The 57,671-nt window shown below is 57.4% G+C and carries 48 protein-coding genes (2 of these 48 only partly in view); 19 read left to right on the forward strand and 29 right to left on the reverse strand.

Features of this window, described 5'->3' with window-relative positions:
* The 12 genes from trpS to pilM form a co-directional block, all read right to left on the reverse strand.
* A protein-coding gene (gene trpS, locus ACMGGU_RS19685; RefSeq protein ID WP_045909329.1) for a tryptophan--tRNA ligase crosses the window boundary here: on the reverse strand, window positions 1–479 show its beginning. The gene continues 526 nt to the left of window position 1, outside the view; 479 of the gene's 1,005 nt are visible here — the first part of the coding sequence; it begins with the start codon at window positions 477–479; its stop codon lies beyond the left edge, outside the window.
* Window positions 472–1,233 (reverse strand): phosphoglycolate phosphatase, encoded by a 762-nt coding sequence (gph, locus tag ACMGGU_RS19690; RefSeq protein ID WP_167214943.1) that lies wholly within the window; start codon window positions 1,231–1,233, stop codon window positions 472–474. Before gph ends, trpS begins: the two co-directional genes overlap by 8 nt.
* The gene (gene rpe, locus ACMGGU_RS19695; protein ID WP_008503032.1) at window positions 1,226–1,903 is read right to left on the reverse strand and encodes a ribulose-phosphate 3-epimerase; all 678 of its coding nucleotides are present in this window, start codon (window positions 1,901–1,903) and stop codon (window positions 1,226–1,228) included. The genes gph and rpe overlap by 8 nt, the downstream gene beginning before the upstream one ends.
* 41 nt (window positions 1,904–1,944) lie before the next feature.
* Complete coding sequence (dam, locus tag ACMGGU_RS19700) at window positions 1,945–2,757, reverse strand: adenine-specific DNA-methyltransferase (RefSeq protein ID WP_045909331.1); 813 nt, start codon at window positions 2,755–2,757, stop codon at window positions 1,945–1,947.
* A 67-nt stretch (window positions 2,758–2,824) separates the two neighbouring features.
* Complete coding sequence (gene damX, locus ACMGGU_RS19705) at window positions 2,825–4,126, reverse strand: cell division protein DamX (protein WP_262802591.1); 1,302 nt, start codon at window positions 4,124–4,126, stop codon at window positions 2,825–2,827.
* Between the two features lie 92 nt (window positions 4,127–4,218).
* Window positions 4,219–5,307: a 3-dehydroquinate synthase gene (aroB, locus tag ACMGGU_RS19710; RefSeq protein ID WP_024907920.1), complete on the reverse strand. Its 1,089-nt coding sequence runs from the start codon at window positions 5,305–5,307 to the stop codon at window positions 4,219–4,221.
* A gap of 57 nt (window positions 5,308–5,364) precedes the next feature.
* Window positions 5,365–5,886 carry a shikimate kinase AroK gene (gene aroK, locus ACMGGU_RS19715; RefSeq protein ID WP_003861630.1) on the reverse strand — a complete coding sequence of 174 codons (522 nt, stop codon included), beginning with the start codon at window positions 5,884–5,886 and terminating at the stop codon, window positions 5,365–5,367.
* Between the two features lie 286 nt (window positions 5,887–6,172).
* The gene (gene hofQ / locus ACMGGU_RS19720; RefSeq protein ID WP_406915932.1) at window positions 6,173–7,411 is read right to left on the reverse strand and encodes a DNA uptake porin HofQ; all 1,239 of its coding nucleotides are present in this window, start codon (window positions 7,409–7,411) and stop codon (window positions 6,173–6,175) included.
* Entirely contained in the window at window positions 7,323–7,727 is a 405-nt protein-coding gene (locus ACMGGU_RS19725; RefSeq protein WP_048226373.1) for a HofP DNA utilization family protein, read from the reverse strand. The genes hofQ and ACMGGU_RS19725 overlap by 89 nt, the downstream gene beginning before the upstream one ends.
* Window positions 7,717–8,172 carry a HofO gene (locus tag ACMGGU_RS19730; RefSeq protein ID WP_420300856.1) on the reverse strand — a complete coding sequence of 152 codons (456 nt, stop codon included), beginning with the start codon at window positions 8,170–8,172 and terminating at the stop codon, window positions 7,717–7,719. The genes ACMGGU_RS19725 and ACMGGU_RS19730 overlap by 11 nt, the downstream gene beginning before the upstream one ends.
* A 3-nt stretch (window positions 8,173–8,175) precedes the next feature.
* Window positions 8,176–8,670 (reverse strand): PilN domain-containing protein, encoded by a 495-nt coding sequence (locus ACMGGU_RS19735; protein WP_420300857.1) that lies wholly within the window; start codon window positions 8,668–8,670, stop codon window positions 8,176–8,178.
* Window positions 8,667–9,443, reverse strand: coding sequence for a pilus assembly protein PilM (gene pilM, locus ACMGGU_RS19740; RefSeq protein ID WP_248223023.1), 777 nt, complete (start codon window positions 9,441–9,443; stop codon window positions 8,667–8,669). Before pilM ends, ACMGGU_RS19735 begins: the two co-directional genes overlap by 4 nt.
* A gap of 120 nt (window positions 9,444–9,563) precedes the next feature.
* Between pilM and mrcA the strand changes: the two genes are divergently transcribed.
* Window positions 9,564–12,116 carry a peptidoglycan glycosyltransferase/peptidoglycan DD-transpeptidase MrcA gene (gene mrcA / locus ACMGGU_RS19745; RefSeq protein WP_045909338.1) on the forward strand — a complete coding sequence of 851 codons (2,553 nt, stop codon included), beginning with the start codon at window positions 9,564–9,566 and terminating at the stop codon, window positions 12,114–12,116.
* 80 nt (window positions 12,117–12,196) lie between these two features.
* On the opposite strand, the gene nudE is transcribed toward mrcA, so the two are convergent.
* A complete protein-coding gene (gene nudE, locus ACMGGU_RS19750) occupies window positions 12,197–12,757 on the reverse strand; it encodes an ADP compounds hydrolase NudE (protein WP_008503041.1) in 561 nt (186 codons plus the stop codon).
* A 324-nt stretch (window positions 12,758–13,081) separates the two neighbouring features.
* Between nudE and ACMGGU_RS19755 the strand changes: the two genes are divergently transcribed.
* From ACMGGU_RS19755 to pckA, 5 genes are all read left to right on the forward strand, one after another.
* The gene (locus ACMGGU_RS19755; protein WP_420300858.1) at window positions 13,082–15,217 is read left to right on the forward strand and encodes an intracellular growth attenuator family protein; all 2,136 of its coding nucleotides are present in this window, start codon (window positions 13,082–13,084) and stop codon (window positions 15,215–15,217) included.
* Window positions 15,218–15,283: 66 nt separating this feature from the next.
* Window positions 15,284–15,967: a GMP/IMP nucleotidase gene (gene yrfG / locus ACMGGU_RS19760; protein ID WP_048027692.1), complete on the forward strand. Its 684-nt coding sequence runs from the start codon at window positions 15,284–15,286 to the stop codon at window positions 15,965–15,967.
* Window positions 15,964–16,365 (forward strand): ribosome-associated heat shock protein Hsp15, encoded by a 402-nt coding sequence (gene hslR, locus ACMGGU_RS19765; RefSeq protein WP_063622743.1) that lies wholly within the window; start codon window positions 15,964–15,966, stop codon window positions 16,363–16,365. Before yrfG ends, hslR begins: the two co-directional genes overlap by 4 nt.
* 24 nt (window positions 16,366–16,389) lie before the next feature.
* The gene (gene hslO / locus ACMGGU_RS19770; RefSeq protein ID WP_023309492.1) at window positions 16,390–17,268 is read left to right on the forward strand and encodes an Hsp33 family molecular chaperone HslO; all 879 of its coding nucleotides are present in this window, start codon (window positions 16,390–16,392) and stop codon (window positions 17,266–17,268) included.
* 360 nt (window positions 17,269–17,628) lie between these two features.
* On the forward strand, window positions 17,629–19,248 hold the full coding sequence (gene pckA, locus ACMGGU_RS19775; protein ID WP_048226358.1) for a phosphoenolpyruvate carboxykinase (ATP): 1,620 nt from the start codon (window positions 17,629–17,631) through the stop codon (window positions 19,246–19,248).
* Between the two features lie 66 nt (window positions 19,249–19,314).
* Here the strand turns inward: pckA and envZ are convergent, their stop codons facing one another.
* A complete protein-coding gene (gene envZ, locus ACMGGU_RS19780) occupies window positions 19,315–20,661 on the reverse strand; it encodes a two-component system sensor histidine kinase EnvZ (RefSeq protein ID WP_008503047.1) in 1,347 nt (448 codons plus the stop codon).
* Window positions 20,658–21,377, reverse strand: coding sequence for a two-component system response regulator OmpR (gene ompR, locus ACMGGU_RS19785; protein WP_001157751.1), 720 nt, complete (start codon window positions 21,375–21,377; stop codon window positions 20,658–20,660). The genes envZ and ompR overlap by 4 nt, the downstream gene beginning before the upstream one ends.
* 228 nt (window positions 21,378–21,605) lie before the next feature.
* Between ompR and greB the strand changes: the two genes are divergently transcribed.
* From greB to feoC, 5 genes are all read left to right on the forward strand, one after another.
* Window positions 21,606–22,079: a transcription elongation factor GreB gene (greB, locus tag ACMGGU_RS19790; RefSeq protein WP_008503048.1), complete on the forward strand. Its 474-nt coding sequence runs from the start codon at window positions 21,606–21,608 to the stop codon at window positions 22,077–22,079.
* A gap of 88 nt (window positions 22,080–22,167) precedes the next feature.
* Window positions 22,168–24,498, forward strand: coding sequence for a Tex family protein (locus ACMGGU_RS19795; RefSeq protein WP_025910299.1), 2,331 nt, complete (start codon window positions 22,168–22,170; stop codon window positions 24,496–24,498).
* A gap of 319 nt (window positions 24,499–24,817) precedes the next feature.
* Window positions 24,818–25,045 carry a ferrous iron transporter A gene (feoA, locus tag ACMGGU_RS19800; RefSeq protein WP_008503050.1) on the forward strand — a complete coding sequence of 76 codons (228 nt, stop codon included), beginning with the start codon at window positions 24,818–24,820 and terminating at the stop codon, window positions 25,043–25,045.
* A gap of 30 nt (window positions 25,046–25,075) precedes the next feature.
* Complete coding sequence (gene feoB / locus ACMGGU_RS19805; RefSeq protein ID WP_048027698.1) at window positions 25,076–27,394, forward strand: Fe(2+) transporter permease subunit FeoB; 2,319 nt, start codon at window positions 25,076–25,078, stop codon at window positions 27,392–27,394.
* Between the two features lie 12 nt (window positions 27,395–27,406).
* Window positions 27,407–27,646 (forward strand): [Fe-S]-dependent transcriptional repressor FeoC, encoded by a 240-nt coding sequence (feoC, locus tag ACMGGU_RS19810; protein ID WP_045909345.1) that lies wholly within the window; start codon window positions 27,407–27,409, stop codon window positions 27,644–27,646.
* On the opposite strand, the gene bioH is transcribed toward feoC, so the two are convergent.
* Window positions 27,618–28,400 (reverse strand): pimeloyl-ACP methyl ester esterase BioH, encoded by a 783-nt coding sequence (gene bioH, locus ACMGGU_RS19815; RefSeq protein ID WP_420300859.1) that lies wholly within the window; start codon window positions 28,398–28,400, stop codon window positions 27,618–27,620. The two genes, feoC and bioH, sit on opposite strands and share 29 nt — an antisense overlap.
* A gap of 36 nt (window positions 28,401–28,436) precedes the next feature.
* Between bioH and gntX the strand changes: the two genes are divergently transcribed.
* From gntX to gntT, 3 genes are all read left to right on the forward strand, one after another.
* A complete protein-coding gene (gene gntX / locus ACMGGU_RS19820; RefSeq protein ID WP_262778939.1) occupies window positions 28,437–29,120 on the forward strand; it encodes a DNA utilization protein GntX in 684 nt (227 codons plus the stop codon).
* A gap of 61 nt (window positions 29,121–29,181) precedes the next feature.
* Window positions 29,182–29,757 (forward strand): Fe-S biogenesis protein NfuA, encoded by a 576-nt coding sequence (gene nfuA / locus ACMGGU_RS19825; protein WP_008503055.1) that lies wholly within the window; start codon window positions 29,182–29,184, stop codon window positions 29,755–29,757.
* 316 nt (window positions 29,758–30,073) lie between these two features.
* Entirely contained in the window at window positions 30,074–31,390 is a 1,317-nt protein-coding gene (gntT, locus tag ACMGGU_RS19830) for a gluconate transporter (protein ID WP_024907902.1), read from the forward strand.
* Window positions 31,391–31,478: 88 nt separating this feature from the next.
* Here gntT and malQ read toward each other — a convergent pair whose 3' ends face one another.
* Entirely contained in the window at window positions 31,479–33,557 is a 2,079-nt protein-coding gene (gene malQ / locus ACMGGU_RS19835; protein ID WP_395299641.1) for a 4-alpha-glucanotransferase, read from the reverse strand.
* A gap of 9 nt (window positions 33,558–33,566) precedes the next feature.
* Window positions 33,567–35,960 carry a maltodextrin phosphorylase gene (malP, locus tag ACMGGU_RS19840; RefSeq protein WP_196365622.1) on the reverse strand — a complete coding sequence of 798 codons (2,394 nt, stop codon included), beginning with the start codon at window positions 35,958–35,960 and terminating at the stop codon, window positions 33,567–33,569.
* 585 nt (window positions 35,961–36,545) lie between these two features.
* Here malP and malT point away from each other — a divergent pair.
* Complete coding sequence (gene malT, locus ACMGGU_RS19845; protein WP_045909015.1) at window positions 36,546–39,251, forward strand: HTH-type transcriptional regulator MalT; 2,706 nt, start codon at window positions 36,546–36,548, stop codon at window positions 39,249–39,251.
* A gap of 81 nt (window positions 39,252–39,332) precedes the next feature.
* Here malT and ACMGGU_RS19850 read toward each other — a convergent pair whose 3' ends face one another.
* The 3 genes from ACMGGU_RS19850 to glpE are packed head-to-tail and all read right to left on the reverse strand — an operon-like array spanning window position 39,333 to window position 41,318.
* The gene (locus ACMGGU_RS19850) at window positions 39,333–40,091 is read right to left on the reverse strand and encodes a DeoR/GlpR family transcriptional regulator (protein ID WP_008503060.1); all 759 of its coding nucleotides are present in this window, start codon (window positions 40,089–40,091) and stop codon (window positions 39,333–39,335) included.
* Between the two features lie 16 nt (window positions 40,092–40,107).
* Window positions 40,108–40,938 carry a rhomboid family intramembrane serine protease GlpG gene (gene glpG / locus ACMGGU_RS19855; protein WP_028015659.1) on the reverse strand — a complete coding sequence of 277 codons (831 nt, stop codon included), beginning with the start codon at window positions 40,936–40,938 and terminating at the stop codon, window positions 40,108–40,110.
* Between the two features lie 47 nt (window positions 40,939–40,985).
* On the reverse strand, window positions 40,986–41,318 hold the full coding sequence (gene glpE, locus ACMGGU_RS19860) for a thiosulfate sulfurtransferase GlpE (RefSeq protein WP_008503062.1): 333 nt from the start codon (window positions 41,316–41,318) through the stop codon (window positions 40,986–40,988).
* A 188-nt stretch (window positions 41,319–41,506) separates the two neighbouring features.
* Here glpE and glpD point away from each other — a divergent pair, with 188 nt between their 5' ends.
* The gene (gene glpD / locus ACMGGU_RS19865; protein WP_048027712.1) at window positions 41,507–43,015 is read left to right on the forward strand and encodes a glycerol-3-phosphate dehydrogenase; all 1,509 of its coding nucleotides are present in this window, start codon (window positions 41,507–41,509) and stop codon (window positions 43,013–43,015) included.
* An 88-nt stretch (window positions 43,016–43,103) separates the two neighbouring features.
* Here glpD and glgP read toward each other — a convergent pair whose 3' ends face one another.
* The 6 genes from glgP to asd form a co-directional block, all read right to left on the reverse strand.
* A complete protein-coding gene (gene glgP, locus ACMGGU_RS19870; RefSeq protein ID WP_025910282.1) occupies window positions 43,104–45,551 on the reverse strand; it encodes a glycogen phosphorylase in 2,448 nt (815 codons plus the stop codon).
* An 18-nt stretch (window positions 45,552–45,569) separates the two neighbouring features.
* The gene (gene glgA / locus ACMGGU_RS19875) at window positions 45,570–47,003 is read right to left on the reverse strand and encodes a glycogen synthase GlgA (protein ID WP_008503065.1); all 1,434 of its coding nucleotides are present in this window, start codon (window positions 47,001–47,003) and stop codon (window positions 45,570–45,572) included.
* Window positions 47,003–48,298 carry a glucose-1-phosphate adenylyltransferase gene (glgC, locus tag ACMGGU_RS19880; RefSeq protein WP_008503066.1) on the reverse strand — a complete coding sequence of 432 codons (1,296 nt, stop codon included), beginning with the start codon at window positions 48,296–48,298 and terminating at the stop codon, window positions 47,003–47,005. The genes glgA and glgC overlap by 1 nt, the downstream gene beginning before the upstream one ends.
* Window positions 48,299–48,315: 17 nt before the next feature.
* Window positions 48,316–50,289: a glycogen debranching protein GlgX gene (gene glgX / locus ACMGGU_RS19885; RefSeq protein ID WP_252077848.1), complete on the reverse strand. Its 1,974-nt coding sequence runs from the start codon at window positions 50,287–50,289 to the stop codon at window positions 48,316–48,318.
* Window positions 50,286–52,472, reverse strand: a complete 2,187-nt coding sequence (gene glgB, locus ACMGGU_RS19890) for a 1,4-alpha-glucan branching enzyme (RefSeq protein WP_045416955.1) — start codon at window positions 52,470–52,472, stop codon at window positions 50,286–50,288. Before glgB ends, glgX begins: the two co-directional genes overlap by 4 nt.
* A gap of 249 nt (window positions 52,473–52,721) precedes the next feature.
* Window positions 52,722–53,825: an aspartate-semialdehyde dehydrogenase gene (gene asd, locus ACMGGU_RS19895; protein ID WP_024908885.1), complete on the reverse strand. Its 1,104-nt coding sequence runs from the start codon at window positions 53,823–53,825 to the stop codon at window positions 52,722–52,724.
* Window positions 53,826–54,002: 177 nt separating this feature from the next.
* On the opposite strand from asd, the gene yhgN reads away from it, so the two are divergent.
* The gene (gene yhgN, locus ACMGGU_RS19900) at window positions 54,003–54,596 is read left to right on the forward strand and encodes an NAAT family transporter YhgN (protein ID WP_003861574.1); all 594 of its coding nucleotides are present in this window, start codon (window positions 54,003–54,005) and stop codon (window positions 54,594–54,596) included.
* 486 nt (window positions 54,597–55,082) lie between these two features.
* On the opposite strand, the gene tusA is transcribed toward yhgN, so the two are convergent.
* Window positions 55,083–55,325, reverse strand: coding sequence for a sulfurtransferase TusA (gene tusA, locus ACMGGU_RS19905; RefSeq protein WP_008503071.1), 243 nt, complete (start codon window positions 55,323–55,325; stop codon window positions 55,083–55,085).
* 167 nt (window positions 55,326–55,492) lie between these two features.
* On the opposite strand from tusA, the gene ACMGGU_RS19910 reads away from it, so the two are divergent.
* Entirely contained in the window at window positions 55,493–56,158 is a 666-nt protein-coding gene (locus ACMGGU_RS19910; protein ID WP_008503072.1) for a 7-cyano-7-deazaguanine/7-aminomethyl-7-deazaguanine transporter, read from the forward strand.
* Between the two features lie 72 nt (window positions 56,159–56,230).
* Window positions 56,231–56,788 carry a DcrB family lipoprotein gene (locus ACMGGU_RS19915; RefSeq protein ID WP_008503073.1) on the forward strand — a complete coding sequence of 186 codons (558 nt, stop codon included), beginning with the start codon at window positions 56,231–56,233 and terminating at the stop codon, window positions 56,786–56,788.
* 4 nt (window positions 56,789–56,792) lie between these two features.
* On the opposite strand, the gene ACMGGU_RS19920 is transcribed toward ACMGGU_RS19915, so the two are convergent.
* Window positions 56,793–57,671: the 3' portion of an MFS transporter gene (locus ACMGGU_RS19920; protein WP_420300860.1), read on the reverse strand. The gene runs 339 nt beyond the window's last position; 879 of the gene's 1,218 nt are visible here — the last part of the coding sequence; its start codon lies off the right edge, out of view; its stop codon occupies window positions 56,793–56,795.

Here is a 57,671-nt window from a genome sequence, read left to right on the forward strand (position 1 = left end):
ATATCGCGGCTCAGCTCCAGGTGCTGCTTCTGGTCTTCACCCACCGGGACCTGGTTAGTCTGGTACAGCAGAATGTCTGCCGCCATCAGCACCGGATAGTCAAACAGACCGGCGTTGATGTTTTCTGAGTAGCGCGCGGATTTATCCTTGAACTGGGTCATGCGGCTCAGCTCGCCGAAATAGGTGTAGCAGTTCAGCGCCCAGCCCAGCTGCGCGTGCTCCGGCACGTGAGACTGAACGAAGATGGTGCTCTTCTCTGGATCAATACCGCAGGCCAGGTACAGCGCCAGGGTGTCCAGCGTGGCTTTGCGCAGCTTCTCAGGATCCTGACGCGCGGTGATCGCATGGAGATCGACGATGCAGTAAATGCAATGGTAGTCATCCTGCATGCTGACCCACTGACGTAACGCACCCATGTAGTTACCAATGGTCAATTCACCTGAAGGCTGTGCGCCACTAAAAACGATGGGCTTAGTCATTATTCAATTCCTGATGTTCACTGTGCGAAAGCCCGAGTGCGGGCAACAAATCTTTGAAGTGGTCGAAAACGACGTCCGGCTCACTCAGCGTGATGGCTTCACCGTAGTTGTAGCCATAGGTTAACCCCACGGAAGGACACCCGGCCGCGCGGGCAGCCAGAATATCATTGCGTGAATCGCCGACAAAGAGCAGCTCCGCAGGCGTTAAGGATAATTTTCCTGCCACCAGCAGCAGCGGTTCCGGATGAGGCTTTTTGTTTTGCACATCATCGCCGCCCACAATGACGGAGAAATACTTCGCGATATCGAGCGCGTCGAGCAGCGGTGCGACAAACGGCGTGGGTTTGTTGGTCACCAGACCCAGCGGGATGCCCTTCGCGTGCAGCGCACTCAGCGTTTCCTGAACGTCCGGGAACAGGAAGCTGCCCTCCTCGACGGTCTCTTCATAGAAACGATCGAACAGTTTGCGCAGAATACGCAGCTGCTCTTCCTGCGGGATGTCCGCGTGATCGACGCTCGGTTTACCCTGGGCGGAACGCTGTGACGCACGCTCCTGACGCGCCCACGTCAACGCGCGCTCCATCAGAACATCGGCGCCGTTGCCAATCCACGTAACGACACGCTCTTCACCCGCAACGGGGAGTTCAAGTGCATACAGCGCCTGGTCAACGGCGCTCGTTAAGCCCGGCGCGCTGTCAACCAGCGTGCCGTCGAGGTCGAATGCCACACCCCGAATAGCCTGTAATTTATCCATGACTTACCTTCGCCAGCTCGCGGCGCATTTCATCGATGACTTTTTTGTAATCCGGTTGGTCAAAAATGGCTGAACCGGCAACGAACATATCCGCGCCTGCCGCCGCAATTTCACCAATGTTATTCACTTTCACGCCGCCGTCCACTTCCAGGCGAATATCGTAGCCTGACTCGTCAATACGACGGCGGACTTCACGCAGCTTATCCAGCGTGTGAGGGATGAATGACTGGCCGCCAAAGCCCGGGTTAACGGACATCAGCAGGATCACGTCCAGCTTGTCCATGACATAGTCGAGATAGCTCAGCGGCGTGGCCGGGTTAAACACCAGACCCGCTTTACAGCCGTTCTCTTTGATCAGCTGCAGCGTGCGATCCACATGTTCAGAGGCTTCCGGATGGAAGGTGATGATGCTGGCACCCGCCGCGGCGAAGTCAGGCACGATGCGGTCAACCGGTTTCACCATCAGGTGAACGTCGATCGGGGCGGTAATGCCATAGTTACGCAGCGCCTTGAGCACCATCGGACCGATGGTCAGGTTTGGAACGTAGTGGTTATCCATCACGTCGAAATGGACGACATCCGCGCCAGCCGCCAGTGCGTTGGCAGTGTCTTCACCCAGGCGGGCAAAATCGGCCGACAGAATTGAGGGAGCAATCAAAAACTGTTTCATCCGCTTCTCCTTGAAATGTGTTTACCGGCGGGCAAAACGGCTCAGGGGCGATAAAGAGCCAGGAGTTCGTCCACCTTTTTACGTGTGCCGCCGTTGCTGCTAATGCTACGCCGCACCTTAACCTGAAAATGCTTCGCGGCTTTGTACCATTCGCGCGTATCAGGCGTGTCGTGATTCGAAATTAACACCGGAATTCTTTTGCTGACCAGCTTTTCCGCCATCTCCGCCAGGCGCGCCTGCTCGGCAGGGCTGAAGCTGTTAGTGTGATAGGCGGTGAAGTTCGCCGTCGCAGACAGCGGCGCGTATGGCGGGTCGCAGTAAACCACTGAATTTACGCCAGCCAGCTCCATACACTCTTCATAGGAGAGGCAATGGAACTCCGCGTTCTGTGCTTTTTCGGCAAAGTGATACAGCTCGTCCTGTGGGAAATACGGGCGCTTATAGCGGCCAAAAGGCACGTTAAATTCCCCACGAAGATTATACCGGCACAGGCCATTGTAACCATGCCGGTTGAGATAGAGGAACAGCAGGGCTCTGCGGAACGGATCCTGGCTTTGGTTAAACTCCGCGCGGAACTGGTAGTAAACGTCCGGGTTATTGTTCTCGGGCGTAAACAGTTTGCGCGCCTCGGCGACATACTCATCGGTACGCAGCTTAACGATGTTATAGAGGCTGATAAGGTCGCTGTTGATATCCGCCAGGATATAACGAGAAAAATCGGTGTTGAGGAACACCGATCCCGCACCCACGAAAGGTTCGATAAGGCACTCGCCTTTAGGCAGGTGCTTTTTAATATCATCGAGCAGGGGGTATTTCCCCCCTGCCCATTTCAGAAAAGCGCGATTTTTTTTCATGCTGACTAACTGATTACACCTTCTCCGGCTGTGGAGAAAGCTCCGACAGCATCCTGCGCTTTAAACATTACTTCAGATCGGCCTGAACCTGATGAATCGGCTTCGCCCATGGGTTCTTCGCCTGAACGTCAGCTGGCAGCGCCGCTACGGCACGTTTTGCTTCATCTTTGGACGAATAAACACCGCTCACCAGCACATACCACGGCTGACCGTTACGGGTCGTCTGATAAACAACGTAGTTTTTCAGATTTGATTTCTTCGCCCAACTGTTGAGGTTGTCATAGTTAGACGAACTGCTCAGCTGCAGCGTGTAGTTGCTGGATGGCGCAGATTTCAGCGATCCAACGTTGCCAGCCGTTTTACCTGCCGCGCTGCTGGAGGCTGTTGCCGTCGCTGCTGGCGCCGCTGTGGCAGCCGGTGCTGTGGTTGTCGCCGTGGCTTTCGGCGCAGTCTGCGTGACGGGCGCTTTAGCAGGCTCGCTCACCGCAGCCGTTTCAGTGTGTTTCGGCTGCGCCGGAACAGCTTTCACTTCAGGCGCCTTCACCACTACCTGAGGTTTGGTTTCACGCTTAGGCTCAATCACCGCCTGCTTACGTTCAGGACGTGTCGCAGTCTGCGTCTGGCGCGGCTTGGTTTCCGTCGCAGCCGTTTGCGGCTGAGCGTTACCACCGCGAACCGGGGCAACGGTTGCAGGTTCAGTTGGCAGCGTAGAGTTAACCACGACGTTATCAACCTGCTGCTGGTTCTGCGGCTGCGTCAGCGCATTGTTCAGGTCTCCCTGAACTTCCACACGCTGCTGACCTTCAGGCGCAGCAGGTGCCTGACCCTGAGCAGGGGTTGAAGAAACAGGCGGCAGAGAAACATCCTGCGGCGCTGTGGTGTTCCCTGCGGTCTGCTCAGCAGAAGTGGCACCCGGCGCTGGCTGTGCACCATTCGCCTGGTCGGACGCATCGTTACCGGAAAGGTTGATGCTCTTCTCAGCGGAAGCCGTTTGCTCGGTTGTGTTCGTTGACGGTGCTTTAAGCGCGGAGCCAATGCCGACAATCAGCAGCACAAGCACCAGAACGCCAAGGCCCATCATAATATACTGGCGGGAAGCCGGTTTTGGCGCAGCGGCTTTTTTACGTTTACGCGGGCGACGCTCTACAGGCGGTTCGTCCATTGAATCTTCTTCGGACTCATAATCCTCTTCTGCTCGCTCTTCGTGCGCGTTGCGGCTGCGCGAAGGACGACGATCGTCTGCATCCAGATCAACATCGTCAAAGTTGATCTGCGGCTCGTTATCACGTTCTGAAGATTGACGAGAACGACCAGTACGACGATCGCTGGGATCGGGTTTCAGCTCGTCTTCTGGTTTGAATTCATCCATTTAACACCCCACTCAAAGGCTTATGCCAACGACTTTGCATTTCACCTGAAGCTAAACGACCACCTGCGACAGTGGCCTGACCTTTCTAGTTGTTACGCCTGCTGACAGTCAGCGATAGCGCCAAGAACGACATCGTGCGGCACTCCGCCGCGTACTTCACTCTTCCCTATTGCAAGCGGGAGTACAAGACGCATCTCACCTGCCAATACTTTTTTATCGCGCATCATGTGGGGTAAATACGCTTGCGCCGACATCTCCTGCGGCCCGGTCACCGGCAAACCAGCACGCTCAAGCAGCGCAATGATACGTGCCGTCTCTTCCGGTTTAAACTGTCCGAGACGTTCAGAGGTGCGGGCAGCCATCACCATGCCGGCCGCGACGGCTTCACCGTGCAGCCAGTTGCCGTAGCCCATTTCGGCTTCAATCGCGTGACCAAACGTATGCCCAAGATTCAGTAAAGCACGTAAGCCCGTTTCACGCTCGTCTGCGGCAACAACTTCTGCTTTCAGCTCACAGCAACGACGAATGCAGTATGCCAGTTTAGCCTCATCGAGGCCCAGCAACGCATCCATATTCTCTTCAAGCCAGCTAAAGAACTCACCGTCCAGAATAATGCCGTATTTGATCACTTCCGCCAGACCCGAAGCCAGTTCGCGCTTCGGCAGCGTTTTCAGACAGTCGAGATCCACCACCACCGACGCGGGCTGGTAGAACGCGCCAATCATGTTTTTACCGAGCGGATGGTTCACTGCCGTTTTGCCACCGACAGAGGAGTCGACCTGGGACAGCAACGTGGTTGGAATTTGAATAAAACGGACGCCACGCTGATAGCTTGCGGCCGCAAAGCCGGTCAGATCGCCCACAACACCGCCGCCCAGGGCAAGCAGTGTTGTATCGCGACCATGCGGTTTTTGCAGCAATGCGGTAAAGACGGTATCCAGTACCGTCAGGCTTTTATACTGCTCGCCATCGGGGAGAATCACACTGTCGACTTTTACGCCCGCCTGCTCAAGCAGGTGGCGCACACGGTCGAGATAAAGCGGAGCCAGCGTCTCATTGGTGACCAGCATCGCCTGATCACCCGCTTTCAGTGGTAAAAAGGAAGCTGGGTCGTTAAACAAACCAGCCGCGATGGTGATAGGGTAACTACGTTCCCCGAGAGTAACTGTAATCCTCTCCATGACGCGACATCCACCTTTAATGCTTTTACCCGCAGGCGAGTGTATATAAAGCCAGAATCAGTTGCTTTCCAGCATATGAATAATCTGGTTTGCAACCACTTTAGCGCTCTGGTCGTCAGTACGAATGGTCACATCAGCAATCTCTTCATACAGCGGATTGCGTTCATCGGCCAACGCTTCCAGAACTTCGCGTGGTGGCGTTTCAACCTGCAGCAGCGGGCGCTTTTTATCGCGCTGCGTACGTGCCAGCTGTTTCTCAATGGTCGTCTCAAGATAGACCACTACGCCACGGGCGGAGAGACGGTTGCGGGTTTCGCGAGATTTCACAGAGCCGCCGCCTGTTGCCAGAACGATGCCCTGTTTTTCCGTGAGTTCGTTGATCACTTTTTCTTCTCGGTCACGGAAACCTTCTTCGCCTTCTACGTCGAAAACCCAGCCCACATCAGCTCCGGTTCGTTTCTCAATCTCTTGATCAGAATCGTAAAATTCCATATTGAGTTGTTGAGCTAACTGACGCCCAATAGTGCTTTTGCCGGCACCCATAGGCCCAACCAGAAAGATATTGCGTTTCTCTGCCATTTTATCGGTACTACTAAGACTATTCGTTAATGGTAATCCCCGCTTCGCAGACACCCGGCGTAGCAGGACATGAACTGAAACCTCATATGCAATAGAGCGAGAGTCAGACTAAAAATTATCTCAATACTCCGGCTTGTTTGGCAACTGATTAAATCACCGCGCCGGGCGCATAAGGTAATAAGACGTAAGTCCAACTCAAATCGGTACTCCTTGTATGCTAATTCATGCCCCACGTCAAACATCTGCAACAAACTGAATGCAAAATCATTGCGGGGATCGTTACCCGTCAGCGAATACCGACCAGACGTGGTGTAATAAACACCACTAATTCACGCCGTTCGTTGTCTTTCCCGTCATGACGAAAAAGCGACCCAATCCAGGGGATGCTTCCCAGACCGGGTACGCTGTCACTGCCGGTTTTGTTCTTCTGGGAAAAAATTCCGCCCAACGCCAGCGTTTCTCCACTTTTTACCTCCACCTGGGTTTCTATCTCCTGCTTGTCGATAGCCAGCGTTTCGCCATCGGCCTGCTGCAGAACCTGTCCCGGCATATTTTCGCTGATGTGTAGTTTCAGGCGCACGCGTCCCCCCGGTAAGACCACCGGTGTGACCTCCATTCCGAGTACCGCCTCTTTAAACTCAACGGAGGTGGCGCCGCTTTCCCCGCTTGAGACCTGATACGGAATTTCGCTGCCCTGCTTGATACTGGCCGGTTGCCCGTGCGAGGCCAGCAGCCGCGGGCTGGCGATGATATCGACCTGCTGTTTTTGCTCCAGCGCTGAGAGCTCCAGATCCAGCAGCCGACCATTGATCCTCCCGATATTAAAACCCACGTGGCTGGTAGCGCTGGCGACGGAAAGATCGCTGCCCAGCGTCGTCAGTCGTCCAACCTTGCCCGCGTCGGTCGCGTCGGCGAGATTCCACTTCACCCCAAGCTCACGCAGGCTTTTTTCGTTAATGGTCACAATATGCGCCGCCAGCTCGACCTGATCGATGGGAATATCCATCTGGGCGGCCCAGCGCTGCAGCGTTTCCACCACCGTCTGGTTATCGCGGATCAGCAGACGGTTGGTACGCGTGTCGACAGACAAACTCCCCTTTGGGCTCAGGAGTTTTTCCGCGGCTTTTTGCAGCTCCCCGGCATCGGCATAGGAAAAGGGAATGCCCTGAGTGACCAGCGGGGCATCAAGCTGTCGACGCGCCTGTTCCTGCTCTGAACGCTCCCGCTGCTCACGCTGCCAGGCCGCGGTATGCACATAAAAAATGCCGCCTTCCTCGCGCAAGACGAGTCCGGCACTGGTGACAACCGTCCGTAACGCCTGCCGCCAGGGGACGCGCGTCAGGTTTAGCGAAAGCGTGCCGCTGACATCAGGCGATACCACCAGATTACGGTTCTCCTGTGCGACCAGGGCCTGTAACACCTGAACCACAGGAACGTCATCCACCACCAGCGTGACCGGTTTTGGCTCGGCGGCCCACAGGGGATGGCTGAACGCCAGCAGCCACAGCATTATCCGTAAATTCATTTTTGTCCGTTCCTTCTCGTTGCCACGTCCATTTTCCCGGGTCACAGGTGTCACCCACATCAACTGCCAGCTCCGCTGCATTGATGGCTGTTATCCTCCAGCCTGACGGGAAGCGCTCATGCGTTTTCAGCCGGTACCAGCGCTTTTGCCCATCCTGTAAAATGCCGATAGTCTCCTGCCCTTCCACCATGCCGCGAAAGTGCCACTGCGCCAGCTCGCCAATGGCGCAAGGATCGTCCGGGGGACGGAACGGATCGCGCATACCGGTTAATAGCAACACTGAGCAAACCAGCAAAAATCGCGCGCTATTCCGCATGTTCCAGCTCCAGCCGCAGGCGTAACGCCGAACCTTGTGGCGAAATCGTGAAAGCCGCGATCTGCACATCCTGCTGTGCCAGCCGGGAAAAAAGTTCCGGAATGGCCTGCCACTCCGCATCCAGCGCCAGCTCCACTCCATTTTGCAGCGGCTTCCAGTGAACCAGCGTCGTCTCATCGCCCTGAAAATCGAGGGGGGAGAACGGCGTCAGCGCCCGTGCTTTTACAGCGTCCGGACGAAACGGCACCTTTCTGACGGCAGGCCATAACGCCGTGTTCGTGCTCACATCTTCAATCAGCTGGCGTTGTTGTTCAGCACACTGCTTGTCTACCGGTCTGAGCAACGCCCCCCACACGACCAGTCCTGCCAGGAGACTCCCCAGGCACCAGCAGAGTACCCGATGCCGGGGACGGCTTTCGCACCAGCGTTCTACCAGGGTATTCACGCGTTACTCCTCGCTTTTGAGATGAAGCGTAAACAGCCAGTGCCCCCGGCTATCCTGTCGAAGCTCGCCCGCCGTCCCGGACGTAAAGCCCGCGAGTTGTCCCAGCCCATCGCGCAGGGCTGAGAGGGCCGGCAGGGTGAGGGCATAACCGGTCAATATCAGCGCAGGCGGCTGATAGCGCAGCTCTGTCAGCCAGACCTGTGAAGGAATGGCGCTGGAAAGGGATTCCAGCACCGGTTGCCATGCGCGTCGTTGCAGGGTCTGCACGGGCATTTGCGCCTGTGCGGTCAGTCTTTGTCGGGCGACAAGCGCGTGCTGCACGGACTGCATTCCCATCAGATCCGTTTGCAGCGCCCGCAGCCTCACGAGATGGTTCATCCGCAAACAGAAAAAGACCACGAACAGCAACAGCACTGTGCCGACACACATTGCGCCCCAGAAACGCAGGCATCGCGTGCGCCGCTGCTGTCGCCAGGGCAAAAAGTTCAGGATGCTCATTCGGGCACCTCGCTCATGGCCAACGCCAGCGCAACGGTATAGTCAGCGCCGCATTCCGGCAGCGGAGCCTGGCAGCGCGCCAGGATTTCCCACGGATCACGTTGGCGATCAAACAGCGCGATGTCATTTGGCTCCAGAGCCAGCAGCGCCGCCAGCGCGGCCACGTTTTCTGCTTCGGTAGTTAAGCGGCGTCCCCACTGGTGGCGCATCGCCCAGAGCCACTGCCGATCGTCCCGCCAGGCGACGCACTGCGCCGGTGCCAGCGCAGGAAGAAGATTCGTCAGCGCGCTGGCATCCGGGGTAATGGTCACCAGCCGCAAACGCAGCGTTTTCGCCAGCGCCAGAAGGGTGTCGACCTCGTTGTTTTGTGCGGCCGTCACCTGAAAGGTATTGCTGAAAGTATCCTGCGCGTAATCGAAACAGAGGGTATCGGCAGACATCTCCAGTTCGCGGGCGAGCGCGGCGCCAAGCCATGAAAGCTGCTCGCTGTCGCGCAGCGCAACGGTTGGACGGGGAAGTGAGCGCTGCAGGGTGCGTGCTGCCGGAAAAGAGAGGAACACCCGATGGGCGTGCGGCAGCGTTTTTCGCCAGTCGCGTAACGCATCAACCAGCTGTTCTGGCTGACAAATTTTGCCGTCACGAATGATGTCTTTGGCCAGTGGGATTGCCCACCAGCGCCGCAGGCGCCAGCCGGTCTTCTCCCGGGCCAGCGCCACGATCAGCACCCTATCCTGTTGAATATGAACGCCCGTTTGCCATGTTTTGAAGGCCATGCTTCACGATCTCCTTATCGCCCGTCGCCCTGACGGCTATATCAATGAATCAGGCTTGCCTTTATACTACCGCGCGATTGTTTAGAAACTGCCCAAGTGAAACCAAATGGGAAATCTCCGGTGAAGTTCGTAAAGTATTTATTCATCCTTGCAGTCTGTTGCATTCTGCTGGGAGCAGGCTCGATTTACGGTTTGTACAAATATATTGAGCCACAGCTACCTGATGTCGCCACGCTTCGCGATGTGCGTCTCCAGATCCCGATGCAGGTCTATAGCGCCGATGGCGAGCTCATGGCGCAGTATGGCGAGAAGCGTCGTATTCCGTTGACCTTAAACCAAATCCCTCCGGTGATGGTGAAAGCCTTTATCGCCACGGAGGACAGCCGTTTTTACGAGCACCACGGTGTCGATCCGGTGGGGATTTTCCGTGCCGCGAGCATTGCGCTGTTCTCAGGTCACGCCTCTCAGGGGGCGAGCACCATTACGCAGCAGCTGGCGCGTAACTTCTTCCTCAGCCCTGAAAAGACGCTGACCCGTAAGATCAAAGAGGTGTTCCTTGCGATCCGTATTGAGCAGCTGCTGAGCAAAGACGAGATCCTTGAGCTGTACCTCAATAAAATCTACCTGGGCTACCGTGCCTATGGCGTGGGGGCGGCCGCGCAGGTGTACTTCGGTAAGCCTGTTGAGCAGCTCACCCTAAGCGAAATGGCCACCATCGCCGGTTTGCCAAAAGCGCCGTCCACGTTTAACCCGCTCTACTCGCTCGACCGCGCCACTGCCCGTCGTAACGTCGTTCTGTCGCGTATGCTGAGCGAAGGCTATATCAGCCAGAGCGAGTATGACCAGGCGCGCAATGACGTCATTGACGCTAACTACCACGCCCCGGAGATCGCCTTCTCAGCGCCTTACCTGACCGAAATGGTTCGCCAGGAGATGGTGAATCGCTATGGCGACAAGGCCTATGAAGATGGCTATCGCGTGTACACCACCGTCACCCGTAAAGTGCAGCAGGCGGCGCAGGAAGCGGTACGCAACAACGTGATGGACTACGATATGCGTCACGGCTATCGCGGCCCGTCAAACGTGCTCTGGAAGGTGGGCGAAAGCGCGTGGGACAGCAAAAAAATCACCAGTACGCTGAGAGCGCTGCCTACCTACGGTCCGCTCCTTCCTGCGGTGGTGACGCAGGCCGATCCTCAGGAAGCCGTTGCAACGCTCGCGGACGGTACGTCCGTCTCCCTGCGCATGGACGGTATCCGTTGGGCGCGTCCGTACCGCTCGGATACCCTGCAGGGCGCCACGCCGCGTAAAGTGACCGATGCGGTACAGACCGGGCAGCAAATCTGGGTGCGCAAGGTCGGCGAATCCTGGTGGCTGGCGCAGGTGCCGGACGTCAACTCGGCCCTGGTTTCTATCAATCCGCAGAACGGCGCTGTACTGGCCCTGGTCGGCGGGTTCGATTTCAACCAGAGCAAATTTAACCGCGCCACCCAGGCGCTGCGTCAGGTCGGTTCCAATATCAAACCGTTCCTCTACACGGCCGCGATGGATAAGGGGCTGACCCTCGCCAGCATCCTCAACGACGTGCCAATCTCCCGCTGGGATGCGGGTGCGGGTTCCGACTGGCAGCCGAAGAACTCCCCTGCGGAGTATGCCGGCCCGATTCGCCTTCGTCAGGGTCTGGGACAGTCGAAAAACGTGGTGATGGTGCGTGCCATGCGCGCGATGGGCGTCGACTATGCCGCAGAGTATCTGCAGCGCTTCGGTTTCCCGGCGCAGAACATCGTTCGCACCGAGTCGCTGGCGTTAGGCTCAGCCTCCTTTACGCCGCTTCAGGTCGCGCGCGGATACTCGGTGATGGCCAACGGCGGCTTCCTGATTGACCCGTACTTCATCAGCAAGATCGAGAACGATCAGGGCGGCGTGCTGTTCGAGGCGAAGCCGAAAATTGCCTGTCCTGACTGCGATATTCCGGTCATTTATGGCAATACGCCGAAATCCGAGGTGCTTGAGAATAAGGACATGGAAGACCCTGCCGTGTCGCAGGAGCAGCAGAACGGCGTGGTGCCGCAGCCGCAGCTCGAGCAGGCGAACCAGGCGCTGGTCGCGCAGACCGGCGCGCAGGAGTACGCCCCGCATGTGATCAACACGCCGCTGTCGTTCCTGATCAAGAGCGCGCTGAACACCAATATCTTCGGTGAGCCAGGCTGGCAGGGTACCGGCTGGCGCGCAGGGCGCGATCTGCAGCGCCATGATATCGGCGGTAAAACGGGGACAACCAACAGCTCGAAAGACGCGTGGTTCTCCGGTTACGGTCCCGGCGTAGTGACCTCGGTCTGGATCGGCTTCGACGATCACCGCCGCGATTTAGGACGTACCACGGCATCCGGCGCGATTAAAGATCAGATTTCCGGCTACGAAGGCGGCGCGAAGAGCGCGCAACCGGCCTGGGACGCCTACATGAAGTCCGTTCTTGAAGGCGTGCCGGAGCAGCCGCTGACGCCACCGCCGGGCGTGGTGACGGTCAATATCGACCGCAGCACGGGCCAGCTCGCCAACGGTGGTAACAGTCGCGAAGAGTATTTCATTGAGGGCACGCAGCCAACCACACAGGCGGTGCATGAGGTGGGTACAGAGATCATCGATAACGGCGAAACGCACGAGCTGTTCTAAAAATAAAAATGCCCGGTAAAAACCGGGCAAAGCATCGTAGGCCGGGTAAGGCGAAGCCGCCACCCGGCTTTTTTTATGGCCTACAGTCGCCCCTGCCCCTTCAACCACTCCCGTACCAGGAACAGCGCGCTCACGTTGCGAGCCTCATTAAAGTCAGGGTCTTCCAGCAGATCCATCAGGTGCGCCAGCGGCCAGCGAACCTGCGGCAGCGGCTCCGGCTCATCCCCTTCCAGCGATTCAGGATAGAGATCTTCCGCCACCACGATATTCATTTTGCTGGAAAAATAGGACGGCGCCATGCTCAGTTTTTTCAGGAATGAAAGCTCATTCGCCCCGAAGCCCACCTCTTCTTTCAGCTCGCGGTTGGCCGCTTCAAAGACGGTTTCACCCGGGTCAATAAGCCCTTTCGAGAACCCAAGCTCGTAAGATTCCGTTCCCACCGCGTATTCGCGGATCAAAATCAGATGATCGTCGACAATCGGCACAATCATCACCGCTTCGCGCGACGAGGGGCGCATACGTTCATAAACGCGACGCACACCGTTGCTGAACTCCAGATCCACACTTTCGACATTAAACAGGCGCGATTTGGCGACAGTTTCAACATTCAGAATGGTGGGTTTTTGTAGTGGTTTGCTCATCTTGATGGGTCTTAGCAGTGAGAACTGGGGTTATTGTGCGATACGCCGCACGGTTTCGGCAATGTCAATTGTTCTTTATTTACATTTATGCAACTTATTTGGGATCAATCCTCAATTCAAAACAAATGTCAAGAGGTTGAAATGTTTCCAGGAATTTGCTGATATCGCGCCATAACAGGCTTTGCTATCATCACCGGTCACTGGGATGCGCTTCAGAATGCTCAAGTTCGACTCCATACTTGCCGATAGCCAACCACAGACACTCATTCAATGTAAAGGTGCTACTGACTACACCTGTAAGAAGATAAGTAAGATGGGGAAAGCATGAGCACCATTTTGATTGTTCTCGCTGCTATGCTGGCCGGCGCATTGGTTGCAGGGTGGTTGTACAGGCGTCGCGTACAGCGACGTTATCGTCTGCCCTTTTTAAATGCATTTGCGGGCGCGACCACGCGTAAACTCACGCAAGAAGAGCGCGATGCAGTTGAAAACTATCTCGAAATCCTGAACCGTTCTCAGCTCACGCCTGGGCCAACGGGAGCCACCACTGCGCCCGTCGCGCTAAAGCTTAATGCGCAAAGTGACACCGTGCTCTGCGTGACGCGTTCCATCACACGCTACGGCATTACCACTGATGACCCCAACAAATGGCGCTATTACCTGGATTCCGTCGAAGTGCATCTGCCTCCGTCATGGGAGCAATACATTAATGACGAAAACAGCGTTGAGCTGATTCACACCGATTCGTTGCCTCTGGTTATCTCGCTTAACGGCCACACGCTGAATGAATATCTTCAGGAAGCCCCGCGTTTTGCGCTGGAACGCGCCAGTTCAACACAGGCCTCCATTCGTGGCGAAGAGACAGAGCAGATTGAACTGCTGAACATTCGCCAGGAAACCCATGAAGAGTACGCCCTGAGCCGACCGGACGGTATTCGTGAAGCTCTGCTGATCGTCGCCGCTTTCCTGCTCTTTTTTATCTGCCTGCTGACGCCGGATGTGTTTGTCCCCTGGCTGGCGGGCGGGGCGGTGCTGCTGCTGGCGGGCGGACTTTGGGGGCTCTTTGCTCCACCGGCCAAAACCTCGTTGCGCGAGATCCACTGCCTGCGTGGTACGCCAAAGCGCTGGGGTCTGTTCGGTGAAAACGATCAGGAACACCTCAACAATATTTCGCTGGGAATTATTGACCTGATCTACCCGCGCCACTGGCAACCGTGGATTGCGCAGGATCTGGGCCAGAAAACCGATATTGATATCTACCTTGACCGCCACGTTGTGCGTCAGGGGCGCTTCTTATCCCTGCATGATGAAGTGAAAAATTTCCCGCTTCAGCACTGGCTTCGCAGCACGGTCATTGCCGGAGGCGCGGCGCTGGTCTTAGTCATGCTGCTGCTCTTTGTGCCGCTGGATATGCCCATCAAATTTACCCTGTCGTGGATCAAAGGGGCGCAAACCATTGAAGCGACCAGCGTCAACAAGCTGGATGAAGCCGGTGTCCGCGTGGGGGACACGCTGCGCCTGAAGGGAACCGGGATGTGTAATATTCACACGCCGGGGGCGTGGAACACGCGCCAGAACTCACCGTTCATGCCGTTTGATTGCTCGCAAATTATCTGGAACGACGCACCGCCGCTGCCGCTGCCGGAATCCGAAGTGGTGAATAAAGCCACGGCCCTTACCCAGACGGTTAACCGCCAGCTGCATCCGAAACCGGACGATGATTCGCGCGTCAGCCCCGCGCTGCGCTCGGCCATTCAAAAGTCAGGCATGGTTCTGCTGGATGATTTTGGTGACATCGTTCTGAAAACACAGGATCTCTGTTCTTCGCAGGATGAGTGCATACGTCTTAAAAATGCCCTGGTAAACCTGGGGAACAGTAAAGACTGGGACTCGCTGGTGAAACGCGCCGAAGCTGGACGGCTGGATGGCGTCAACGTGCTGCTGCGTCCGGTGAGCGCTGAATCGCTGGATAACCTGGTCGCCACCTCCACGTCGCCGTTCATGATGCGTGAGACCACCCGAGCGGCTCAGGCGCTGAACAGCCCGGCACCGGGCGGGTTTGTGATTGTTAGCGATGAGGGCAGCGACCTGGTCGATCAGCCTTACCCGCAGGTTGCGCTTTACGACTACCCGGCGCAGGAGCAGTGGAGTCAATTCCAGCGCCTGGCGCAGATGCTGATGCAAACGCCGTTCAGTGCCGAAGGGATCGTCACAAGCCTCTACACCGACGCCAACGGTACTCGCCATATCGGCCTGCACCGGATGCCGGATAGCGCAGGGCTGTGGCGTTACATCGGCACCTCTCTGCTGATGACCGCAATGCTAGTCGCCATTTTCTGGAACGGCTTTATGGCCCTGCGCCGCTACCAGCGCTCGCGCACCCGGCTTGCCGAGATCCAGCAATATTACGAAAACTGCCTCAATCCTAAGCTGATCCCCTCCTCTGAGAGCCTGATCTGATAACGTCGTTGCGCGGCAAGATGTGCTACCCTGTCGCGCACGTTTCTTCTGGCTGGAGTTCCCCTTATGCATCTTGATATCGCCTGGCAGGAGGTTGATACCGTTCTGCTGGATATGGACGGCACGCTGCTCGATCTCGCCTTTGATAACTATTTCTGGCAAACGCTGGTTCCAGAAACCTATGGCGAGCAGCAGGGGATCTCCCCGGCAGAAGCGCAGGCATTCATTCGTTCGCAATATAGTGCCGTGCAACATACGCTAAACTGGTACTGTCTTGACTACTGGAGCGAGCGCCTCGGTCTGGATATTTGTGCCATGACCACCGCCCAGGGTCCACGCGCCGTGCTGCGCGAGGATACGGTTCCGTTCCTGGACGCGCTGAAAGCAAGCGGCAAGCGCCGCATTTTGCTGACCAACGCGCATCCCCATAACCTGGCCGTGAAGCTGGAGCATACGGGTCTGGCATCACACCTTGATTTATTACTTTCCACCCACACATTTGGTTATCCGAAAGAGGATCAGCGGTTGTGGCATGCGGTGAAGGAAGAGACGGGTTTGCAGCCGGAACGCACGCTGTTCATTGATGACAGCGAACCCATTCTGGATTCCGCGGCTAAGTTTGGCATTCGCTATTGTCTGGGCGTCACCAATCCTGACTCTGGCCTGGCTGAAAAAAGCTATCTGCGCCATCCGGGACTGAACGACTATCGCCAGATGATCCCCTCACTGACCGTGAAGGAGAGGCCATGAAAGAAAAACCCTCTGACGGGGTAAGACTGGATAAATGGCTGTGGGCGGCGCGTTTTTATAAGACGCGCGCCCTTGCCCGCGAGATGATTGACGGCGGAAAAGTGCATTACAACGGCCAGCGCAGCAAACCAAGCAAGCTGGTTGAGCTGAATGCCACCTTAACGCTGCGTCAGGGCAACGATGAACGTACGGTAGTGATTAAAGCCATTACCGAACAACGACGGCCGGCAGCCGAAGCCGTACTGCTTTATGAAGAAACGGCGGAAAGCATAGAAAAGCGCGAGAAGACCGCGCTGGCGCGCAAAATGAATGCGCTGACCATGCCCCACCCGGACCGGCGACCGGACAAAAAAGAGCGCCGCGATCTGATGAAATTTAAACACGGTGAGACCGAGTAACCCTCACCTGCACGAGAGACTATTATGGCCCAACACGACCAATTACACCGCTATCTGTTTGAACAATTCGCCGTGCGCGGCGAGCTGGTCACCGTATCCGAAACCTGGAAACAGATTCTGGAAAACCACAACTACCCGCTGCCGGTGAAGACCCTGTTGGGCGAACTGCTGGTTGCCACCAGCCTGCTGACGGCGACGCTGAAATTTGCCGGTGATATCACCGTGCAGCTGCAGGGTGACGGCCCGATGACGCTGGCGGTCATCAACGGCAATAACCAGCAGCAGATGCGCGGCGTGGCGCGCGTTCAGGGCGACGTGCCTGAGAATGCTGACCTCAAAACGCTGGTGGGTAATGGCTACCTGGTGATCACCATCTCCCCAGAGGAAGGTGAGCGCTATCAGGGCGTGGTGGGTCTGGAAGGCGATACCCTCGCAGCCTGCCTGGAAGATTACTTCATGCGTTCTGAACAGTTGCCGACTCGCCTGTTCATCCGCACCGGTGAAGTAGACGGCCAGCCTGCTGCTGGCGGGATGCTGCTGCAGGTTCTGCCTGCGCAGGACGCGCAGACCAATGATTTTGAGCACCTGGCGACGCTGACCGAAACCATCAAAGCGGAAGAGCTGTTCAATCTGTCGGCGACCGACGTGCTGTGGCGTCTGTACCACGAAGAAGAAGTGACCGTCTACGACCCGCAGTCTGTGGAGTTTAAGTGCACCTGCTCCCGCGAGCGCTGCGCTGGCGCACTGAAAACCCTGCCGGATGAAGAGATCGACAGCATCATGGCGGAAGACGGCGAAATTGATATGCACTGTGACTACTGCGGTACGCACTATGTGTTCAATTCGATGGATATCGCTGAGATCCGCAATAACGCCTCCCCGGCGGATCCGCAGGTTCACTAAACCTCTCTTCCCCTCACCTTAACCTTCTCCCCAAAGGGGAGAGGGCTGGGCTGAGGGGCAAAAAACTCCCCCCAAGCTGAATCGTTTTCCCAATGTAACTCTTACGTAATTTTCTTACGTGTATGCGATTACATTCACATTCTCTCCGATAAAATCACCAGCCTTTAACCTTTTCGGAACATTTTCCCCAACCAAAAAGCGATTCCTGCGATAATCCGCCTGCGCTGTGACTGGAGTCGCAGCGTTTTCCGTTAGTAAGGGTTTTGTCCAGATGCGTGAATCTATGAGCCCCGTCGCGGTAAACAACCTCAGAAAAACCCTACAATTTCAGGCAGTACATATTGGCTAAGGAGCAGTGATATGCGTGTTACTGGTTTAACCCCGCAAGATCTCAAGGCTTATGGTATTCACGACGTCCAGGAAGTCGTCTACAACCCCGACTACGATACGCTGTATCAGGAAGAGCTCAATCCAGCACTGGAAGGATACGAGCGCGGTGTGTTGACGAATCTTGGTGCTATCGCCGTCGATACCGGTATCTTTACCGGTCGTTCGCCGAAAGATAAGTATATCGTCCGAGACGAAACCACCCGCGATACGCTGTGGTGGGCTGACAAGGGCAAAGGGAAGAACGACAACAAACCGCTCTCTCCGGAAACCTGGCAGCACCTGAAAGGGCTCGTCACCCATCAACTTTCCGGCAAGCGTTTGTTTATTGTCGACGCTTTCTGCGGTGCTAACGCCGACACCCGTCTCTCCGTACGTTTTATCACCGAAGTGGCCTGGCAGGCGCATTTCGTGAAAAACATGTTTATCCGTCCAACCGACGAAGAGCTGCAGAACTTCACCCCTGATTTCATCGTGATGAACGGCGCGAAATGCACCAACCCACAGTGGAAAGAGCAGGGTCTGAACTCCGAAAACTTTATTGCCTTCAACCTGACCGAGCGTATCCAGCTGATCGGCGGTACCTGGTACGGCGGCGAAATGAAGAAAGGGATGTTCTCGGTCATGAACTACCTGCTGCCGCTGCGGGGCATCGCCTCTATGCACTGCTCGGCTAACGTCGGTGAAAAAGGCGACGTGGCGGTCTTCTTCGGCCTTTCCGGCACCGGGAAAACCACCCTGTCTACCGATCCAAAACGTCGTCTGATTGGTGATGACGAACACGGCTGGGATGACGACGGCGTATTCAACTTTGAAGGCGGCTGCTACGCGAAGACCATTCGCCTGTCTGAAGAGGCCGAGCCGGATATCTTCCACGCGATCCGTCGCGATGCGCTGCTGGAAAACGTCACCGTGCGTGCCGACGGCTCCATCGACTTCGACGATGCGTCGAAAACAGAAAACACCCGCGTCTCTTATCCGATTTACCACATCGACAATATCGTGAAGCCGGTGTCGAAAGCGGGTCATGCCACGAAGGTTATTTTCCTGACGGCGGATGCGTTCGGCGTGCTGCCTCCGGTGTCTCGCCTGACGGCCAGCCAGACGCAGTACCACTTCCTTTCCGGTTTCACCGCCAAGCTGGCGGGTACCGAGCGCGGCGTGACGGAGCCAACCCCAACCTTCTCCGCCTGCTTCGGCGCAGCCTTCCTGTCGCTGCACCCGACGCAGTACGCTGAAGTGCTGGTGAAACGCATGCAGGCATCCGGCGCGCAGGCATACCTGGTGAACACCGGCTGGAACGGCACCGGCAAACGTATCTCCATCAAAGATACCCGCGCCATTATCGACGCCATTCTGGATGGTTCTCTGGACGACGCCGAAACCTTCACGCTGCCGATGTTTGATCTGGCGATCCCAACGTCGCTGCCGGGTGTGGATACGCATATCCTCGACCCGCGCAATACGTACGGTTCGCCGGAGCAGTGGCGTGAGAAAGCGGAATCGCTGGCGAAGCTGTTTATCGAGAACTTCGAGAAGTACACCGATACCCCGGCGGGTGCTGCGCTGGTGAGTGCGGGTCCAAAACTGTAGTCCATGTCGGGTGGCGGCTTCGCCTTACCCGACCTGTAAAAAAGGGTGGCTCGTGCCACCCTTTTTTCAACTCTCTTTCACCTGCCCCCGCGTCACCGGAACCGGCAACCAGGCGCGAATGCTCAACCCACCCCGCTCGCTGGTACCAATCTCCAGCAACCCGTTATGGTTATCCACAATACGCTGCACAATCGCCAGGCCTAAGCCTGTACCGCTGGTGCTGCGCGCGCTGTCGCCGCGTACAAACGGCTGGAACAGATGCTTACGCTGCTCGGGCTTGATGCCCGGACCGTCGTCTTCCACCTGGAACCAGGCGCGGTTGAGTTCAGAGCCGCTGCTGACCTTAATCCAGCCGTTGCCGTAGCGCGCCGCGTTAACCACCATGTTGGCCACCGCGCGCTTAATGGAGAGCGGGTGCATGCGTACCTGGATCTCGCCCGCCTGAAGGTCGGTATCAATCTCGCGCTCGTAGCCGCTTTCCGCCGCCACCACTTCGCCCAGCACCGCGTTCAGATCCGCCATCTCCATCGGCATCTCCTGACCGGTGCGCAGGTAGTCGATGAACTGCTCGATGATGGCGTTGCACTCTTCGATATCCTTGTTGATGGACTCGGCGAGATAACCGTCCTCTTCTCCCATCATCTCCGTCGCCAGACGGATACGCGTCAGGGGGGTGCGCAGGTCATGGCTCACGCCCGCCATCAGCAGCGTACGGTCATCCGCCAGCTGCTTCACGCCTGCCGCCATATGGTTAAACGCACGCGTCACCGAGCGGACTTCCGAGGCGCCATACTCGCGCAGCGGAGGAGGAATAATGCCTTTACCGACCTGCAGCGCAGCGTGCTCCAGGTCGACCAGCGGTCGGTTCTGTATACGGATAAACAGCCAGGCCCCACCTATCGCCAGCAGCATGATCGCCAGGGTATAGCGGAACAGCGGCGAGAAATCGCCCTGATGGATTTCGGTCAGCGGGACGCGCACCCAGATGTTGGGTGACAGCCAGGTTTTCAGCCAGACGACGGGCGAGCTTTTGTTGACCTCAACGCGCACTTCCGTCGGGCCACCCAGCTGTTGCGCCATCTGCTGGCTGAGGAATTCATAGTGCTGCGCCCAGCGCAGGCCCGCGTCTTCCGCCGCTTCATTCGAGTAGAGCGAGATGCCCAGTTCACGGTAGATTTCACGACGAAACGCCGGGGGAACGACGAGCTGCGTGCCGTCCTCCAGCTGCAGCTTATCGGTCATCAGCATACGCACTTCGTAGGCCAGGACCTTATTAAACTGCTGGAGGCTCGGCAGGATCGCAAAGTTCAGCACCACCAGGTAGGTCGTCACCAGGCTGACGAACAGCAGGGTGACGATCAGTAACAGGGTGCGGGCAAACGAGCTTCGCGGCGAGAAGCGCATTCGCCTCATGCTTTAGAGCCGTCCGGGACGAACACGTAGCCCAGACCCCATACGGTCTGAATATAACGAGGATGCGCCGGATCTTCTTCTACCATGCGGCGCAGGCGGGAGATCTGCACGTCGATAGAGCGTTCCATTGCGGAGTATTCGCGACCGCGCGCCAGGTTCATGAGCTTGTCACGGGAAAGCGGTTCACGCGGGTGGCTGACCAGCGCTTTCAGGACCGCAAACTCGCCGCTGGTGAGCGGCATCGGCTCGTCTTCACGGAACATTTCGCGCGTGCCGAGGTTCAGCTTGAACTTGCCGAAGGCAATAACGGCTTCTTCCTGCGACGGCGCGCCCGGCAGTTCGTTCGCCTGACGACGCAGTACGGCGCGAATGCGCGCCAGCAGTTCACGCGGGTTAAACGGTTTTGGAATATAGTCGTCGGCGCCGATTTCGAGGCCCACGATACGGTCAACTTCTTCGCCCTTCGCCGTCACCATGATGATCGGCATCGGGTTGCTCTGGCTGCGCAGACGGCGGCAGATAGAAAGCCCATCTTCGCCAGGCAGCATCAGGTCGAGAACCATCAGATGGAAAGATTCACGGGTCAGCAGACGGTCCATCTGCTCAGCGTTCGCGACGCTACGAACCTGGAAGCCCTGCTCGGTCAGATAACGTTCCAGCAGCGCACGCAGGCGCATGTCGTCATCCACGACCAGAATTTTGTAGTTTTCTTGCATTGTGTGTACTCCCAAAGGTTCGGATAGTCTTTGTAACAGCGTATTCTAAAAAAGTGCACGTATTCGACCAGTTAATTCTGGTATAAATTCTAGTCGAAATTGTTACAAAGCATATTTAACAGCAGCTTATCTGTTCATTTCATCACATAAATCATTATTAATCCTGTCTGTTACACTGTGTGGTACGTATTGTGCGCAAAACAGAGAACCGGCAGCAAAGGCAGCACCATGAAAACGCCCCTGATCACCCGCGAAGGGTACGAGAAACTTAAAAAAGAGATGGATTTCCTCTGGCGCGAAGAGCGTCCTGAGGTAACCAAAAAGGTGACCTGGGCCGCGAGCCTGGGCGATCGCAGCGAAAACGCTGACTACCAGTACAACAAGAAGCGGCTGCGCGAAATTGACCGCCGGGTACGCTATCTGACGAAATGCCTCGAAAATCTAAAAATTGTCGATTACTCCCCGCAGCAGGAGGGCAAAGTGTTCTTCGGCGCGTGGGTGGAGATTGAAAACGACGACGGTGACACCCTGCGCTTTCGCATTGTCGGCTACGATGAAATTTTTGGTCGTAAGGATTACATCTCCATCGACTCGCCGATGGCCCGCGCGCTGCTGAAAAAGGAAGTGGGCGATCTGGCCGTCGTGCAGACCCCAGCCGGTGAAGCCAGCTGGTACGTTAATGAGATCGTCTACGTAAAATAGTCCGAGAGCGCCCTCCCCGGCTGGCATTTTGCCGTGTCAGCCCGTATAACTATCCCCTGATTTTTTCGACTCAACAGATGATAAAGCCATGATGAAAGATTCGCTCTGCCGCATTATTGCGGGTGAACTTCAGGCCAGAGCCGAACAGGTAGAAGCTGCCGTTCGCCTGCTTGATGAAGGGAACACCGTGCCGTTTATTGCACGCTATCGTAAGGAAGTCACCGGCGGTCTGGATGACACGCAGCTGCGTAACCTGGAAACCCGTCTCGGTTATCTGCGCGAACTGGAAGAACGTCGTCAGGCGATCCTCAAATCCATCGGCGAACAGGGCAAGCTGACCAGCGAACTGGAAAGCGCTATCAATGGCACCCTGAGCAAAACCGAACTCGAAGACCTCTATCTGCCGTACAAGCCGAAGCGCCGCACGCGCGGACAGATAGCGATTGAAGCGGGTCTTGAGCCGCTGGCCGACCTGCTGTGGAACGAACCGTCCCACGATCCGGATACCGAAGCGGCGAAATTCATCGACGCCGACAAAGGCGTAGCGGACACCAAGGCCGCCCTTGACGGCGCGCGCTATATTCTGATGGAGCGCTTCGCCGAAGACGCTGCCCTGCTCGCCAAAGTGCGTGATTACCTGTGGAAGAACGCCCACATCGTCTCTACCGTCGTCGCGGGTAAAGAGGAAGAAGGCGCGAAATTCCGCGACTACTTCGATCACCACGAACCGATTTCCACCACCCCTTCCCACCGCGCGCTGGCAATGTTCCGCGGCCGCAACGAAGGCGTGCTGCAGCTCTCCCTGAACGCCGACCCGCAGTTTGACGAGCCGCCGAAAGAGAGCCACTGCGAGCAGATCATCATCGACCATCTCGGTCTGCGCCTGAACAACGCCCCGGCTGACAGCTGGCGTAAAGGCGTGGTGAGCTGGACCTGGCGCATCAAGGTGCTGATGCACCTCGAAACCGAGCTGATGGGCACCGTGCGCGAACGTGCTGAAGATGAAGCGATTAACGTCTTCGCCCGCAACCTGCACGACCTGCTGATGGCCGCCCCTGCTGGCCTGCGCGCGACCATGGGTCTCGATCCGGGTCTGCGTACCGGTGTAAAAGTCGCTGTCGTTGACGGCACCGGCAAGCTGGTCGCCACCGACACCATCTATCCGCACACCGGCCAGGCAGCGAAAGCGGCCGTCGTGGTGGCGGCGCTGTGCGAAAAATACAACGTCGAGCTGGTCGCCATCGGCAACGGTACGGCGTCCCGCGAAACCGAGCGTTTCTATCTCGACGTGCAGAAGCAGTTCCCGAAAGTGACGGCACAGAAAGTGATCGTCAGCGAGGCCGGGGCATCCGTCTACTCCGCGTCCGAGCTGGCGGCACAGGAGTTCCCGGACCTGGATGTTTCCCTGCGCGGCGCGGTCTCGATCGCTCGCCGTCTGCAGGATCCGCTGGCGGAACTGGTGAAGATCGATCCGAAATCGATCGGCGTGGGCCAGTATCAGCACGACGTGAGCCAGACTCAGCTGGCGCGCAAGCTGGATGCGGTCGTGGAAGACTGCGTAAACGCCGTTGGCGTTGACCTGAACACCGCCTCCGTTCCTCTGCTGACCCGCGTGGCGGGCTTAACCCGCATGATGGCGCAGAACATCGTCGCCTGGCGCGACGAGAACGGCCAGTTCCAGAACCGTCAGCAGCTGCTGAAGGTAAGCCGTCTGGGGCCAAAAGCGTTTGAGCAGTGCGCGGGCTTCCTGCGCATCAACCACGGCGATAACCCGCTCGATGCCTCCACCGTTCACCCGGAAGCGTATCCGGTGGTGGAACGCATCCTGGCCGCTACCCAGCAGGCGCTGAAAGATCTCATGGGCGACAGCAGCGCCCTGCGCAACCTGAAAGCCGTCGATTTCACCGACGACAAATTTGGTGTGCCAACCGTTACCGACATTATCAAAGAGCTGGAAAAACCGGGCCGCGATCCGCGTCCTGAGTTCAAAACCGCGACCTTTGCTGACGGTATCGAGACCATGAACGACCTGCTGCCAGGCATGGTGCTGGAAGGTGCGGTGACTAACGTCACCAACTTTGGCGCGTTCGTGGATATCGGCGTGCATCAGGATGGCCTGGTCCATATCTCATCCCTTGCCGACAAGTTCGTTGAAGACCCGCACACCGTGGTCAAAGCGGGCGACATCGTGAAGGTCAAAGTGCTGGAAGTGGACCTGCAGCGCAAGCGTATCGCGCTCACCATGCGTCTGGACGAGCAGCCGGGTGACACCAACGCGCGCCGCGGCGGCAACGGTGGGGGCCGCGAGCAGCAGCGTCCGGCCGCGAAAGCGGCAAAACCGCGTGGACGTGATGCCCAGCCTGCAGGCAACAGCGCGATGATGGATGCGCTGGCGGCCGCGATGGGTAAAAAACGCTAAGGTCATAAATGCCCGGTGGCGCTGCGCTTACCGGGCCTACGGTTTTGTAGGCCGGGCAAACGCAGTGCCGCCCGGCAAGCAGGCCGCAGGAAATTAAAATAAATAGTGTGTAGCCATATTTAAACCGCGAATTATCACCCCGTTAACAAATACTCCGCTTTTCGTTTTCCCGGCATTTCAGCAAATATTGAGCAAGGTCAAAAAGGCCGTAAATTAATATCGCAAACAACATTCCGTCACAGTTTTAATATTGCTGATAAAAACTATTCTCATTATCATCGCATAGTAGATAATTTAACCTTTCGTGGAATCAGGCGTTATGCAATTCACTCCAGACAGTGCATGGAAGATTACCGGTTTTACCCGCGAAATTAGCCCGGCCTATCGGCAGAAGCTGCTGTCGCTGGGCATGCTGCCCGGTTCGTCATTCCAGGTCGTACGCGTGGCGCCGTTAGGCGATCCGGTTCATATCGAAACCCGACGCGTGAATCTGGTCCTGCGTAAAAAAGACCTCGCGTTAATAGAAGTCGAAGCCTTATCCCGATAACAAGCCAGCGGTTTCAGTGAGTCTAAAAAAATGAAAAAGTTAACTATTGGCTTAATTGGCAATCCTAATTCCGGCAAGACCACGCTTTTTAACCAGTTGACCGGGGCTCGCCAGCGCGTGGGCAACTGGGCGGGCGTGACGGTTGAACGTAAAGAGGGCCAGTTCACGACGACAGACAACCAGGTGACGCTGGTTGACCTTCCCGGCACCTACTCCTTAACCACCATTTCGTCGCAAACCTCGCTCGATGAGCAAATCGCCTGTCACTATATTCTTGGCGGCGACGCGGATCTGCTGATCAACGTGGTAGACGCCTCAAACCTCGAGCGTAACCTTTATCTGACGCTGCAGCTGCTGGAGCTGGGTATCCCCTGCATCGTGGCGCTCAACATGCTCGATATCGCAGAGAAACAAAAGCTGCGCATCGACGTCGATGCCCTCTCCGCGCGCCTGGGGTGCCCGGTCGTTCCGCTGGTCTCGACGCGCGCGCGCGGTATTGATGCGCTGAAGCTGGCCATTGACCGTCACGCGGGAAATCGCGACGTTGAGCTGGTGCATTACGCGCAGCCTCTCCTGCGTGAAGCCAACGTGCTGGCGCAGGAGATGGATAACGCTATGCCTGCGAAACAGCGTCTGTGGCTTGGCCTGCAGATGCTGGAAGGGGATATCTACAGCCGCGCTTACGCCGGGCATGCGGCCGATAAGCTGGACGTAACGGTGGCCCGTCTTAGCGACGAGCTGGACGACCCGGCGCTGCACATCGCCGATGCCCGTTACCAGGCCATCGCCTCGATTTGCGACGTGGTCAGTAACGCGCTGACGGCGGAACCCAGCCGCTTTACGGCGGCAGTGGATAAGATTGTGCTTAACCGCTTCCTCGGTTTGCCCATCTTCCTGCTGGTGATGTACGTGATGTTCCTGCTTGCCATTAACATCGGTGGTGCACTGCAGCCGATTTTTGACGCCGGTTCCGTCGCGGTCTTCGTCCACGGGATCCAGTGGGTGGGTTACACCCTGCACTTCCCGGAATGGCTCACCATCTTCCTCGCGCAGGGGATCGGCGGCGGTATCAATACCGTTCTGCCGCTGGTGCCGCAGATCGGCATGATGTACCTGTTCCTCTCGTTCCTGGAAGATTCCGGCTACATGGCGCGCGCGGCGTTCGTGATGGATCGTCTGATGCAGGCGCTGGGCCTGCCGGGTAAATCCTTCGTCCCGCTGATCGTCGGCTTCGGCTGTAACGTGCCGTCGGTGATGGGCGCACGTACCCTGGATGCACCGCGTGAACGTCTGATGACCATTATGATGGCGCCGTTTATGTCCTGCGGTGCCCGCCTGGCAATCTTTGCTGTCTTTGCGGCAGCCTTCTTTGGCCAGCAGGGCGCGCTGGCGGTCTTCTCGCTGTATGTCCTGGGCATCGTGATGGCGATCCTGACCGGTTTAATGCTCAAGCACACCATCATGCGCGGTGAGGCGTCACCGTTCGTGATGGAGCTGCCGGTGTACCACGTCCCCCATCTGAAAAGCCTGGCGATCCAGACCTGGCAGCGTCTGAAAGGCTTCGTCCTGCGCGCCGGTAAGGTGATTGTCATCGTCAGCGTTTTCCTGAGCGCCCTGAACAGCTTCACCCTGAGTGGACAGGCAGCGGATAACATTAACGACTCTGCCCTCGCCTCCGTCAGCCGCGTCATCACGCCGGTCTTCAAACCGATTGGCGTGCATGAGGATAACTGGCAGGCAACCGTCGGCCTGTTTACCGGCGCGATGGCAAAAGAGGTGGTTGTCGGTACCCTGAATACGCTCTACACCGCCGAGAACATTCAGGAGCAGGAATTTAACCCGGCTGAGTTTCATCTCGGTGATGAGCTGCTGGGTGCCGTAGAGGAAACCTGGCAGAGCCTGAAAGACACCTTCAGCCTGAGCGTGCTGGCGAACCCGATTGAGGCCAGCAAAGGCGATGGCGAAATGGCGACCGGTGCCATGGGCGTGATGGGCGAGAAATTTGGCAGCGCGTCCGCGGCCTACAGCTATCTCATCTTCGTTCTGCTCTATATTCCGTGCATCTCCGTGATGGGGGCGATTGCCCGCGAGTCCAGCCGCGGCTGGATGGGGTTCTCCATCCTGTGGGGGTTAAACATTGCCTACTCGCTGGCGACGCTGTTCTATCAAACCGTTAACTTCAGCCAGCACCCACGCTACAGCCTGGTCTGCATTCTTGCGGTTGTGCTGTTCAACGTGGTCGTTCTCGGTCTGCTGCGGCGGGCACGCAGCCGCGTCGACATCGACCTGCTGGCAAACCGTAAAACCGCCGCAACCTGCTGCAACAGCCCGGCGGGCGACTGTCACTAAGGAGCACACATCATGGCATCGTTGATTCAGGTTCGTGATCTGCTGGCGCTGCAGGGGCGAATGGAGGCGAAACAGCTGAGCCTCAGCCTGCATACGCCGCAGCCGATGATCGATGCCATGCTGGAAAGACTGGAAGCCATGGGGAAAGCGGTGCGGATTCAGGAAGAGCCGGACGGTTGTCTGTCCGGCAGCTGTAAACATTGCCCGGAAGGAAAAGCCTGCCTCACGGAGTGGTGGTCACTTCGCGAATAAAGACGGTCAGCGCCGAACAAAACTCGTCAGGATGTGAGATAAACGGCGCGTGTGCCGCTTTAGCAACCACCATTGATTGGCTTTTCGGCCACAGATCATCCAGCAGCGGAGCCACTTTGCGCGACACAATTCCGTCAAGGTAACCATAAATACGAAGATGCGGTATCGTCAGGGAGGCCAGCGGCGCGCGCAGGTCAACCGTTTTCAGCAGCTCAAGACCGCCATTAAGCACCTCCACCTCCGGCATCGGCAGCGACAGCACGGTTTGCTTCAGCGTACGGGCATCCTTACGGGCGGTTTCAGTTCCCATCGTCTGCAGGGCGAGGAACCGCTCTACGGTCCGCTGGAAATCTTCGCTCAGCTGCTGCTGGAAGCCCGCCAGTACCTCGGGTTTTATCCCCGGCCACGCGTCCTGCGCGCTAAAACAGGGCGACGATGCCACCGTCACCAGCGCTTTTACGCGGTCAGGCCGCGACAGCGCAATCTGGCTTGCCACCAGCCCGCCCAGGCTCCAGCCCAGCCAGACAGCGTTTTGTGGCGCAGCGTCCAGAACCTGCTGTGCCATCTCATCAAGCGACATGGCCCCAAAACCGCGGCTGCGGCCAAAGCCGGGTAAGTCCACCAGATGCAGCGTGAAATGCGAGGCAAGTTCCTCACGTATGCAATGCCATATCTCTGCATTCAGGCCCCATCCGTGCAGCAGCACAAGATGGCAATTTCCTGTCCCTACGGTCTGCCACCACAGCGTCTTCATCAGTTACTGTTCTCTTTTTTCACATGGAGGTTGCACATGCTAACAGTACCTGGGTTGTGCTGGCTATGCAGAATGCCGCTGGCACTCAGCGGATGGGGCATCTGCTCCGTCTGCACGCGATCGCTGCAATGGCGTATCGGGACCTGTCCACAATGCGGTTTACCGGCCACCAATCCCTCTTTGCCCTGCGGCCGCTGCCTGAAAAAATCCCCGCCGTGGAGTGCGCTGGTGGCAGTGGATGATTATGTTCCGCCGCTGAGCAGGCTGATTCACGCGCTGAAGTTTTCCGGCCAGAGTGCGCTGGCTCAGCCCCTTGCCCGACTGCTACTGCTGGCGGTTTTGCAGGCGCGGCGCTACCGCGCATTGCCGAAAATCGACAGGTTGGTGAATGTCCCCCTCTACCGACGTCGACACTGGCGGCGGGGCTATAACCAGAGTGACCTGATCTGCCGTCCCCTCGCCCGGTGGCTTGGCTGTCAGTATGATGCCCGCGCGCTGACACGTGTTCATGCCACCGCCATCCAGCATCAGCTCAGCGCCCGGCTTCGCAAAAGAAACCTCAAAAATGCCTTTCGCCTTGAATTGCCGGTCGACGGTCTCCATATCGCGATTGTGGATGATGTCGTCACCACAGGCAGTACCGTTGCTGAACTTTCCCGACTGCTTTTGCAAAGCGGCGCCGCGTCGGTTCAGGTATGGTGTCTGTGCCGTACCTTGTAGCCCTTCTTCAATGGGCGTATGATTATACCCAGGTAATTTAGTCAACTATTAGGCCAAAGCTATGATCCGTATTTCCGATTCTGCACAAGCGCACTTTGCCAAACTGCTGGCAAATCAGGAAGAAGGGACGCAGATCCGCGTGTTTGTGATTAATCCAGGCACTCCGAATGCAGAATGTGGTGTTTCTTATTGTCCTCCGGACGCTGTGGAAGCCACCGACACTGCCCTTAAATTTGAACAGCTCACCGCCTATGTTGATGAGCTGAGCGCACCGTATCTTGAAGATGCGGAGATCGATTTCGTCACCGATCAGCTGGGTTCTCAGCTGACCCTGAAAGCGCCGAACGCGAAAATGCGTAAAGTGTCTGACGATGCCCCGCTGATGGAGCGCGTTGAGTATCTGCTGCAATCCCAGATCAACCCACAGCTGGCTGGCCACGGCGGCCGTGTTTCCCTGATGGAAATCACCGACGAAGGTTTTGCCATTCTGCAGTTTGGCGGCGGTTGTAACGGTTGTTCAATGGTCGATGTCACCCTGAAAGAAGGGATCGAGAAGCAGCTGCTGAACGAGTTCCCGGAACTGAAAGGTGTGCGTGACCTGACCGAACACCAGCGCGGCGAGCACTCCTACTACTGATTCAGTGCCCGTCTGTATTGCCCGGTGGCGCGACGCTTACCGGGCCTACAAAACCCTGCTCCCCCTCTTCGTTCCCCTCTATATGTTGACCTGCGTCTCATAATTCACATTTTGCCTTCCAGGGTGATTCTCAATCACGCCATGTTACCCGTATCATTCTCATGGGCACTAAACACACTCATAACAGCCGACTAAACTTAATCGTTTAAAAGGCATCAGTATTAGTGCCGTTACTTCTCTGTTCCCAGTTGGGACAATCGGAATTTGTCGTTGAAACAATGACGTTACCCATAACAATTCAAAGGCCAGGTAAATCATGCCATTAGTCATCGTTGCTATCGGTGTTGTGTTATTACTGCTCTTGATGATCCGCTTCAAAATGAACGGATTTATCGCTCTGGTTCTGGTGGCGCTTGCAGTCGGTCTGATGCAGGGGATGCCGCTGGTGAAAGTTATCAGCTCGATTAAAGCCGGTGTCGGCGGCACGCTCGGCAGCCTGGCGTTGATCATGGGCTTCGGCGCCATGCTCGGTAAAATGCTGGCGGACTGCGGCGGTGCCCAGCGTATTGCCACCACGCTTATCGACAAATTTGGTAAGAAGAACATTCAGTGGGCAGTGGTGTTAACCGGTTTTACCGTCGGTTTCGCGCTGTTCTATGAAGTAGGCTTCGTATTGATGCTGCCGCTGGTGTTCACCATTGCGGCTGCCGCGAGCATCCCGCTGCTGTATGTCGGTGTGCCTATGGCCGCGGCGCTGTCCGTGACCCACGGCTTCCTGCCGCCGCACCCGGGTCCAACCGCTATCGCGACTATCTTCCACGCGGATATGGGTAAAACCCTGCTGTTCGGTACGATTCTGGCGATCCCGACGGTGATTCTGGCAGGTCCGGTTTATGCCCGCTTCCTGAAAGGGATTGATAAGCCTATCCCGGAAGGTCTGTACAGCGCCAAAACCTTCACCGAAGAAGAGATGCCTGGCTTTGGCGTCAGCGTCTGGACCTCTCTGGTACCGGTGATCCTGATGGCGATGCGCGCCGTGGCAGAGATGATCCTGCCGAAAGGTCATGCGTTCCTGTCCGTGGCGGAATTCCTGGGTGACCCGGTGATGGCAACGCTGATTGCCGTGCTGATCGCGATGTTCACCTTCGGTCTGAACCGTGGCCGCTCCATGGATCAGATCAACGACACGCTGACCTCTTCCATCAAAATCATTGCCATGATGCTCCTGATCATCGGCGGTGGCGGTGCGTTCAAACAGGTTCTGGTCGACAGCGGCGTGGACAAATACATCGCTGCCATGATGCATGAAACCAACGTGTCGCCGCTTCTGATGGCCTGGTCTATTGCCGCAGTTCTGCGTATTGCGCTGGGCTCTGCGACCGTTGCGGCGATCACCGCCGGCGGCATCGTTGCGCCGTTGATTGCCACCACGGGCGTGAGTCCTGAGCTGATGGTTATCGCCGTCGGTTCCGGTAGCGTGATTTTCTCTCACGTTAACGACCCGGGCTTCTGGCTGTTCAAGGAGTACTTCAACCTGACGATCGGTGAAACCATCAAGTCCTGGTCCGCGCTGGAAACCATTATTTCGGTGTGCGGTCTGGTCGGGGTGCTGCTGTTGAATATGGTGGTCTGATGCCCTAAGTCGGGTGGCGGCTACGCCTTACCCGACCTACATGAGCACTACCGGATAATAAAAAACCCGCCACTGGCGGGTTTTTTTATTACTTCTTCCCGGCAGCTTTTCGCCGCTTATCCAAATCCTTAATCAGCCTGTTCACCCCGTCATCGGCAAACATCGCCTCAAGCGTGGTGGACAGCTTGCGACGCCAGTTCTTGTACTGATAGCTGGTGCCCGGGATGTTCACCGGCTCCGCCATATCAATCCAGTCTTCCGGCTGCAGGCCCAGCAGGGCGCTATTGCTGTCGGCAATGTAACGCTGCAAACCACGGTTGAGCGTGGAGGTCATGGACATCAGCGACGCCTTATGCCCGGCACGTTTTGGCAGACAGCCCTGCTTGTGAAGCGCATCCAGCAGCCCCTGTTTGGAGAGTTCGCGATCCTGATACAGGCCGCGTAACACCTCTTCATCAGGATACAGGCCCAGCGTTTTGCCAAGGGTCAGATCGCCGCTTTCCCAATAGCCACGAAGCGTAGGAAGGTCATGCGTCGTCGCGACTGCCATTGACTGTTCAGGGTACGCTTGCGGCGCGCGGAAGGTTTTCTCATGGTCGTTTTCAAAATAGAGCACTTTATAGGAGTAGACGCCGCTGTCGCGAAGCTTGCTGACAATTTCCACCGGCACGGTACCGAGATCTTCACCGATCACCATGCACTGATGACGCTTGCTTTCCAGAGCCAGGATCGACAGCAGATCGTCAACCGGATACTGCACGTACGCCCCATGATCCGCCGTTTCACCGTACGGGATCCACCACAGGCGCAGCACGGACATCACGTGGTCGATACGCAACGCGCCGCAGTTCTGCATGTTCGCGCGCAGCAGGTCGATGAACGGCTCGTAGGCGCGCGCCGCCATGACGTGCGGATCCATCGGCGGTAATCCCCAGTTCTGGCCGAGCGGGCCCAGGATATCCGGTGGTGCCCCCACGGAGGCCTTCAGGCAGTACAGCTCACGGTCGCACCAGGTTTCCGCGCCGCCTTCCGCCACGCCCACGGCCAGGTCACGGTACAGGCCAATCGGCATTTTATAGCCCTGGCTCACCTGCCAGCAGGCGGCAAACTGGCTGTACGCCAGCCACTGCAGCCACAGGTAGAAGTCCACTTCATCGGCATATTTTTTACAGAACGCTTTCACTTCCGGCGTGTCGACGGATTGATACGCTTCAGGCCAGACCGGCCAGCCCCAGCGCATTTCGTCCTCTTTCACCTGATACGCGTGCAGCGCATCAAACGCCGCCTGCCAGTACAGGCTCTCGCCCTCCTGCGTCACAAACTGGCGGAACGCCGCCATCTGCTCGTCATCGCGCTGCGAAAAGCCTTTCCACGCCAGGCGCAGCGCGGCCATTTTCAGCGCCGTGACGGTGGAGTAATCCACCCAGTCGGCTTCGCGCGCCTGCTTCAGCGCCTGCTGCGTGGTGCTGAGTTTCCACCAGGCCTGCGCCTCCTGGCTGTTTTTGAAGTCATCTAAAGCGTTAACGTCGATATAAATCACGTTCAGCCAGCGACGGGACGACGGGCTGTACGGGCTGGCGCTCTCCGGGTTGGCCGGATAGAGCGCGTGGATCGGGTTGAGGCCGATAAACGCGCCGCCGCGCTCGCCCACGGATGCCAGCATGTTCTTCAGATCGCCAAAATCACCGATGCCCCAGTTGCTGTTGGAACGCAGCGTATAGAGCTGCACGCAGGCACCCCACAGCTTTTTGCCTTCAAGCAGCGCCTGCGGCTCGTAGCAGCGTTTAGGCGCGACGATCACCCGGCAGTGGAAACGCCGATCGTCCTGGGTGAGCGTCAGGGTGTGATAGCCCTCCGGCAGCTTCGCCGGAAGGTTTAGCGTTTTGCCGCCGGTGGCGTGGCCTTTGTGCTGATGTCCCTCTTCGGTCGTGAGCAGCCAGCTAAACTCGCCGCGCCCCTCCACCGCGAGCGGCATCTTTTTGCCTGCAGTGAATACCTTCACGTTCGGCACCGGCGCAGCCGACGCTTTCGCGTCGGTTTTGTGCATAGCGTCCAGCAAACGTCTTTTGGTGTCGGCGCCAATAGACTGTGGTTTGCCGTGAGCATTAATGTAACTGAGGCTAATTCCCGCCGCCTGCGCGGCACTGTCCAGACGTTTACTCTCCATCGCGCTTCCTTAGCGTTTTGCCTGCCAGATACGGGCCTGATAATCACGGATTGAGCGGTCAGAGCTGAACATACCGCAGCGCGCGGTGTTCAGGATGCACGCGCGGGTCCACGCTTCCTGGTCGCGATACAGCACGTCGACCTGTTTTTGCGCTTCAACGTAGGCCGTAAAGTCCGCCATCACCAGATACGGGTCACCGCCGTGTTTGTCCATGCTGTGCAGCATCTGGTCAAACGCGTGCTTGTCACCGTCGCTGTATTTGCCGCTCTCCAGCTCCTTCAGCACCGCGTCCAGCACTTTGTCTTTCTTACGCCACTTCACCGGGTCGTAGCCTTTGGCCTTGATAGCTTTCACCTCTTCCACGGTGTGGCCGAAGATAAAGATATTCTCTTCGCCCACCTTCTCGGCGATTTCAACGTTGGCCCCGTCGAGCGTGCCGACGGTCAGCGCGCCGTTCAGCGCCAGCTTCATGTTGCCGGTACCGGAGGCTTCTTTCCCTGCGGTTGAGATCTGCTCGGAGATATCTGCTGCCGGGATCAGCATTTCAGCCGCCGAGACGCAGTAATCCGGCAGGAACACCACCTTCAGCTTGTCGCCCACTTTCGGATCGCTGTTGATCGCCGCCGCCACTTTATTGATGGCGAGGATGATGTTTTTCGCCAGGTAGTAGCCCGGGGCCGCTTTCGCACCGAACAGGAACACGCGCGGGACGCGATCGGCCTGCGGGTTCTCGCGGATCTCTTTGTACAGCGCCAGAATGTGCAGCAGGTTCAGGTGCTGGCGTTTGTACTCGTGCAGACGCTTGATCTGAATATCGAAAATCGCATTCGGGTTGATCTCAATCCCGGTACGCATTTTCACAAACTCCGCCAGGCGAACTTTGTTCTCCAGCTTGATCGCCCGGTACTGCTCGCGGAATTTCGCGTCGTCAGCGTATTTTTCCAGGTTGATGAGCTGGTCCAGATCGTTGGCCCACTCTTTCTTCAGGGTCTTGTCCAGCAGGCCCGCCAGCAGCGGGTTGCACTGCTTGATCCAGCGACGCGGCGTGATGCCGTTGGTCACGTTGTGGAATTTGGTTGGCCACAGCTGGTGGTATTCCGGGAAGAGGTCTTTGACCACCAGATCCGAGTGCAGCGCCGCCACGCCGTTCACCGCAAAGCCGCTCACCACGCACATGTTCGCCATGCGTACCTGCTTATCGTGAACCACCGCCAGCTTCGCCCAGACCGCCTTGTTGCCCGGCCAGGTTTTATCCACGAGCTTTTTAAACTGGTCGTTAATCTTGTTGATGATCTGCATGTGGCGCGGCAGCAGCGTTTTCACCAGCTTCTCATCCCAGCACTCCAGCGCTTCTGGCATCAGCGTGTGGTTGGTGTAGGCAAAGGTACGGCTGGTAATGGCCCAGGCGTCGTCCCAGCTCAGCTGATGCTCGTCGATCAGCACGCGCAGCAGTTCCGGGATGGCAATGGTCGGGTGCGTGTCGTTGAGCTGAATGACTTCGAAGTCCGGCAGCTGCGCCAGCTTGCGGCCCGCCAGGTGATGGCGACGCAGAATGTCCGCCACGGAGCAGGCGCACTGGAAGTATTGCTGCATCAGGCGCAGCTTTTTACCGGCCAGGTGGTTGTCGTTCGGATAGAGGACTTTGGTCAGCTTCTCGGCGTCGATGCCCTGCTGCTCGGCCCGCAGGAAATCGCCGTCGTTGAATTTAGTCAGGTTAAACGGGTGAGCGTGTTTCGCCTGCCACAGACGCAGCGGCTGCGCCACGCCGTTACGGTAGCCAAGCACCGGCAGATCCCAGGCTTCGCCGGTGATGGTGAACGCCGGTTCCCAGAGACCTTGTTTCGTCACTTTCCCGCCAATGCCAACCTGCACGTCAAGCTGCGCGTTATGGCGGAACCACGGATAGGTATTGCGATGCCAGTCGTCCGGCGCTTCCATCTGGTGGCCGTCAGCAAACGACTGACGGAACAGGCCGTACTGGTAGTTCAGGCCGTAGCCAATCGCCGACTGGCCGACGGTCGCCATGGAGTCAAGGAAGCAGGCCGCCAGGCGTCCCAGACCGCCGTTGCCCAGCGCCGGATCAATCTCTTCTTCCAGCAGGTCGGTCAGGTTAATGTCGTGTTCTTTAAGGACGTCACCGACCTCCTGATACCAGCCGAGGTTCAACAGGTTGTTGCCCGTCAGACGGCCAATCAGGAATTCCATTGAAATGTAGTTTACATGGCGCTGGCCTTTTACCGGTTTTGCCAGGGGTTGAGCATCCAGCTGCTCTGCGAGCGCACCGCTCACTGCCTGCCACCACTGGTGAGGCGTCATCTCGTTTGCAGCATGAAGGCCAAAACGCTGCCACTGACGCGTCAGGGCAGCCTGGAATTGAGCTTTGTTGAAGGTAGGCTGTGACATAGGGGATCGGCATCCTTTAGAAAGAAAACACAAGTTGGCGCTAGTGTGCCTGGCTCATTTCCCCTCTTCCTCCTCCCGAGGGGGATTAGACAGGGAGGAGTAGCGGGGATGAGCAGAAAAGTGTGATCAAGGCCACTCTCAGAGCATAGTTCGAGTGTGCTCGGAAGATAAAAAAGTAACCGAGGAGAATGTCAAAGAAATGAAATGCGGTTTCGGGTGAAATTAAACCCCGCCGAAATAATTACTTACGTAGAATAATATTGCGGCAATCGGGAAATCGCTAAGGAGATTATTAATCTCCCTTAACTTTACCAGAAGTATATTAAATTCGACGTCACTATCCCTTTCTGAAACCAGTTTCAGCGCAGCCGTAGCACAGCCATACAAGCCAGCATTGACGGGGCATTAAAGACCTTTTCAGAAAGTTCCCTCCTCTGCCTGAATGTTTTGTGACAGAGTGCAAATTCACAGCCACCAAATCCAGACATAACTTGCAATAGTTAACTTATTGGCCGACCTTATAACCATTAATTACGAAGCGCAAAAAAAATAAAATCTCTCGTTCCCCACAGTGAAGTGAAACCTATGTTGATTCCGTCTAAATTAAGTCGCCCGGTTCGTCTTGACCACACAGTGGTCCGCGAGCGTCTGTTGGCTAAACTTTCCGGCGCGCATAATTTCCGACTGGCGCTGGTTACGAGCCCTGCAGGTTATGGAAAAACAACGCTCATTTCGCAATGGGCCGCAGGTAAGAGCGATCTTGGCTGGTACTCTCTTGATGAGGGCGATAACCAGCAGGAGCGCTTTGCCAGCTATCTGATTGCCGCGATACAGCAAGCCACCCATGGACACTGCGTTGCCAGTGAGGTGATGGTGCAAAAGCGCCAGTACGCCAGCCTGTCCTCCCTTTTCTCTCAGCTGTTTATCGAACTGGCTGAATGGCATCGCCCGCTTTACGTGGTGATTGATGATTACCATCTCATCACTAACCCGGTGATTCATGAATCAATGCGTTTCTTCCTGCGCCATCAGCCGGAAAACCTAACGTTAGTGGTGCTGTCACGCAACCTGCCGCAGTTGGGTATTGCCAACCTGCGCGTACGCGATCAGCTTCTGGAAGTGGGTAGCCAGCAGTTGGCCTTTACCCACCAGGAAGCAAAACAGTTCTTTGACTGCCGCCTGACCTCACCCATTGAGGCCGCTGAAAGCAGCCGCCTGTGTGATGACGTCGCGGGCTGGGCCACGGCGCTGCAGCTCATCGCCCTCTCTGCCCGGCAAAACAACAGTCCAGCGCATCAGTCAGCGCGGCGTCTGGCCGGCATCAACGCCAGCCACCTCTCTGATTACCTGGTGGACGAGGTGCTGAACAGTGTCGATCCCTCGACGCGTAATTTCCTGCTGAAAAGCTCGCTGCTGCGCTCCATGAACGATGCCCTCATCGTGCGGGTGACGGGCTGTGAAAACGGTCAGCTGCAGCTCGAAGAAATTGAACGTCAGGGCCTTTTCCTGACGCGCATGGACGATCCCGGCGAGTGGTTTAGCTATCATCCGCTGTTTGGTAGCTTCCTGCGCCAGCGCTGTCAGTGGGAGCTGGCGGTTGAACTGCCGGAGATCCACCGCGCCGCTGCCGAAAGCTGGATGGCACAGGGCTTCCCGAGCGAGGCCATCCACCACGCGCTCGCTGCCGGGGATGCCAGCATGCTGCGCGATATCCTCCTCAATCATGCGTGGGGCCTGTTTAACCACAGCGAGCTGACGCTGCTGGAAGAGTCCCTCAAAGCCCTGCCGTGGGAAAGCCTGCTGGAGAATCCGCGTCTGGTGCTGCTGCAGGCCTGGCTGATGCAGAGCCAGCATCGCTACAGCGAAGTGAACACCCTGCTGGCGCGTGCCGAGCAGGAGATGGAAAGCGAGATGGATACCACCCTGCACGGCGAGTTCAACGCGCTGCGCGCTCAGGTGGCCATTAACGATGGCGACCCGGACGAAGCGGAACGGCTGGCGATGGTCGCACTGGATGAACTGCCGCTGGCCAACTTCTACAGCCGCATCGTGGCGACCTCCGTACACGGCGAAGTGCTGCACTGCAAAGGTGACCTCACGCGTTCGCTTTCACTGATGCAGCAAACCGAACAGATGGCGCGTCGTCATGATGTCTGGCACTACGCGCTGTGGAGCCTGATCCAGCAGAGCGAGATTTTATTCGCGCAGGGGTTCCTGCAGGCTGCCTGGGAAAACCAGGAAAAAGCGTTCCAGCTGATTCGTGAACAGCACCTGGAACAGCTGCCGATGCACGAGTTCCTGTTGCGTATTCGCGCTCAGCTGCTGTGGGCATGGTCGCGTCTGGATGAAGCAGAAAGCTGCGCCCGCCAGGGTGTGGATGTTCTTTCCAGTTTCCAGCCTCAGCAGCAGCTGCAGTGTCTGGCGCTGCTGGTGCAGTGCTCGCTGGCGCGCGGCGATCTCGATAACGCCCGCAACCATCTTAACCGCCTGGAAAACCTGCTCGGCAACGGTCAGTATCATAGCGACTGGGTGTCAAACGCCGATAAGGTCCGGGTGATTTACTGGCAGATGACCGGCGATAAAAAATCCGCCGCCAACTGGCTGCGTCAGACGCCAAAACCGGAATTTGCCAACAACCACTTCCTGCAGAGCCAGTGGCGCAACATTGCCCGCGCGCAGATCCTGCTCGGTGAATTAGAGCCCGCTGAGATTGTACTGGAAGAGCTGAACGAGAACGCGCGCAGCCTGCGCCTGATGAGCGATCTGAACCGCAACCTGCTGCTGCAGAACCAGCTCTACTGGCAGGCGGGTCGTAAAAACGATGCCCAGCGCGTGCTGCTGGAGGCGCTGCAGCTGGCAAACCGCACCGGGTTTATCAGCCACTTTGTGATTGAGGGTGAAGTGATGGCCCAGCAGCTGCGTCAGCTTATTCAGCTTAACACGCTGCCGGAGCTGGATCAGCATCGCGCCCAGCGCATTCTGCGCGAGATTAACCAGCATCATCGGCACAAGTTCGCGCATTTCGATGAGAACTTCGTTGAACGTCTGCTGAACCACCCGGAAGTGCCAGAGCTTATCCGCACCAGCCCGCTCACCCAGCGCGAATGGCAGGTTCTGGGGCTGATCTATTCAGGCTACAGCAACGAGCAGATTGCCGGCGAGCTGGCGGTGGCGGCGACCACCATCAAAACGCATATCCGCAACCTGTACCAGAAGCTGGGCGTGGCGCATCGTCAGGATGCGGTACAGCATGCACAGCAGCTGTTGAAGATGATGGGGTACGGAGTGTAATTCATTGCCCGGCGGCGCTACGCTTGCACGGGCCTACGGGTGTTGTAGGTCGGGTAAGCGCAGCGCCACCCGACACAACCGTTAGCACAATTCCAGCTGCAAATTATTATCTTTAATCACCTGCATGACGCCCGCCGGCGGCATCACGTCGGTATAGACCGCATCCACCATGCTGATGCTGCCCATGTTCACCATCGCGTTTCGGCCAAACTTCGAATGATCCACCACCAGCATCACGTGGCGTGAGTTTTCAATGATCGCGCGCTTGGTGCGTACCTCGTGGTAATCAAACTCCAGCAGCGAGCCGTCGCTGTCGATGCCGCTGATCCCCAGAATGCCGAAGTCGAGGCGGAACTGGGAGATAAAATCGAGTGTGGCTTCGCCGATAATTCCACCGTCGCGGCTGCGCAGCTCCCCGCCCGCGAGGATGATGCGGAAGTCGTCTTTCTGCATCAGGGTGTTAGCCACGTTCAGGTTGTTGGTGACCACGCGCAGGTTCTCATGATCCAGCAGCGCATGGGCGACCGCTTCCGGCGTGGTGCCGATATCAATAAACAGCGTCGCCCCGTTTGGGATCTGGCTGGCGACCTTGCGGGCAATACGCTCTTTCTCCGCCGTCTGCGTGGCTTTACGGTCGTGCCAGGAGGTGTTAACCGAGCTGGATGGCAGCGCCGCGCCACCGTGGTGGCGAAGAATACGGTTCTGATCGGCCAGGTCGTTCAGGTCACGACGGATGGTTTGTGGGCTGACGGCAAACTGCTCCACCAGCTCTTCGGTGCTGACGTATCCCTGTTTTTTTACCAGTTCGATAATGGCGTCATGACGTTGTGTTTGTTTCATCAATTATCCCTGAGAATTATGTTCGTTTTCGCGCATGGAGCGTGTCGGCAAAGGCCATCGCCAGCCCCACGGCCAGCCCGGCGACGTGCGCACCGTTGGCGATAGACATACCAAACAGATCAAACCATCCGGCAATTAGCCATATTAACGCAAAGGTTATTAATCCGCGTTGCAGATAGATGCCACTTTCCGGGTCGCGCTCCCCGCGAAGCCAGACGTAGCCCATCAGGGCATACACGACACCCGACAGCCCGCCGAACCACGGCCCGCTGAACTTGTGCTGCACGTAGCCGCTTAACAGGGCGCTGATGATGGTGATAACGATCAGCTTGCCACTGCCCAGACGCTTTTCAACGGCACCGCCGAGATACCACCACCAGAGCAGGTTAAAGAGGATATGCATCACCGAGAAGTGCATCAGCGCGTGGCTAAAGTAGCGCCAGACGTCAAACTCAAGAGACGGGTCATAGGGCCACGCCAGGGCAATCATTACGCTCTGGTCGCCGACCACGTTCATGATAATGAAGACAATGATGCAGGCCGCCATCAGCAGCAGCGTAAACGGGCCCGCGCGCTCGCGAATGGTGGCGAGGAAGGGAAAGCGGCTGTAGTGCAATCCGCTGCCGGTCTGGCCGGATTGCCAGCTGGCCGCGAGATAGCGCGGGTCGCCAGGGTTCTCAAGAAAACGCGCCAGCTCCTCGTTTACCCGCCCGGCCTGGCTCTCATCGGCCAGCCAGACGTCGGTCTGCGTATGTTGCTGAATAGTCAGAATAACGCCCTGCGTCGCCATATAGTCGACAAACGCCTGGGCGACGCGCGGGTTGGTAAAAGAGGTGATCATCAACATGGGCAGCGGTCGCTTATTTCCACACAAAAGGGGACAGTATAGCGGGATCAGCGCTCAAAAGCGTATTCCACTTCCGCCGGGAAATGACGATGCCAGGCATCGAAACCGCCGTCGACGCTGTAAACCGCGTCGTAACCCTGCTGAAGCAGGTACTGCGCCGCGCCTTTGCTGCTGTTGCCGTGATAGCACATGACCATCACCGGCGTGTCGAAGTCGTTATCGCGCATAAACGCGCCCAGCGTGTCGTTGGTGAGATGGAACGCGCCCGGCGTATGGCCCATCGCAAAACTCTGCGGATCGCGGATGTCCACCAGCACCGCTTTTCCCTGGTGCATCTTCTGGTGGGCTTCTTCTACGTTAATACATTCAAACTGATCCATGGTGTTCTCTTTACAGTGGTCAACGACAAGATTTTACCCCGTAGTGTACGTCCTGGCGGCGGGTAAACGCCATTATGTTATCCATATCACTCTAAATTGTTTTTTTGATGTTACCAAAAGCGCGTTCCTTTGCTATTATGAGCGATATCGAACATTTCTGAGCTTTAACGAAAGTGCATGAGGGTGTTATGGAAACCAAAGATCTGATTGTGATAGGCGGTGGCATCAACGGTGCCGGTATTGCGGTCGATGCCGCAGGACGCGGTTTATCCGTACTGATGCTGGAAGCTAACGATCTCGCCTGCGCGACGTCGTCCGCCAGCTCCAAACTGATTCACGGTGGCCTGCGCTACCTGGAACACTACGAATTCCGCCTGGTCAGTGAAGCGCTGGCCGAACGTGAAGTGCTGCTGAAAATGGCCCCACATCTGGCGATTCCGATGCGCTTCCGCCTGCCCCATCGCCCGCATCTGCGTCCGGCGTGGATGATCCGAATTGGTCTGTTTATGTACGATCATCTGGGTAAACGCACCAGTCTCCCGGGTTCGAAAGGTTTGCGTTTTGGCTCAGAATCGGTCCTTAAGCCTGAAATCGTGCGCGGATTCGAATATTCCGACTGCTGGGTGGACGATGCCCGTCTGGTGCTGGCGAACGCGCAGATGGTTGAGAAGAAAGGCGGCGAGGTGAAAACCCGCACCCGCGCGACCTCTGCCCGCCGTGAAAACGGCCTGTGGATTGTCGAGGCGGAAGATATCGATACCGGCGAGAAATTCAGCTGGAAAGCGCGCGGCCTGGTGAACGCCACCGGCCCGTGGGTGAAACAGTTCTTTGACGAGGGCATGCATCTGCCTTCCCCGTACGGCATCCGCCTGATCAAAGGCAGCCACATTGTGGTGCCGCGCGTGCATACCCAGAAGCAGGCGTACATTCTACAGAACGAAGACAAGCGCATCGTGTTTGTGATCCCGTGGATGGACGAATTCTCGATCATCGGCACCACCGACGTGGAGTACAAAGGCGATCCGAAGAACGTTGAGATTGATGAGAGCGAAGTGAACTACCTGCTTAAAGTGTATAACGCGCACTTTAAGAAACAGCTGTCGCGCGACGACGTGGTCTGGACTTACTCCGGCGTGCGTCCGCTGTGCGATGACGAATCTGATTCACCGCAGGCCATCACCCGCGACTATACGCTCGATATTCACGACGTTGACGGTCAGGCGCCGCTGCTGTCCGTGTTTGGCGGCAAGCTCACCACCTACCGCAAGCTGGCCGAGCACGCGCTGGAAAAACTGGCGCCGTACTACAAAGGCATTGGCCCGGCATGGACCAAGGGCGCGGTACTGCCCGGCGGTGATATCGGCGATAACCGCGATGATTACGCCGCGAAGCTGCGCCGTCGCTTCCCGTTCATCACCGAAGGGATGGCGCGCCACTATGCCCGCACCTACGGCAGCAATACCGAGCTGTTCCTGGGCGATGCGAAGGACATTGCGGATCTGGGCGAGCATTTCGGCCACGAGCTGTACGAAGCCGAGCTGCGTTATCTGGTTGAGCACGAGTGGGTGCGTCGTCTGGACGATGCTATCTGGCGCCGTACCAAAGAAGGGATGTGGCTCAACGCCGAACAGCAGTCTCGCGTGGCGCAGTGGTTACTGCAACATGCGGGAAAGCGTGAGCTGTCGCTGGCGTCCTGATGTGAAAAAATGCCCGGTGGCGCTACGCTTACCGGGCCTACGGGATCAACCAGGCCGGGTAAGGCGAAGCCGCCACCCGGCTTTGTTTTTACAACCTCACCGGATCAATATGCCAGATCGTCTCGGCATACTCCTTGATGGTCCTGTCTGACGAGAAATAGCCCATATTGGCGATGTTGTACATCGCGGCGCTGGTCCACTTCTCCGGCTGGCGATACAGCTCGTCCACCTTGTCCTGACAGTCCACGTAGCTGCGGTAATCCGCCAGCACCTGGTAGTGATCGCCAAAGTTAATCAGCGAATCCACCAGATCGCGGTAGCGGCTCGGTTCATCAGGGCTAAACACGCCGGTCGCGATCTGCGTCAGCACCTGACGCAACTCTTCATCCTCTTCGTAATATTGACGCGGCGAGTAGCCTTTCCTGCGCAGCGCCTCCACCTCTTCCGTCGTATTACCGAAGATAAAGATATTGTCTTCGCCCACGTGCTCCAGCATCTCGACGTTCGCCCCGTCCAGCGTGCCGATGGTCAGCGCGCCGTTGAGGGCAAACTTCATGTTACTGGTGCCGGATGCCTCCGTCCCCGCCGTGGAAATCTGTTCAGAGAGATCCGCCGCCGGGATGATCAGCTGCGCCAGGCTGACGCTGTAGTTCGGAATGAATACCACCTTCAGCTTGTCGCCAATATCCGGATCCTGGTTAACCACCTTCGCCACGTCGTTGATGAGATGAATAATGTGCTTCGCCATGTAATAGGCCGACGCCGCCTTACCGGCGAAGATCTTCACGCGCGGAACCCATTCGGCCGTCGGATCGGCCTTGATGCGGTTGTAATGGGTGATTACGTGCAGCACGTTCATCAGTTGACGCTTGTATTCATGGATGCGTTTGATCTGAACGTCGAACAGCGCTTTCGGGTTTGCCACCACGTTGAGGTGCATTGCCAGCCAGACCGCCAGACGTTTTTTGTTCAGCAGCTTGGCTTCGCGCACGGCTTTGTTCACCGTCGGAAAATCAATATGCTGTTCCAGCTCGCTCAGCTGGCTCAAATCGGTACGCCAGGTGCGGCCGATATTCTCGTCCAGTACCTCAGAGAGCGGCTGGTTGGCCAGCGCCAGCCAGCGGCGCGGGGTGACGCCGTTGGTCACGTTGCAGAACCGCGTCGGGAAGATCTTCGCGAAGTCCGCAAACAGCGACTGCACCATCAGGTTCGAGTGGAGCTCGGACACGCCGTTGACCTTGTGGCTGATGACAACCGCCAGCCAGGCCATGCGCACGCGGCGACCGTTCGACTCATCAATGATGGACGCGCGGCTCAGCAGGCCGGTATCGTTCGGATACTGCTCCTGCAGCGTCTTGAGGAAGTAGTCGTTAATCTCAAAGATAATCTGCAGATGGCGCGGCAGGATTTTGCCGAGCATGTCCACCGGCCACGTCTCCAGCGCTTCGCTCATCAGCGTGTGGTTGGTGTATGAGAACACCTGACAGGTCACCTCAAAGGCGTCATCCCAACTGAACTTATGTTCGTCGATCAGCAGACGCATCAGCTCCGGAATAGAGAGCACCGGGTGGGTGTCATTAAGGTGGATCGCGGTTTTCTCCGCCAGGTTGGCGTAGGTTTTGTGCAGCTGATGGTGGCGGCTAAGGATGTCCTGAATGGTCGCCGAAACAAGGAAGTACTCCTGACGCAGGCGCAGCTCGCGGCCCGAGTAGGTCGAGTCATCCGGGTACAGCACGCGGGACACGTTCTCGGAGTGGTTTTTATCCTCCACCGCCGCGAAGTAGTCACCCTGGTTAAATTTCCCGAGGTTAATTTCGCTACTGGCCTGGGCACTCCACAGGCGCAGCGTGTTGGTGGCGTCGGTGTCGTAGCCGGGGATAATCTGGTCGTAGGCCACGGCCAGGATCTCTTCCGTTTCCACCCAGCGGGATTTTTTCCCTTCCTGCTGAATACGTCCGCCAAAGCGCACCTTATAGCGCGTGTTGTGGCGCTTAAACTCCCACGGGTTGCCGTACTCCAGCCAGTAGTCCGGGGACTCTTTCTGACGCCCGTCGACGATGTTCTGTTTGAACATGCCGTAATCGTAGCGAATACCGTAGCCGCGGCCCGGCAGCGCCAGCGTCGCCAGCGAGTCGAGGAAGCAGGCGGCGAGACGTCCCAGACCGCCGTTACCGAGGCCCGGGTCGTTCTCTTCGTCGATCAGTTCTTCTAAATCTAACCCCATCTCTTCCAGTGCGGTTTTGACGTCGTCATAAATACCGAGCGACAACAGCGCATTGGACAGCGTGCGGCCAATCAAAAATTCCATCGACAGGTAGTAAACCTGACGCGTCTCCTGCGAGAGCTGGGCGCGGTTTGAGCGCAGCCAGCGTTCAACTAAGCGGTCACGCACGGCAAACAAGGTGGCGTTCAGCCACTCGTGCTTGTTGGCAATAACCGGATCTTTCCCGATGGTGAACATCAGCTTGTAGGCGATGGAGTGCTTTAACGCCTCAACGCTGAGCGTGGGTGAAGAGTAGCTAAATGGAGCGTTCATATCAGTAACTTCGCCTCGTTACATCAAGCGTTGATAGAGATCGCGGTATGACTGCGCCGCGACATGCCAGCTAAAGTCCATGGACATCGCCTGACGTTGTACATAACGCCACAGCGATGGACGGGACCACAAGACGAAAGCACGCCGAATCGCCCGAAGCAGCGACCAGGCATTACTGTCCTCAAAGACAAATCCGCTGGCGATACCGTCCGCCAGGTTTTCCAGAGAGCTGTCGGATACGGTATCCGCCAGTCCGCCCGTGCGGCGTACCAGCGGCAGGGTGCCGTATTTCAGGCCGTACAGCTGCGTCAGGCCGCAGGGTTCGAAACGGCTTGGCACCAGAATGACGTCCGCGCCGCCCATAATGCGGTGCGAGAACGCTTCGTGGTAGCCAATCTGCACGCCTACCTGCCCCGGATGTTCCGCGGCGGCGGCAAGGAAACCTTCCTGCAGCACCGGGTCGCCCGCGCCGAGCAGCGCCAGCTGTCCCCCCTGCTCCAGTAAACCGGGCAGCGCCTCCAGCACCAGATCCAGCCCTTTCTGGCTGGTCAGGCGGCTCACAACGGCGAACAGCGGCACTTTGTCGTTCACCTTCAGGCCCATCGCAATCTGCAGCTGGCGTTTGTTCTCCGCTTTGTCTTCCACGGAATCACGACCGTAGCGCGCCGCCAGCAGGAGATCGGTTTCCGGGCTCCAGATCTGTTCATCCACGCCGTTCAGGATGCCCGACAGGCGGCCTTCGCGATGGCGCTGCTGCAGCAACCCTTCCATGCCGTAGCCAAACGCCGGCTGGGTGATCTCACGCGCGTAGGTTGGGCTCACCGCCGTGATGTGATCGGCGTAGTACAGCCCCGCCTTCAGGAACGAGATCTGCCCGTTAAACTCCAGACCGTGCATGTTAAAGAACGACCATGGCAGATCGATGTCATTCATGTGATGGGCGTAGTACATCCCCTGATACGCCAGGTTATGCACGGTAAAGACCGATTTCGCCGGGTGGCCGCGCGCGGCGAGATACGCCGGGGCAAGCCCGGCGTGCCAGTCGTGCGCGTGCACCACATCCGGCCGCCAGAACGGATCCAGCCCCGTCGCCATTTCGGCACCGACCCAGCCGAGCAGCGCAAAGCGCAGCACGTTGTCGGTGTAGGCGAACAGGTTCGTATCATGATACGGGCTGCCCGGGCGATCGTATAAATGCGGCGCGTCGATCAGGTAAATCCCTACGCCATTGTAATGTCCAAACAGCAGGGTAATGCGTCCGGCAAACGTTTCACGGCGGGTCACCACTTTCGCATCAGGTATACCGCGCCGGATATCCGGAAAGGCGGGCAGCAGGACTCGGGTATCCACGCCTCCGGCGATTTGCGCCGCCGGTAATGCGCCAAGCACATCTGCCAGTCCGCCCGTTTTTAATAACGGGAACATCTCAGAACATACGTGTAAAACCTGCATCATCGCTCCTGTTTGATCTGCAGCTTCCGCAACATTTCCCGTGTGACTAACACGATCCCCTCTTCCGAACGGTAGAAACGACGCGCGTCTTCTTCCGCATTCTCCCCAATAACCATCCCTTCAGGGATGACGCAGGCACGGTCGATCACGCAACGACGCAGACGACACGAGCGCCCTACCCAGACATCCGGCAACAAGACTGCCGAATCGATATTACAGAATGAATTTATCCGCACACGCGGGAACAGCACCGACTGCACCACCACCGAACCGGAGATAATGCACCCGCCGGACACCAGCGAGTTCAGCGTCATACCGTGGCTGCCGGAGCGGTCCTGGACGAACTTGGCCGGCGGCAGCGACTCCATATGGGTACGAATCGGCCAGTTCTGGTCATACATATCCAGTTCAGGCGTAACCGATGCCAGATCGAGGTTCGCTTTCCAGTACGCTTCCAGCGTGCCCACATCGCGCCAGTAGGGTTCCGCATTCGGGTCGGACTGCACGCAGGACAGCGGGAAAGGATGTGCATACGCCATGCCAGCTTTCGTGATTTTCGGAATGATGTCTTTACCGAAGTCGTGGCTGGAGTTTTCGTCTTTGTCGTCTTCTTCCAGCAGCTCATAAAGATAATCTGCGTCAAAGACATAGATCCCCATGCTGGCGAGTGATTTGGTGTCATCGCCCGGCATGGTTGGCGGGTTCGCCGGTTTTTCAACGAAGTCGATAATTTTGTCGTCGGCATCCACGTGCATGACGCCAAACGCCGTCGCTTCAGCAACGGGCACAGGCAGACACGCCACGGTGCAGCGCGCCCCTTTTTCGACGTGGTCGATCAGCATGTGGGAGTAATCTTGCTTGTAGATGTGGTCCCCGGCGAGGATCACAATGTATTCCGCGTTGTAGCGACGAATGATGTCGAGGTTCTGGGTCACCGCATCCGCTGTCCCGCGATACCAGTTTTCGCCGTGGACGCGTTGCTGCGCAGGAAGGAGATCGACAAACTCGTTCATCTCTTCGCTGAAGAATGACCAGCCGCGCTGGATATGCTGAACCAGCGTATGCGACTGATACTGCGTAATGACGCCGATGCGGCGAATGCCCGAGTTCAGGCAGTTGGAGAGCGCAAAGTCGATGATACGGAACTTACCACCAAAGTGAACAGCCGGTTTGGCGCGCTTGATGGTCAAATCTTTCAGACGGGTACCACGCCCGCCCGCAAGTATCAGGGCAACCGTTTTTAATGGTAGCTGGCGTGCCAACATTAAGGGATCGTTCTTCTCTAATCTAACCATGACTAACTCCTTTTTTATCATCTTTGGAATACGCACACTCCGTGCGCAGGCCCGTGCCAGACAGCCATTACTACCGGATTATCCGCTCCGGCAAAGGGAGGAACGGCGCGCCATTCCCCTTCAGGTAAAACAATCTCTGCGACGTCATCCGTCGCGTTCAGCGTGACCAGCCATTTATCCGACAGCAGGATTTGCAGGCGTGGTACGCCGTGTTGCCACTCTTGCGCGCTTAACGGTTGCGCGTCTTTATTCAGCCAGCGAACGTTGCCGTCACCCTCTTCCCACCAGCTGTTGGCAGTCAGCGCGGGGATCTGCTGGCGAAGATGGATCAGCGCAGCGGTAAAATGAATCAGCCCGCTGTTGGCTTCACCCCAGTCGAGCCAGGTTAAGGTGTTGTCCTGGCAATAGGCGTTGTTGTTACCGTGCTGGCTATGACCATGCTCGTCGCCTGCCAGCAGCATCGGCGTGCCCTGCGACAGTAAAAGCGTTGTCAGCAGCGCATGAACGCTGGCGCGTCGCCGCTCTATCACATCCAGACTTCCGCCTAACCCTTCTATACCATGATTGAAGCTATGGTTATTGTTAGTGCCATCGCGATTCTCTTCGCCGTTCGCCTCATTGTGTTTCTGATTGAAACAAACGCAGTCCCTGAGCGTAAAGCCGTCGTGCGCCGTCAACAGATTGACGGTGGCCGACGGGCGTTTGCCGTCGCGCTTAAAGAGATCGCTCGACGCGGCAAAGCGCCCGGCAAATTCCCCCAGCGACAGGTTCCGCTCCAGCCAGAAGCGGCGCACGGCGTCGCGGTAGTGGTCGTTCCACTCGGCAAACAGCGGCGGGAAATTCCCGACCTGATAACCGCCTTCACCGATGTCCCACGGCTCGGCAATGAGCTTCACCTGCGAGAGTACCGGGCAGTTTTTTATCGCCTCAAACAGCGGCGCCTGCTGGCTGAACGCCGGCGTGCGCCCCATCACCGGCGCCAGGTCGAAACGAAAACCGTCGACGTGGTACGTCTCTACCCAGTATTTCAGGCATTCATACGCAAAATGCGTGACCGCCGGATGGCTGAGATTGAGCGTGTTGCCGCAGCCGGTCCAGTTCTCGTAATCGCCATCCTGCCTGATCCAATAATAGCTACGGTTATCAATTCCGCGCATGGAGAGCGTCGGGCCGTCGAGATCGCTTTCTGCGCTGTGGTTCAGTACCACGTCCAGAATGACCTCAATGCCCGCCGCGTGGAGCGCCTTCACCGCATCGCGGAACTCGTCCCGCGCCTTTTCCGGATGGACGGCATAGCGCGGTTCTAGCGCGAACATCGCCAGCGGGTTGTAGCCCCAGTAGTTGCTTAGCCCCAGCCGCTGCAGGCGCGGCTCGCTGGCAAAATGGGCGACGGGGAGCAGTTCCAGAGCGGTGATGCCGAGGTGTTTCAGGTAGGCGATCATGGTGGGATGCCCGAGCGCCTTGTAGGTGCCGCGCATCTCTTTGGGGATCGACGGATGCAGGTAGGTCAGCCCTTTGACGTGGGCTTCATAAATAACCGTATTGCCCCACGGCGTGTGCGGCGGGGCATCGTCTTCCCAGTCATAAAGATCGTTCACCACCACGCTTTTTGGCGCGACGGGCGCGCTGTCGCGGTGGTCAGGCTCGCCGTAGCCCACGTGGAAGAGCGGGTCATCTTTAAATTCGCCGTCCACGCGGTGCGCGCACGGATCAATCAACAGCTTCGCCGGGTTAAACCAGTGCCCCTGCGCGGGATCCCACGGACCGTGAACGCGAAAGCCGTAGTGCATGCCGGGCCGCCCGCCGGACAGGTAGCCGTGCCAGGTATCCCCCGTGCGCGCGGGTAAATCGTAACGGTGCTCGTTACCTTCCCCGTCAAACACGCACAGTTCTACCCGCTCGGCGTGAGCGGAAAAGAGGGTGAAATTGACCCCCTTTCCGTCAAAATGCGCCCCGAGCGGTTCGGGTTTACCTGCCGTAAGCTGCGTCATTCGCCCTCCCGCATCAGCCAGATGGTGCCAAGCGGCGGCAGCGTCAGGCTCAGGGAGTTGGGTCGCCCGTGGCTTTCAATGGCGTCGCTCTGTACCAGCCCACCGTTACCGGCGTTGCTGCCGTGGTAGTGCATTGAGTCGGTATTCAGAATTTCACGCCATTTGCCCGGCTGGTTAATGCCGAAGCGGTAGTGTTCGCGCGGCACCGGGGTGAAGTTGCTGGCGACGATGATCTCGTTACCCGCCTTGTCACGACGCACAAAGACAAACACCGAGCGCTCATGGTCGTCCACCACCAGCCATTCAAAGCCGTACGGATCGAAGTCGAGCTCGTGCAGCGCTTTGTGGTGGCGATAGGTCAGGTTCAGATCGCGTACCAGACGCTGCACCCCGTGGTGCCAGTTGTCGCCGCCTTCCAGCAGATGCCAGTCGAGGCTGGCGTCATGGTTCCACTCGCGCCCCTGGGCGAACTCATTGCCCATGAACAGCAGTTTCTTGCCCGGGAAGGCAAACATCCAGCCGTAATAGGCGCGCAGGTTGGCAAACTTCTGCCACGCGTCGCCCGGCATGCGGTCGAGAATCGATTTTTTACCGTGTACCACCTCATCGTGCGACAGCGGCAGCATGAAGTTTTCGGTGTAGTTGTAGAGCATCCCGAACGTCAGCTTATCGTGATGATACTTACGGTGAACCGGATCCAGCTTCATGTAATCGAGCGTGTCGTGCATCCAGCCCAGGTTCCACTTATACCAGAACCCCAGGCCACCCAATGATGGCGGACGGGAGACACCCGCAAAGTCGGTGGACTCTTCCGCCATGGTCACGGCACCGTCCACCTGCTCGCCGATAATGCGGTTGGTATTACGCAGGAATTCAATCGCTTCCAGGTTTTCGCGGCCGCCAAACTCGTTCGGGATCCACTCCCCCTCTTTGCGGCTGTAGTCGCGGTAGATCATCGACGCCACCGCATCCACGCGCAGGGCATCGATGCCAAACCGCTCGATCCAGTACAGGGCATTCCCGACCAGGTAGTTTGAGACCTCACGGCGACCGTAGTTGTAGATCAGCGTGTTCCAGTCCTGGTGATAGCCTTCGCGCGGATCGCTGTGCTCGTACAGCTTCGTGCCGTCAAACTCTGCCAGCGCGAAATCATCCGCCGGGAAATGACCCGGCACCCAGTCGAGGATCACATTCAGCCCGGCGGCGTGCGCGGCATCAATGAAATAGCGGAAGTCGTCGCGGGTGCCGAAGCGGCGGGTCGGCGCATACAGCCCGGTGGGCTGATAGCCCCAGCTGCCGTCGAACGGGTGCTCGTTGACCGGCAGCAGCTCCAGGTGGGTAAAGCCCATCCATTTGGCGTACGGGACCAACTGGTCGGCAAGCTCCCGGTAGCTGAGCCAGAAGTTGTTATCGGTGTGGCGACGCCAGGAGCCGAGATGGACTTCATAGACGGAGATCGGCGCATCAAAGCGGTTAGCCTGTTTACGCTCCTCCGTCTGAACGACCTTCTCCGGCAGGCCGCAAATCAGCGATGCGGTATCCGGACGCATCTGCGCTTCGAAGGCATACGGGTCGGCTTTAATGCGCAGCTTGCCGTGGGCGTCAATCATCTCGAATTTATAAAGCTGCCCGTGGTGCGCCCCGGGAATAAACAGCTCCCAGATGCCGGTTTCCCGACGCAGGCGCATCGGGTGGCGGCGGCCATCCCAGTAGTTGAACTGTCCGACAACGGAGACACGCTGGGCATTGGGCGCCCACACGGAGAACCGCGTGCCGGTAATGCCGTCCATGGTATCGGCATGGGCACCCAGCGTTTCATAAGGGCGAAGATGCGTCCCTTCGGAGAGCAGCCAGGCATCCATCTCTTTAAGCAGAGGACCAAAGCTGTAGGGATCGTCAATCAGGTTTTGCTGACCGTGCCAGAGAACGGCGAGCTGATAGCGAAAAGGATTTTTACGACGGGGCATCACGCCCGAGAAGAAGCCACGGGAATCGAGGCATTCAAGGTTACCGACCTTGCGGCCGGTTTTGGGTTCAATCACCCAGACTTCTGTGGCATCCGGTAACAGTGCCCGAACTTCCAGACCGGCCTCAGTACGGTGCATCCCAAGCACAGAAAAGGGGTCAGCGAAATGACCCGCAATAAGCGCATTAATCACGTCTCTATCCACACGATCGGACATGGTATTCATCCTGTTTTTTATGTCGTCCTTTTTAAGCGCTCCGGGACGACTTTTAATGTGACCTGAACGGGACAGCACAAAAATGTGCATCCATTCTGCTCCGCTCGAACCTCAGGTAAGAAATGACTCTTCCTTAAAGCATAGCCAACGCTCTAGATGACTCCTGATAAAAAATAAGACATACGCGTGTTACTCCATGTAGTACGCAAAAAAAAGGGGTGAAAATCACCCCTGGTATTTAACAAATTATTACGCCAGCTGGCGCAGCATGCGGCGCAGCGGTTCGGCGGCGCCCCACAGGAGCTGGTCACCGACGGTGAACGCGGAGAGATACTCCGGCCCCATGTTCAGCTTACGCAGACGGCCAACCGGCGTGGTCAACGTGCCGGTTACCGCTGCCGGGGTCAGCTCGCGCATAGTGATATCGCGATCGTTTGGTACCACTTTCGCCCACGGGTTGTGCGCGGCCAGCAGCTCTTCCACGGTCGGAATAGACACATCTTTTTTCAGTTTAATGGTGAAGGCCTGGCTGTGGCAGCGCAGTGCGCCGATACGTACGCACAGACCGTCAACCGGAATGGTGTTCGCGGTATTGAGGATTTTGTTGGTCTCAGCCTGGCCTTTCCACTCTTCGCGGGTCTGGCCGTTATCCAACTGCTTGTCGATCCACGGGATCAGGCCACCGGCCAGCGGTACGCCAAAGTTATCCACCGGCAGTTCGCCGCTGCGGGTCAGTTGGGTCACTTTACGCTCGATATCCAGAATAGCGGATGCCGGGTTTGCCAGCTCGGTCGCAACGCTCTGATGCAGTTGGCCCATCTGGGTCAGCAGCTCGCGCATGTGACGCGCACCGCCGCCGGACGCCGCCTGGTAGGTCGCCACGGAGACCCACTCCACCAGATCCTGCGCGAACAGGCCGCCGAGGGACATCAGCATCAGGCTGACGGTGCAGTTACCGCCAACAAAAGTTTTCACGCCGTTGTTCAGGCCATCGGTGATCACGCCCTGGTTAACCGGGTCGAGAATGATGATGGCATCGTCTTTCATGCGCAGCGACGAGGCCGCGTCAATCCAGTAGCCCTGCCAGCCGCTTTCACGCAGCTTTGGATAGATTTCGTTGGTATAATCGCCGCCCTGGCAGGTCACAATAATGTCGAGCGCCTTCAGCGCTTCCAGATCGTAAGCATCCTGCAACGTGCCTGTGGTACCACCAAAGGACGGAGCAGCCTGGCCGAGCTGAGAAGTGGAGAAGAAGACCGGGCGGATAGCGTCGAAATCGCGCTCTTCAACCATGCGTTGCATGAGTACAGAGCCGACCATACCGCGCCAGCCGATAAAACCAACGTTTTTCATAGCATTTTTTTCCTGCTGAGGGTGTGTGCTGATTGTGCAAGCCAGTATTGAACTGGGATATGCTTCACATTACAAAATGCTGCCAAAGTCGCAAGCGAAATTAATCGATGATTGCCCGGCAATCAGAAATACAGCTAATTATCATAATAACCTTAGAGAGTTTCAGGGATAATTTACATGAGTGAAATCATTTCCGCCGCGGTTTTATTGATCCTGATTATGGATCCCCTGGGCAACCTGCCCATCTTCATGTCGGTACTAAAACACACCGAGCCGAAGCGTCGCCGGGCGATCATGATCCGCGAGCTGCTCATCGCCCTGCTGGTGATGTTTATCTTCCTGTTTGCGGGTGAAAAAATTCTCGCATTCCTGAACCTGCGTGCCGAAACCGTGTCGATTTCCGGCGGGATTATTCTGTTCCTGATTGCCATTAAGATGATTTTCCCGAGCGCGGAAGGTAGCAGCAGCGGCCTGCCTGCGGGTGAAGAGCCATTTATTGTGCCGCTGGCGATCCCCCTCGTCGCGGGCCCGACCATTCTGGCCACGCTGATGCTGCTGTCGCATCAGTATCCGAATCAGATGAGCCATCTGGTGATTGCCCTGCTGATTGCCTGGGGCGGAACGTTCATTATCCTGCTGCAGTCGTCCCTGTTCCTGCGCCTGCTGGGCGAAAAAGGGGTAAACGCGCTGGAACGCCTGATGGGGCTGATTCTGGTCATGATGGCAACGCAGATGTTCCTGGACGGGATCCGGGCGTGGATGAAGGGATGACGTTCTCCCTCTCCCTGGGGGCTGAAGGAGCCCCAGTCATTTTTTGACCTGAAGCGATGAACGTTTCTTCGGAAAAATTAATGACTTACAGCGACACCCTGGTCCGGCTGTAAATCGCCGAAGCGTTTCCGTAAGGCCGGGGCGAGGCGCAAGGATGCGCCGAGAGGGCGTGGCCTGCAGGGATGCAGGCTCATGCCCGACCCGATAGCCTGAAGGAATAAGCTGAGGGGACCGCGAAGCGGCGATTTACCGCCGGGAGCCCGGGTCGCCAGGGTGGTGGCGACTGAGCCACCCTGGCACGTTCACCGGTCATGTCGTTACAGAGTAGCAAGGAACATAAAGTGAACGGAATGACCTCCACAGCCGTATGTTCCCCCTCACCCCAGCCCTCTCCCTCAAGGGAGAGGGGGTCGTCCGTGCAGGCATTATTTTGTGGGGAACCCTCGGCCCACAGGGTGAGGGCATCAGGCCGCAGAAGCCGCCTACCTATCCCTTACGAATCAAATACCGGTACGGCAGCGCCTCAGTCTGCTGTGCCACCAGCTCATGCTCCATAAAGGTACAAAAACCGGGAATATCGCGGGTCGTGGCCGGGTCGTCGGCGATGATCAGCAGCGTTTCACCGGTCTGCATGTTGCGCACGGTTTTACGTACCATCATTACCGGTTCCGGGCAGCGAAGGCCCTGGGCATCAAGGGTGTGGTCTGGGCTGGAAAACAGGTCGGTCATGATCTTCTCGGTCAGGTAAAAACGGCTGTAGTTTACGCCCGGTTGCGATCAATGCAAACCAGGTTAACGATTGCGTAAAAACTAACCATTGCAATGTCCTGCCAAAGCAGTATCATGCTGCGGTTTTTATTGGGTTCCCTCACCCCAACGTATAAAAAGGTCACAATATGACGCAGTTTTCTGAATCTCAGCGCGTAAAGGCGTTGTTCTGGCTTTCGCTTTTCCATTTGCTGGTGATCACCTCCAGCAACTATCTGGTGCAGCTCCCGATCTCCATCTTTGGTTTCCATACCACCTGGGGCGCGTTCAGTTTCCCGTTTATTTTCCTCGCCACCGATCTGACCGTGCGTATCTTTGGCGCACCGCTGGCTCGCCGCATTATTTTTGCGGTCATGCTCCCGGCGTTGTTCATCTCGTACGGGGTTTCGTCTCTGTTTTATATGGGAAGCTGGCAGGGTTTTGAGGCGTTAACCCACTTCAACCTGTTTGTCGCCCGTATCGCCGCGGCAAGCTTTATGGCCTACGCGCTGGGGCAGATTCTGGACGTACACGTGTTTAACCGCCTGCGTCAGAATCATCGCTGGTGGATGGCGCCCACCGCCTCCACGCTGTTCGGTAACGTGAGCGATACGCTGGCCTTCTTCTTCATCGCCTTCTGGCGTAGCCCGGATGCGTTTATGGCCGAACACTGGATGGAAATCGCGCTGGTGGACTACTGCTTTAAGGTGCTCATCAGCATTGTCTTCTTCCTGCCCATGTACGGCGTGCTGCTGAATATGCTGCTGAAAAGACTGGCAGATAAATCTGAAATCACGGCATTGCAGGCAGGTTAAGGGTTCGCTTTATCAGTTGTGATAAGATGAACGAATGAGCCGTTATGGCCGTTTATCGAAAGGAAGAAGTCAATGCGCAATCTGGTTAAATATGTCGGGATTGGCCTGCTGGTTGTGGGTCTTGCAGCCTGTGATAACAGCGACACGAAAACGCCTGCTCAGGGCGCATCCGCAGAAAGCAATGCGACCGGCCAGCCGGTGAATCTGATGGATGGCAAACTCAGCTTCTCTCTGCCAGCCGATATGACTGACCAGAGCGGCAAGCTGGGCACTCAGGCGAACAACATGCACGTTTACTCCGACGCAACCGGGCAGAAAGCGGTCATTGTGATTGTGGGCGACGACACCAGCGAAGATCTGGCCGTCCTGTCCAAACGTCTTGAAGATCAGCAGCGCGGCCGCGACCCGCAGCTGCAGGTCGTGACCAATAAATCCATCGAGCTGAAAGGCCATAAGCTGCAGCAGCTGGACAGCATCATCTCTGCGAAAGGCCAGACCGCTTACTCCTCTGTCGTGCTGGGCAAGGTCGATAACAAACTCCTGACCCTGCAGATCACCCTGCCAGCGGAAGATCAGCAGAAAGCGCAGACGGCTGCTGAAAACATTATTAACACCATCGTGATCCAGTAACGTTTCACGATGATGACGTGGCCTCCGGTGCCTGCACCGGGGGCCATTTTTTTAGCCGCCACGTCAGCAGCAAGGCCACGATCACCAGACCCGCTGCGGCAAGATAGATCACCGGCACGCCTGCCCAGGCCATCACCAGCCCCGCCAGCGGGCCGGTAATGCCTAACGACATATCCATAAACACCGTATAGGTCGCCAGCGCGGCGCCCTGATTCTGCGGCGGCACGGCTTTAACCGCCACCACGCCCAGCGCCGGGAAGACCAGTGAAAAACCGGCTCCCGCGAGGAAGACGCCCACTTTCGCGACCCAGGGCACCATCGCTATTCCGGTCAGCAGCAGCCCGACAATTTCTATCGCAAAGCAGATCATCGCCACGTTCAGCCCACCCAGACGGTTGATGCCGTTAGGGAAAAGCAGGCGCGCGCCAACAAACGCACAGCTGAACAGGGTTAACGCAAAGGCCGCGCCGTCCCAGCCTTTGGCGTCATAGAACAGGGTAATGAAGGTCGCGATCACACCGAAGCCGGTGGTCGCCAGCGCCAGCGCCATGCCGTACGGCCAGACGCGCCCCAGCACCGCCCGAAACGGCAGCGGCTTGCCCTTGCTGGCCTTCACTTTCGGGCGCGGCAGCGCAAACAGAATCGCCAGCAGCGCGACCGCCATGATGGTGACGGCCAGCCCATACAGCCCGCCAAACGCATAGCAGGCCACGCCGAGCGGCGCACCGAGCGCCATCGCACCGTAGGTGACAATCCCGTTCCAGGAGATCACCCGGCCAATGTGCGGCGCACCGACAACCCCCACGCCCCACAGCGTCGAGCCGGTTCCCGCCAGGCTTTGCCCGATGCCGAGGATGACGCGGCCCAGGCAGAGGAGCGCCAG

It is taken from the genome of Enterobacter sp. BNK-8 (assembly GCF_048685095.1).
In the GTDB taxonomy this organism is placed as follows: Bacteria; Pseudomonadota; Gammaproteobacteria; order Enterobacterales; family Enterobacteriaceae; genus Enterobacter; species Enterobacter quasiroggenkampii.

Excerpts from the sequence above, each read along its gene's own strand:
- gph (WP_167214943.1), bottom strand. The coding sequence starts at position 1,233 with ATGGATAAATTACAGGCTATTCGGGGTGTGGCATTCGACCTCGACGGC.
- rpe (WP_008503032.1), bottom strand. The coding sequence starts at position 1,903 with ATGAAACAGTTTTTGATTGCTCCCTCAATTCTGTCGGCCGATTTTGCC.
- dam (WP_045909331.1), bottom strand. The coding sequence starts at position 2,757 with ATGAAAAAAAATCGCGCTTTTCTGAAATGGGCAGGGGGGAAATACCCC.
- damX (WP_262802591.1), bottom strand. The coding sequence starts at position 4,126 with ATGGATGAATTCAAACCAGAAGACGAGCTGAAACCCGATCCCAGCGAT.
- aroB (WP_024907920.1), bottom strand. The coding sequence starts at position 5,307 with ATGGAGAGGATTACAGTTACTCTCGGGGAACGTAGTTACCCTATCACC.
- aroK (WP_003861630.1), bottom strand. The coding sequence starts at position 5,886 with ATGGCAGAGAAACGCAATATCTTTCTGGTTGGGCCTATGGGTGCCGGC.
- hofQ (WP_406915932.1), bottom strand. The coding sequence starts at position 7,411 with ATGAATTTACGGATAATGCTGTGGCTGCTGGCGTTCAGCCATCCCCTG.
- ACMGGU_RS19725 (WP_048226373.1), bottom strand. The coding sequence starts at position 7,727 with ATGCGGAATAGCGCGCGATTTTTGCTGGTTTGCTCAGTGTTGCTATTA.
- ACMGGU_RS19735 (WP_420300857.1), bottom strand. The coding sequence starts at position 8,670 with ATGAGCATCCTGAACTTTTTGCCCTGGCGACAGCAGCGGCGCACGCGA.
- pilM (WP_248223023.1), bottom strand. The coding sequence starts at position 9,443 with ATGGCCTTCAAAACATGGCAAACGGGCGTTCATATTCAACAGGATAGG.
- nudE (WP_008503041.1), bottom strand. The coding sequence starts at position 12,757 with ATGAGCAAACCACTACAAAAACCCACCATTCTGAATGTTGAAACTGTC.
- ACMGGU_RS19755 (WP_420300858.1), top strand. The coding sequence starts at position 13,082 with ATGAGCACCATTTTGATTGTTCTCGCTGCTATGCTGGCCGGCGCATTG.
- yrfG (WP_048027692.1), top strand. The coding sequence starts at position 15,284 with ATGCATCTTGATATCGCCTGGCAGGAGGTTGATACCGTTCTGCTGGAT.
- hslR (WP_063622743.1), top strand. The coding sequence starts at position 15,964 with ATGAAAGAAAAACCCTCTGACGGGGTAAGACTGGATAAATGGCTGTGG.
- hslO (WP_023309492.1), top strand. The coding sequence starts at position 16,390 with ATGGCCCAACACGACCAATTACACCGCTATCTGTTTGAACAATTCGCC.
- pckA (WP_048226358.1), top strand. The coding sequence starts at position 17,629 with ATGCGTGTTACTGGTTTAACCCCGCAAGATCTCAAGGCTTATGGTATT.
- envZ (WP_008503047.1), bottom strand. The coding sequence starts at position 20,661 with ATGAGGCGAATGCGCTTCTCGCCGCGAAGCTCGTTTGCCCGCACCCTG.
- ompR (WP_001157751.1), bottom strand. The coding sequence starts at position 21,377 with ATGCAAGAAAACTACAAAATTCTGGTCGTGGATGACGACATGCGCCTG.
- greB (WP_008503048.1), top strand. The coding sequence starts at position 21,606 with ATGAAAACGCCCCTGATCACCCGCGAAGGGTACGAGAAACTTAAAAAA.
- ACMGGU_RS19795 (WP_025910299.1), top strand. The coding sequence starts at position 22,168 with ATGATGAAAGATTCGCTCTGCCGCATTATTGCGGGTGAACTTCAGGCC.
- feoA (WP_008503050.1), top strand. The coding sequence starts at position 24,818 with ATGCAATTCACTCCAGACAGTGCATGGAAGATTACCGGTTTTACCCGC.
- feoB (WP_048027698.1), top strand. The coding sequence starts at position 25,076 with ATGAAAAAGTTAACTATTGGCTTAATTGGCAATCCTAATTCCGGCAAG.
- feoC (WP_045909345.1), top strand. The coding sequence starts at position 27,407 with ATGGCATCGTTGATTCAGGTTCGTGATCTGCTGGCGCTGCAGGGGCGA.
- bioH (WP_420300859.1), bottom strand. The coding sequence starts at position 28,400 with ATGAAGACGCTGTGGTGGCAGACCGTAGGGACAGGAAATTGCCATCTT.
- gntX (WP_262778939.1), top strand. The coding sequence starts at position 28,437 with ATGCTAACAGTACCTGGGTTGTGCTGGCTATGCAGAATGCCGCTGGCA.
- nfuA (WP_008503055.1), top strand. The coding sequence starts at position 29,182 with ATGATCCGTATTTCCGATTCTGCACAAGCGCACTTTGCCAAACTGCTG.
- gntT (WP_024907902.1), top strand. The coding sequence starts at position 30,074 with ATGCCATTAGTCATCGTTGCTATCGGTGTTGTGTTATTACTGCTCTTG.
- malQ (WP_395299641.1), bottom strand. The coding sequence starts at position 33,557 with ATGGAGAGTAAACGTCTGGACAGTGCCGCGCAGGCGGCGGGAATTAGC.
- malP (WP_196365622.1), bottom strand. The coding sequence starts at position 35,960 with ATGTCACAGCCTACCTTCAACAAAGCTCAATTCCAGGCTGCCCTGACG.
- malT (WP_045909015.1), top strand. The coding sequence starts at position 36,546 with ATGTTGATTCCGTCTAAATTAAGTCGCCCGGTTCGTCTTGACCACACA.
- ACMGGU_RS19850 (WP_008503060.1), bottom strand. The coding sequence starts at position 40,091 with ATGAAACAAACACAACGTCATGACGCCATTATCGAACTGGTAAAAAAA.
- glpG (WP_028015659.1), bottom strand. The coding sequence starts at position 40,938 with ATGTTGATGATCACCTCTTTTACCAACCCGCGCGTCGCCCAGGCGTTT.
- glpE (WP_008503062.1), bottom strand. The coding sequence starts at position 41,318 with ATGGATCAGTTTGAATGTATTAACGTAGAAGAAGCCCACCAGAAGATG.
- glpD (WP_048027712.1), top strand. The coding sequence starts at position 41,507 with ATGGAAACCAAAGATCTGATTGTGATAGGCGGTGGCATCAACGGTGCC.
- glgP (WP_025910282.1), bottom strand. The coding sequence starts at position 45,551 with ATGAACGCTCCATTTAGCTACTCTTCACCCACGCTCAGCGTTGAGGCG.
- glgA (WP_008503065.1), bottom strand. The coding sequence starts at position 47,003 with ATGCAGGTTTTACACGTATGTTCTGAGATGTTCCCGTTATTAAAAACG.
- glgC (WP_008503066.1), bottom strand. The coding sequence starts at position 48,298 with ATGGTTAGATTAGAGAAGAACGATCCCTTAATGTTGGCACGCCAGCTA.
- glgX (WP_252077848.1), bottom strand. The coding sequence starts at position 50,289 with ATGACGCAGCTTACGGCAGGTAAACCCGAACCGCTCGGGGCGCATTTT.
- glgB (WP_045416955.1), bottom strand. The coding sequence starts at position 52,472 with ATGTCCGATCGTGTGGATAGAGACGTGATTAATGCGCTTATTGCGGGT.
- asd (WP_024908885.1), bottom strand. The coding sequence starts at position 53,825 with ATGAAAAACGTTGGTTTTATCGGCTGGCGCGGTATGGTCGGCTCTGTA.
- yhgN (WP_003861574.1), top strand. The coding sequence starts at position 54,003 with ATGAGTGAAATCATTTCCGCCGCGGTTTTATTGATCCTGATTATGGAT.
- tusA (WP_008503071.1), bottom strand. The coding sequence starts at position 55,325 with ATGACCGACCTGTTTTCCAGCCCAGACCACACCCTTGATGCCCAGGGC.
- ACMGGU_RS19910 (WP_008503072.1), top strand. The coding sequence starts at position 55,493 with ATGACGCAGTTTTCTGAATCTCAGCGCGTAAAGGCGTTGTTCTGGCTT.
- ACMGGU_RS19915 (WP_008503073.1), top strand. The coding sequence starts at position 56,231 with ATGCGCAATCTGGTTAAATATGTCGGGATTGGCCTGCTGGTTGTGGGT.